We start from the raw sequence: 57671 nt of genomic DNA, 5'->3' as shown, positions 1-57671 counted from the left end.
AAGCGAAAACCGCTTAAATAATCGCCTAACCGCTGACCGTATCGAAAAAATGAAACGTGAAATACTAGAAGTGGTCAATAAGTATGTCAATGGCGTACAGATTGATGATGTCAATATCAACCATCGCTCTGAAGACAGCTTAGATGTACTTGAGATGAATATTAGTTTACCTGAGCATAAAAAGTAGACTGATTTATTTTATAGGTATTCACTATATTAGTGATAAACTCATATTTTTACTGCCACAAAGAAAAGCTCTAAGTATTATGCTTAGGGCTTTTTTATACATGTTTTTTCTTATCTATAGCCCGCTATTTCATACGCGCCATAAGATTGTCTTTTTTGATAAACTGATGGTATAAAGCGGCGCCAATATGAATCACGGTAAAGGCAATAATCATTGGCCATAGAATATCCGTGTGCCAATCATTAAAAATTCGAGCTAAGCCCCTATCTGGCGTCACAAATACGGGAATTTGGAATAAGCCAAATATGTCAACGGCTCTACCGCCATAGACGGACATCAGTAGGCCTGCCGTTGGCATCGCGATTAATAAGGCGTATAAAACAAAGTGTGATAACTGTGAGAGTAGCATCTGCCATTTTGGCATAGCAACTGCTGGCGGCGCTTTAGTAAACATACGATTGATGACGCGTGCAAGCATCCAAAACAATAAACTGATCCCAAATGCCTTGTGCAATCCAATATAAACTTTGCTATCAAGATTGTCATATAAAAGTATCATGATCCAAGTGACCAGTAATAAAATAGCGCTAATCCAATGAAAAACTCGACTAGCGAGCGACCACTTTGTCAGATTCGAATTAATGTTATTCATAGTGTACTTTATCATCCCTATTGTTCATTGGTACTCATAAGTGCTAATTGACGCTTACTAATACTGCTAGACTTATATTGTTAAACTTATATTGTTAAACTTATATTGCTAAATAATGATTGGCTGATAAAGAAACACCCTAAATAATCTTAGGGCTGAAGATAAAAAACTATTTTAAACAATATAATCATGAGCAAATTAGCTGTCTAAATCAACCAATTGATGGGCGATTTTATCCAAATCCGGCACCATGTATAGCGTGTTATCAATCATAACCGTTTGAAATAGATAGGATAGCACAACATCTTCTTGTACGCGTTCCTGAACATCATCGATTTTGTCATCTGTTTTAATGAAATGGTCAGGCAGGTCGATATCTTTGACATCAGAGATACGCGCCTGAAGTTGGCGTAGCTCGCCTGCTGTCTGTAGCGCAATACGGTGCGCAGAGGTATTACCTTCTAAGACAATCATTTTGTCCGGCGTTTGATGGCGCGGCATTAGATGGAAGACAGCGACTTCTTGTTGTTGCCATTCATAATTCCATGTATGTTCGCTACATTCATCGACATTCAAAATTAAACTGCTAGGAATAATCCAATCCGGTTGGTCAACAGCGGGGACAATCGTCACGTCGAGCATACCATTATTGGTGGTCAGTAAGCTCACTGCCTCAAACGAATGCTTTAAAATCTGTTTCATAAGTCGCTCACAATAAATGAATCCGAAGAGGCGCTTGCCGCCTTTTCAGCAATATAATCGGTAAGTCTTTCTGCTAATGCTATAGGGCTACCGACAAACTGACAATACCCTGAATCAATAATCGCTTGCGGCTGACTCGAGCAAGTACTTAGACTTGGGTCTTGCGCCCACAATTGACTGTCATTATCTTGGATTAAATCCAGATACTGCGTACCATCGTTACCCATACCGGAAAAGATAATATTGATAAGCTCACTGCCATAAACATCGCTGGTATTTTTAAGAATTTGACCAATAGCAGGTTTATAGTCGCCCTCCCACGCTTGATCTAACAAAATGATACGCCCAGTTGAATCGCAAACTATTTGTTTATCAATCGGTACAATCAAACATTGACCAGCACGCAAGCGCTGCGAGGAGGTAATCAGCTGACAACGCCACTCATTATGGCGGTTTAATATACGCGGTAGGGTACTAATCATGGTTTGATTAAAATGATGAGCTAATAAAATACTCACAGGTAGTACAGGTGACAAATGGTCTAAAAATTCTTTGACCGCACTAGGCCCGCCCATAGAAGCACCTAAAAATACCACATAATGCCAATCTTTGGCTTCATTTTCATAGGCAGTATTTTTCTCATACGGGATATTATCGACTAGCATGGGTAAAGCCAGCATTTGAGCAAGCTTACGCTTTAGTTTACGCTGCCACTTGGCATATTGCTGCGCCTCGTTGAGATACGGCGCTTGACTAAAACCTACTAAAACGGCGGTAGGTTTGGAAGCGGCTGTCGCTAGCGCCATATCATTATCATAATCGCCGTCGATTAGCCAAATATCGATAGGCACTGCATAGCTCTTGAGTTTTTCTTGCAACTGTACCCGTGATACGCAGTCGACCAACTGTAAACCACAACTACGCACCGTATCAGAAAAAGCCATACGCTGCTGATGGTCTTCTGCGACTACCAGCACTTTGATATCGCTTTTATGTTTATCTTTTAGCGTCATCGTACTTAAACTATCCTTCATTGACTAAGCTAGCCTCTTTACCTAATAGGGTTTCAATCTTACTAAGCAGCTGATTTTCTTGGAAAGGCTTGCCCATATAGTCATTAACCCCAATCTCAAGCGCACGCTCACGATGTTTTTCACCCGTACGCGAGGTAATCATAATGATAGGCAGATGTTGCAAACGTCTATTATGGCGGACTTGGGTTGCGACTTCGAAACCATCCATACGCGGCATCTCGATATCGAGTAGCATCAAGTCTGGCGTTGTCTCTTGTAGAATCTCAAGCGCATCGATACCATCTTTGGCAAGTACCACATTGAAACCTTGACGCTCCAAGAAACGTGAGGTGACCTTTCGTACCGTGACCGAGTCATCGACCACTAAGATAGTGGCTTTAGCCTCTGTGCTACTACGCCCTGTAAGCACAGGTTTTACTACTTCTTTCACTAAAGAGGCATTACGCATCAATGCAATCAAATCAAGGATAAGCATTACCGAACCGTCACCCATGATGGTCGCCGCTGAAATACCTGATAAATTCGAGAACTGTTGCCCTAAAGGTTTTACCACCACTTCAATACGCGAGCCGGCGATTTGATCGACCTGTAGCGCCATATTCTGTCCACTACGGTTTTTGATAATGATAAGTGGCACGCTGGTATTGGTATTGACGACTAGCTCATTTAACTTATTACCAGATAAAATCTCATTTAAATAACGAACACGATAATCTGTATCTTCAAAATTAAGCGTGGCGGCGCCTGATTGATAATAGTCGTAAATCTTTTCTGGATTGATACGTACCACACGCTCAATCTGCACCAGTGGTATCGCATAATAACGGTCTGCAGCGCGCACTATCAAAGCATCAGAGACGGCAACGGTAAGTGGCACACGCATCGTAAAGCGAGAACCTTTACCAAGTTCCGATACCACTGATACTGACCCACCTAACTGACGAATCTCACTGATCACAACGTCCATGCCGACACCGCGACCTGATATTTGCGTGACTTGCTTACTGGTAGTTAAACCGGCATTAAAAATATACTGCATGATATCAAGGTCGCTTAGCGAGGTATCTTCTGCATCAATCAAACCTTGAGAAACAGCTTTATCACGTACCGCCTCTACATCAATTCCGCGCCCATCATCGGTTAATTGAATGATGATTTCACTACCTTCGCGCAGTACCTCTAAAGTAATTTTTCCACTACGCTCTTTGCCCGCCTCTAGGCGCGTTGCAACCGTTTCAATCCCGTGATCGACAGCATTACGTAACATGTGCTCAAGCGGCGAGGTAATGCGCTCTAAAATGGTTCTATCCATTTCATCATCAGCATTGATAATCTTTAGTTCAACCGACTTATTCAACTCGTTGGCCGTCTGACGTACGATACGCTCAAGCCTTGGCGTTAGACGGGTAAATGGCACCATACGCGAGTTCATTAAGCCATCTTGCAGCTCAGTTTGCGTGCGCGATAGCTGTAGCAACAGACTTTCACTATCTCGCGTTTTTTCTAATAAAGTATTGTTAATGTCTACTAAATCCGACGCCGATTCTGTCAAGGATTTTGACAACTGATTCAACGAAGAATACTGATCCATCTCTAGAGGATCAAAGCCTTCATGATTGACCAATTCGTCATCAATTTGCGATAAAATCTGCGCTTCAAGCTCAATCTCCATTCGGCGTAACTGATCCGCCAAACGTTGTACGGTCATGCCCATCTCTTCAATACTATTGGTCAAGCTACTCATGCCCATATCGATACGCGCACGGTTAATCGCCGACTCGCCCGATAGATTAATCATGTGTTCAATCAGGCCACCTGAGATACGAATCATCTCATTATTATTGGTGTTTTGTTCTTGCTCAGCAGTATCAGCCACCATCAGTGGCATCTCACTAATATCCTTTTGAATATAGGTCGATTCTTGCTTTTCTTTCGCCAGAAGAATGGCGTCACGCTGCGGTTGCAATGACTCTTTTGGTATTTGCTTTAAACTATCTGGATTTTTACTAAACTGCTGTAATGCTTCAATCAATAAATCAGGGGTTGGAGGATTCACCTGCTGCGATAAAATGAACACGGCATCTGCCAGCCAATCATGACAAGCAACCAAAAGCTCTAAGACTTTTTTGGTAGCAGGACGGCGACGATCGACAAAGTCGGTATAAACAGATTCCATTTCATGGGCAAGATTCGCAATACCACTTGCAGTAACCATACGTGCGCCACCTTTCAGAGTGTGTAAGTCACGCTGTAGCGCCTGTAATGCGACCATATCGCCCGCATCACTTAAGAATAGCTGCAGGTATTCGTTACGGTTGGTCAGTGCTTCTGCTTCTTCTAAGAATACCTCCACGATATCAGGATCTGGTAAGCCATTTGCCCATGATTGCTGAATGATTCTATCTAGACTTAAGCTATCTGTGGTTTTTTCTATACGATAGGTATACTCATCGGCCAGTATTTTCGTGTCAGCCTCAACATGATTTTTTGGCATCGGCACAATAAGTTTTACGATCTCTGGAAGTGCGGCTGCCTTTTCAAATTGCTGCAGCTGCTCAATCAGCTCAGGCGCAAGAAACGATTGTTGATAGCGGACAATGTGTGCTACTTGCAATGACAGCGTGTCTTGTACGACTTGCATAATCTCAAGCCACTGCGCAGTTGGCACTCGTCTTCTTTCTACAAATGCTTCATAAATATTTTCAGCCTCATGGGTCAGGTCACCAATACTACGGATACCTGCCATACGTGCGCCACCTTTGATGGTATGTAGGTGACGTTGTAAGACTTTTAAAGTATTAATATTGCTGATGTCAGCACGCCATTTACTAAAGCTATCATTAAGCGCATCATCAAGCTCTTGTGCTTCTTCCAAGAATATTTCTAGCAGCTCAATATCGGTATCAATGGTCTCAAGCTCAAGCTCTGATGCAGCGATACTCTGTACGCTAGCATTAGCCTCTGAATCCGTATGAATGTCTAGATCTTTAATAACCACTTCATCAGTATTGTCGTCGCCTTGAGAAATACTTTGTAATTGCTGTAGCACTTGCTCATCAATTTTTAACGAGGTGCTACCCGCTAAAGCATCAAATAAACCGACTAACTGCGCATGTCCCGCGAGTAAGACAGCTTGGATATCACTATCACCAGACTTTTCAGAATGATGACTTAAATAAGCATAAGCACTACCCAGGTCGTTGAGAATGGTGGTAAATTTCGGGAAATCTTGGGTCTTGCTGGTTAAATGTTTTATTTGTGAAATTTGCTGCGCTATATAAGCTTTAACTTGCTCGCTTTGTGGATTATTAAAAGCGGCTTCTAGCTGCCATTCCGCATCTAGCAATTCATTGATATTATCATCCAACAATTGGTTTATCGTTGGCTTACCATCAGCTGTTGTCTCATGATCGTTGATGACATACTGCTCACCAAGTATGGCTTGCAAAGAGGCGATGTCTTGCTGACTTTGCATATCCTCTAACGAAACATCCTGCTCTTGAACATTTTGCTTATCATTATCCAGTTTATAATTATCTAAATAGCCCTCAATAAGCGTCACAGACTGAGCAAGGGCTTTTAAATGCTGTGCATTCATTGGCGTATCTTGCTGCTGTAGCTGCTCTAAACTTTGCTCTATCGTCGCGCCAACATCACTAATCGCTGTCAATGCGCTAGAGCCAGACGCTGCCCTTAAAGTATGAAACGCCCGCACAATCTCATCACTCACCGCAACAAAAGGCTCATCCTGATGACGAATAACAAAGTCGTTAATACTTTCTAACAACTCTTCTGCTTCTTCAATGAAAATATCAAAAAAGGCTTGTTCTTCTTCAGTTTGTGGCGTCAAAACAATCGGGGCTTCTGCCATTTTTTCATTTACTGAATGAATGGTTTGCAACATGCTGTCAATTTTATTGGTGCTATCGGTTTTATCGAGATTCTCAACATTACTGTGGTCAGCATTGCTCTCATCCGCAAAACCATCCTGAGCACTTTGATTTGTACTTGGTTCAGAAGACTGTGCAGGATTGCTTAGTAATTGTTGGTACAACGCAGGATAACTGAACTCATCACCAAGCTGCTTGCTATAAGCCTGAGCACACGCGACCCATAACGGCATGATAGCGGGGTAATCTTGGCTGTTATTTTCAAAGGTAGTTAACAATATAGGATAAGCGGCTAATACATCGCCAATCAGCTGCTGGATATCAGTCGAAGCTGTAATGCTATTGTCTAAAATACGGTTAAGCATATTTTCTGTCGACCACGCCAGCTCAGCACTGGTATTAGCGCCGACCATACGTCCCGAACCTTTTAAGGTATGGAAACCGCGACGAATATCAGTTAACTGGGTTAAGTCATCAGGAGTAAGCTGCCAATGCTCATATAAAGGAACGATTTCCTCTAAGACCTCATTGGCTTCTTCTAAAAATATCTCTTTAATATCAGGATCGGCATCGTCGGCATCTATCGGCAACGGCTGGGCTGCTGACATAAATGGTTGCAATGCAGCAGGTATTTCTAACTCTATTAATGAGTTAGAAATATTTTTTTCAGGATCTTGCACAGCGTGGTTCAAACCATCAACTGTAAATGGGCTATCTATTTCCTCAATGTCTAAGCTTGCTTCATCTGACAATAGAGTTTCTTCTATTAAAGAACTGTCTTTCTCAATATCAGCTATAGAAGATATTACTTCAGATTTTTCTAACCCCGTATTAATAGGTTGCTGGCTCATTAAATTATTGCTTTGTACAAGCGTAATCGCAGGATCAAAGCTTGGTGATTTCTGTGCTTCAAAGTCACTCAGCATCATTGGTAGACGTTTGGTGGTTTCTATGACCAGTTCGAAGACTTCATCGGTCACTGGCAGTGTTTTGTCTAGCAAACGATTAAGCAGGTTTTCAATAGACCATGCCATCTCACTGATGCTAAAAGCGCCAACCATACGCCCTGAACCTTTCAAGGTATGGAAGCCTCTGCGTACTTCTGTTAATGGCGTCAAATCTTGCGCATCTTGCTGCCAAATTGGTAAGAAGTCTTCCAAATCAGCAACAACCTCTGTAACCTCTTCAATAAAAATCTCACGAATATCTTCATCGATATCAAAGTTATCAGGCTTAAGCTGGCTACGAGCATTTAACAAAACAGCGCTTTCTGTTTTATCATTGCTACTAGAGTCATTAAGATTATTGGCGTTATCATTATCATCGCTATTAACCTCAGTTTCTGAAACTGAGTCAATAACACCGTCATCATTGATAATAGGAGCAATTTCACCGCTATCGTCGTAGCGCAGTACATCATTTGCAGCCAGTCTCTGGGTCAAAAAAGTATCATTAATCGTTTCAGGCGCGTCGATATAGCCACTAAGCAATGTATTCGCTTTATCAATATAGGTATTTGCTTGTTCTAATAAGGATTGATCGAAAACTTGCACTTGCTGCGCCAAATAATCGAGTAATAACTCAATAGAAGTCAAACCCTCCGCCAGCGATTCAGTGACATCCCAGCTGAGCACGTTAATCTTATGGGTGCTTAATTGTTCAAATATATCGGCTATTTTATCTGTCGCTTGACCAATTTCTGGCAATCCCATACTATCAAATGCTTGGCTGATTTTAGTGAAATCTGCCGAGTTTAATAATAGCTCTAGTTGCTGACGTTGAATATAATCACTAAAGCCTTGTTTAAGGTCTTCGACCGCAATACGTAACTCGCGCAGCTCTTTATCACTGGCATTAATTTGGCGGCTAGTTTCTGCTTGTAAGCCATCTTCGACACTAGAAAAATCACTCTTAGCAACAACTCCAGAAAAAGAAGTATAAGAAGCAGCATTTCCTATCTTACTAGCAATAACTTGCTCGGTATTGTAGATAGCATCGTATAACTCTTGGAGGCGACGCTCAATTTGCCCCTGTTGCTGTGTATATTCTTGCGTATGTTCTTGCGTTGATGCGGCTTCTGCAGATAAGCTTTGTTTTATATCAGTTAGGATTGAGCTAGCCTGTGACGCAAACAGTGTCCAACCGCGACTCTCAAGTTGACTGCTTATTTTTTGTAGCGGTTGTAATAGAGTATGAGGTTTATCAAGGTTAAAGATAAGGGTTTCAATATTACTTAATACGCGAGGTAAAAAACGTGACTCCGTATCTAACTGCGACACGTTATGCAGGATAGCTTGAGACTGTTCACTATTAGTAACAAGGCTACTTAACTCAATAAAAATATTTTCTATTGAGTTATTAATAACACTGCTCGCTATCTGATTTTGATGCGCGCAGTACTCTATCAGCGTATCTAACTGGCTTAATAACCCAGCATAATGCTTAGGTAACGGGCTATCATTATGGGCTAGGTCATGTAGCCAAGTTTCAGTCAAATACCAAAGACGCTGTAAATCTGCATCTGCTGTGGTTTGCCATAAATAGCGGCTGACCTTTTCTAAAACAGCCAATATCGAAGAAGTATTGCTGTTAGCTGCTAGCAATGCCTGTACTTTCTGACGCCAAACCAATAACAATTGCTGATATTGCTCACGGTCTAAATTCGCTGTTGCTGTAATAGCAGGTAGGTGAATATCAAGGTATTCGTTATCTAGAGCGCTAGTAGAATGCTCATCTTCAGCGTGCAGCAATGCAAGATGATCCGTCGCTATATTAAAGTGGGTTAAGACTTGTGTTAACTGCGACGAGACTTTATTGACCAAAACAGTATGGTACCCACCTGTACGCGCGTAGTAGGCAATCTCACGCGCAAGCAGTCGATGAGCCATCTGAGCGATACGGCTTGTATCTGTACCAAATCTAGCTTCAACACCTATTTCAGGGTTATGTTTAAGGTCTGCTTTTGAATCAAAACGACCCGCTGCTGTTAACAAACTTAGCTTGTTGGCTAAGCTTGCCAAGGCAGGCAAGTTAATCATGGTTAAAGCGCCACCAATCTGATGATAGCTTGTTGCTATCTCTTCATAATCAGCGCTTTTTTCACCTAATTGCCAGCCATCAACTACTTGTGATAATTGCTGATTAAACAGTGGTAATAACCACTCAAACGTCACCATGTCATTGGGCTGGTTCTTCATAGATGTATCCTAACTCGTCTAGGCGTTAATTTAGGCACTGATTTTTTGCCACGCATTAATCTGTGGGTGCGCAATACGGCGCATGTTTGAAGGACGCCAAAATAACGCCTCACCTGGAGCCAATATAATATAACCACCTAGCGCACACTGTTCTGATAGCCGTGCCAAAATATCGCGCTGATCAAACTTACGAAAATAGAGGAGCATATTTTGGCAGACAACCACTTGTTGTAAATGCGGCGTTGGTGGGGTTTTATCAATAATGTTGTGCAAAGCAAAGCGCACATGCTGTTTTAAAGCTGGCATCACCTGCCAGTTTGTAAGAGCACTGTTTTCCATCGTTTTTTTAGTAGCCACAGGAGAAAAATATAATTTTTCAACCCCGCTTACTGGATGCAATGGTTGGATAAACTGCTGACATTGTGAGGGAATTAAATCTCGCTGCTTTTGTTCATACTGCCCTAAGCGGGCTTTTTTTAATGCCTGCTCACTGACATCAGTACCTAATATGCTGTAATTGGTCAGCTGCTTTGCAGCCAAACTCATTGCCAGCGACCAAGTTTCTTGCCCGCTAGCACAGCCGACGCTCCAAATACGAAACGACTCATCAGCGCGGATATCATCGCTAATATTAGCAAGTCCTGTAGCAGTATGACTACTGACACTATCATCAATTAGCTGCTGCCTCTGATACTGCAAAGCATAATCAGTGACAAACTCGATAGAAGGTTGATGGCGAAAAAAGCGACTTTCATGAATCAGCACTTTATCCAATAATTGCTGACGCAGCTCAAAATTAATGGGCAACTGATTCCACAGCTGTATGATAGTCAAACCATAATCTACTGCTGTTTGCGTGATGGCATTGATCAACCATCTACGCTGGACATTCGGTAATATGAAGCCAATCTCTTGCTCTATATAACGTTGCCATTGCTCGGTATCAAAAGCAGCATTATCTTTTAAAGCCTCTGCTGCTAGAGCGTCAGCTTTATGAAGGATAGGACTGAATTTTTTAATATGATTATTCATGTGACCTGCTATTAATAGAGTTGCCCTAAGTAAGATAACGACTAGAGCAACTATTTGGTTAACATTTCAATATAAAAATCATAAATTAAGAGCGGTTAATTACATAGAAAATTGCTTTTAAATGCTATCTGAGACTCTTTCATCAATATCTACATACTCATCGTCATTCTGTTCTTGTTCCAACTGCTCGTCATCATTAGAAATCTTGAAGCCTGTTACCGACTCTTGTAGTGCAGCCGCCATTTCACTGAGCTCACCAATAGAGCGAGCTGTCGCCATCGAACCTGATGAGGTTTGCGAGGTAATATCTTGAATGATATTCATCGTATGCGAAATATGACCTGCAGACTCTGCCTGTTGCATAGCCGCGTTGGAGATGTTTTGAATCAGGTCTGCCAAAGTATTAGAAACAGTTTGCACCTCTTCTAGTGCTTCACCGGCATCTTTTGCCAAACGGGCACCACGTACCACCTCAGAAGTCGTTGATTCCATCGACATGACCGCTTCACTGGTATCTGCTTGAATGGTTTTTACTAAGGTTTCAATCTGCTTAGTCGCATTTGCTGAACGCTCAGCTAGACGCTGAACTTCGTCCGCAACAACCGCAAAGCCTCGACCCGCTTCCCCTGCCATCGATGCCTGAATCGCCGCGTTCAATGCCAAAACGTTGGTTTGGTCAGCAATATCGTTAATCAGACCAACGATATCACCAATCTCTTGCGAAGATTCGCCCAAGCGTTTGATACGTTTTGACGTCTCTTGAATCTGATCACGAATAACGTTCATACCTTCAATTGAGCGCTGTACAACTTCTGCACCGTTATAAGCAATGGCAACTGAACGCTGTGCAACCGTTGCCGATTCTGAGGCGTTGTTTGAAACTTGGTCAATTGATACCGTCATCTCATTAATAGCAGCTGATACCCCAGCAATTTCTTGTGCTTGGTGCTCCGATGCTTCAGCAAGCTCAACCGCATTCATCTGCGTTTGCTCTGAAGACTGCGATACGCGATCAGCCGTGCTGTTAATAACCAGTACCAGTTGGCGTAATTGGTCAATTGCGAAGTTAACAGAGTCAGCAATCGCGCCGGTAAAATCTTCTGATACGGTTGCATTCACCGTCAAATCACCATCTGCTAAATCGCCCAACTCATCCAATAGACGCAAAATTGCAATCTGGTTACGCTCATTCTCTTCTTGAATTTGGCGCGCACGCTCAGATTCTGCTTCCGCTTCTTGGCGACGACGCAAAGTCTCTTTTTCAATCAGTAAACGTTCTGAGCCGCCTCGTTGTTTTAGTAATTGGTATAAAGCAAATAAAATGCCCAGCACACCTACAACAAAGACAATCACCGGTAATATGACTGATTGATTAAAATTGGCTAAATATTGACTGACCGATGACAAGGAATTGACCAGCCAAAACAGACAAGCCACGCTCACTAAAGCACAAAGCCCTAATAACAGCTTCCATTTACTATTAGCATCTGTCGTTGTTTTATTCGTACTAGCTACAGGGTTGTTTATAACATCACTCATCGTGCCTATTCCTTTCAAACAATCGTCAAAGTCTTATCGTGACTGACTCTGAAATCATATTGTCATCAAAACAACAGTGATTCGCAAAGCCTGTATGAATGCTGACATATCATCGAATCATGCCAGCCTTTGTTGCTTTCTTCTATCAGCCTTTTAACAAACAAGCCGATGATTAAAATGGATGTTTGTTAAAGTTTATATATTTACTAAAAAAAGATATTTTTTAAAAAAATTAGGTAGCAAAAACAGTTAGGTACTAAAAACTATTATATTGCGGCATCGGTATATTGCAGATCCTGTGCCAATAAACTTGGCATAAACACATACCAATCCTGCTCATCTTTAAAAAATTTACCATGATTATAAGGTGCAAATGGTGAGCTAGACTCAAGCGCTTCTGGACGGTATTGATCTTGCGTAAACTGCTCAATACCTAGCACCTTGTCTACCAGCAATCCTGAAAACATATTGTCATGGTCAATAACAATGACTTTACGTTGTGCCATTTGCGATAACTGACTAGGTACTTGTAAAAACCGCGACAAATCGGTTAAAGGTAACAAGCGCCCACGAATATTGGCGATACCAAGCATCCAAGGCTTTACTAAGGGCAAGCTGGTATATTCTGGCATAGTCAATATTTCTGATACTTGGCCCATTGGCGCTACTAAACGCTGACCACCGATCTCAAATACGACCCCTTGCCAATCAAACTCTTTGCCGCCGCGGCGACCACTTTTGCGCGCGCGGGCTAAGTCTGCTATGCGCAGCAGCTCAATAAATCCTTTGGATGCCACAAGCTACCCCATTACTTTACGAATTATCTGGACCAGACCACTTTCATCAATCGGTTTGGTAATATATTCTTTAGCACCTTGACGCTTACCCCATACTCGATCCGTTTCTTGATTTTTGGTACTAATCATAATAATAGGAATATGAGCGGTCGTTTTACCACGTGTAATCTTACGAGTTGCCTGAAAACCGTTCATTTCAGGCATCACTACGTCCATCAAGATGACATCTGGTAGATGATCAACGGCCATCTGACAGCCTTGCTCACCATTTGTTGCTTCTAATACTTGATAGTTATTTTTAGAAAGCATGTCGCGAAATTTCGCCATCTCAGATGGTGAGTCGTCAATGACTAAAACAGTAGTCATAGGTGTTTCCTTTATTTTCGATGATATCCATTAGGATATATTGTTGAGACGAAACGATTAAAATAAGTTGCTTTGACAATATCTTTTTACAAATTTACTTCTATTTCTACGCTTAACGATATTGGTTAATCGCCTCGAAAAGCTCATCTTTACTAAAGGGTTTGGTCAAATACTCATCAGAACCGACAATACGGCCACGGGCTTTATCAAACAAACCGTCTTTCGACGACAACATAATTACCGGCTTGCTAGAATAATCTGGATTGTTTTTGATCAATGCACAAGTTTGATAACCATCTAGACGTGGCATCATGATATCCACAAAAATGATATCTGGATTATGATCGACAATCTTAGCCAAAGCATCAAAACCATCAATCGCAGTGACCACTTCACAGCCAGCTTTTTGCAACAAGGTTTCTGCGGTACGGCGAATGGTTTTTGAGTCATCAATCACCATTACTTTTAAACCTTCAAAATTATTTTCCATTATCTCTATCCTATTAACGACTATTTATTCATGGCGCTATCTATCATTACAAACTAATTATCACAAGCCATCAATCTAATCTATTGAGAAAAAGCTCTCAATACATAGGCTTTCAATAAAAATATGTAAGCGCTTATCTCAATTTATCAATCAGCTTGTTTCATCTAAAGATTAACAGCAAATTCTGTATCCGGATCGATCATAATAGCTAGATTTTCACCATCAGCATCTGCCTATTTACTAGGGCATTACCATCCGTCACTATACGCACTTTATGATAAATTATCTTAGCGAATTGCGCAGTATTTTAGGTGCTTTTAGGCTGTTATGATAGCGATAGCAGCAATGAGTAACGATACTAGTTAGTCATTGACTCAAACCCTACTGAACTAAAAAATCATCTTTGTTATTGATATATAATTAAGTAGAAGCTGACTTCATCTAATACGGCATGGCTTTAATCAAACGATTGATAGCTACAGGACTTAGTTTTGCTATATCTCAAACATTATATAGAAATAGCATGTACCTTACCGAATAATTTTCTTTTGTCATAAAAATGTATCAATATATTTTGTTATGTTCCTTTTAGCACAGTTATAGTGTCTTTTCCAGTCATTTAATGAATTTATGTTCAAATAAATTGGTGTAAATTCATCACTCTAGCGATATTCTTCTTATTTATATCTTATATCCTTGTCGTTTTCTAGCAGTGCTATATTTAACTTAGAAAATTCAAATTACAAAAGGCAGCGTAATTATTTCACCGCAGCAAGTTTCACTATATAATAAAAATTCGTTGATAAAGGTGATTGGTATGATAGGTTCTGCGGGTACAAAAGGCTTAAACGCTATATTTTTAGCTTCTAACCCTCTAAAAAAGAGCGGCTATCTTTTAAGCGCTTTACTCATTGTCGCCTGTCAGCCTTCCCCGCCTACCTCTGAGCCGGTCACGGCCGAAAATAGCGAAGCATTTAATACGCCACTTTTGATACGCGCTGATAGCATCACGATGACTCGGGATCATATCTTAAGTGTCAAACCAACCCGTTATCAGCCAAGCCTTGGGTTAGAAGGACATATTGAACCTATTAAAAAGGTAAATTTGCTTGCTGTGCAGGACCTGACTGTCGAACAAGTATTGGTAAAGAAAAACCAATGGGTAGAAAAAGGGGCGCCGTTATTTACGGTTCGACGTCTAGCAACGTCTATTACACCAACAAGCGCCTCTCAACAGCCGACTAATGAAGCAGCCTCTACAAATCCAAAACCTACTATAGAAGATAATAACAACGCTGATATTAACTCTAAGCAAACTGCCATTGATAAAGCCAAAACGTCAGCAAATGATAGCGTTATGGATAATATGCAAGCTGAGGTAAAAATAGCAGCAAATAATAATAAGACAAATCCACAAACTAACCACATAGCTAGCAATGATAAACCAAATAATACTCAAGTGCTTAAAAAATCAGAGCAATCATATAGCTTGATTACGGTACGGGCAAGTTTTTCGGGTCGTGTAGAAAAGCTCTATATTAAAAATGAGCAAAAAATAGAAGCTCGCCAGCCTTTATTAAATCTCAGTGATGAGACGGAACTGCATTTTATCGCAACCCTGCCCATTGAGGCTGAATCGCAAATCTCTGTCGGGCAAACGGTCAACTTTACTGCAGAAGGCTTGATAGATGAATTTACTGGACAGGTTAGTAAGCTGACCGCCACTGCGCAACCAAAGCAGCTATTGGTTTATGTCAATGTGGTTGATAATGAAGTCAGCCGCCACCAAATACGGCCCGATATGAAGGTGACAGGACGGGTTGACTACGGACAAATAGAGGTCGGGACTATTGTTCCTAAGCGCGCACTTCATGATGTTGACCTAACCGTGCTACACAAACCCCCTTATAAACCACTGCGCCCTTTGATCGCCAACGTCTGGATTATCAAACAAGACCAACGTTTGACGCACCAACCTGTTGAAGTCATCGAATATGACCCATTGACCGAGCAGTATTTAATCGCGGGTATTACCAATGACAGTTTGATTTGTTTGGCAAATTTACCGGTTGAATCTGAAGGCAAAAAAGCGGTGGTGTCATAAATGCCAAAGCCAGTAGTTACATTGTGTAGAAACATTAACAAAGCATGTCTTGTTTAATAACATCCTGTTTAGGCAATATAGCGTATGCTAGCAGTGATTCAGCATTGATTAAAAATTAAGGGCGTGCTTCTTTATAAGAGCAAATTTATAAAGGCAGAATTTATAGAAAAGCAATTTATACAGAATTACTTTTAGAGCAGTATTTTTAGAGCCATTTTAAACAAACTATAACAACAACTAGAGGAAAAATTATGAGTAAGCAGATTTTGTTAATTGAAGATGATCCAGATTTAGCCGAGTTAATCAGTGATTATCTGACCATGAATTATTACGATGTACACCATGCTGGATTGGGTCAAGAAGGTCTTGAGTTATTGGACGCCAAAGAGCGTGATATCGATTTGGTTGTCTTAGATTTGATGCTTCCTGATATGGATGGGATGCAAGTTTGCCAAAAAATACGTGGCAACAAGAACAATATGACCAATAAAGTGCCGATTATTATGCTAACGGCAAAAGGCGATACCACTGACCGTGTACTCGGTTTAGAGATGGGCGCCGATGATTATATCTCGAAGCCGTTTGAGCCGCGTGAATTACTGGCTCGTATTCGTGCCGTTATTCGTCGTCATGAGCAGCCAAATCAAGCAGACAGTCAATCGGACAGCCTGACTTTTGGTCGTTTAAGCGTCTTTCCTGACAGCCACGAAGTCACTATCGATGATCAACCAGTCCGTCTAACGACGCATCAGTTTCAATTGCTGCATTATTTTGCCACCCATTCTGGTAAAGTACTAAACCGCGAGCAATTGTGGCAAGCGATGCCAAACGATGACAGCTCAGACAATATTGATCGCGCCATTGACGTGCATATTTCGCGTTTGCGTGCGCTGATTGAAGACAATCCACGTCAGCCAAAACGTATCATTACTGTACGCGGTGTCGGTTATCAATTTGCCACCGATCAAGTTTAATTGCTAGATAAAATCAAACGGCATTAGGCTAAGCGATAGTTGCAGTAAAACCAATAAAGTGGTTATGAGCGTTTGATAATAGAGATGATTTGATGCAACAGCTGGGTTTTCGTTCTGTTTTTGCCAAGCTATTTGCCAGTGTCATGCTGGCACTTATCTTATTTGCGGTAGCGATGGTTTTATTGACCCAGTTGGTTCATGATAAAGATGCTGGTATTCGTTCAGAAATTTTAGCCACGCAAATATTGGGTCAAATCGACCCCTTCTTGCACGAATTAAATATCGCCGTTAGTAATGACAACCGACTACAAGCACGCTTTATGTTGGCGGTAGTCAAAAAAAGCTTTGATATTTTTGATGAATCGTTGCAAGCAAAGATGGGTTTGTATGACAGCGACGGTCATTTACTGATGCAAAGTGATAACAGCGATTTGCCGTTAGAACTGCCTGCGCCGCCCTCTCTATTAGCACGCGTTTTTCCATCATTTGCTGAAACCTCTCCAACCAAGCAAGCCCAAGTTTATAGTAGTACGGGCTATACGCTATTATATGAATCACGCCTACCACCTAAGAAACCTGTACTTTCCGCAGCATTAAACTTATTTACTGGTACTTTATTGCTGCTCATTATTATGGCAGGTGTGCTTTGGTGGATTGCGCGTACTATTACTTGGCGTATCAATCAAATGAGTCAGCAGATGGCTGAACTTGGTGATGGCGACTTTAGCGTGCGCGTCAATGCCCGCGGTAATGATGAGATTGCATCACTCGCCCGCGGTTTTAACCAAGCAGCACAAAAAATCGAACATCTTATCAATGCTAATAATCTGCTATTGGCGCACGCCTCGCACGAGCTACGCACACCTATCACCCGTATCCGTTTGCAGATAGAGATGATGGATATGCTGGCTGGAGCATTGCCGAGTGATACCAAAGAAAAATTTGATAAGCGTGCGCAAGCGATCAATCGTGATTTGTCTGGATTGAATGATTTGGTCGAAAGTATTTTGCTCGTTAGCCGTTTAGACGCCGGTCACGCCCTACAGCAAGTTGAGCAACTGGACTTATATGATTTGGTCAATCAAGAACGGCAGCATTATTCTGAAACGACCTTAATTGGTGAGCACATCGTCATTGATGGGCAATCATCCATGCTCACTCATTTAATTCGCAACCTGCTGACCAATGCCATGCTGCATGGTAAGCCGCCTGTCACCGTATTACTTTACGGCGTACAAACCTTGGATGAAGCCAATGACATCCCTGACTTCCTACTGCAAACCATACTGTGCAGCAGTTTTGTCGATTATAACAGCTCAGACTTTGATTCTTATGAGGAAATAACCCAAAACGTCAACCAGCTTGAGAATGTAGAAAACGCTATTACCAATGACGATTCTATTGACGTTAATGACAAAAAATCTAAGCCAATGCCAGTAGAGGCAACGGAAGTAGCGTTATTACCCGCCCCTGCTATTTATAAAAATGGTGAAAACATCATTGCTGATACTGAGATTGATGACAATGTTGATAGTGATGACGATAATAGCGTAAGTACTGATAAATTACAGTCATCAGAAGTTGTTGACGTACCTAGTAATATAGCCAGTGATATAAGCAGCGCCATAAACAATGATTTGAAGAGCGCCGATGAAGCCGAAACCATTTTCGAGCCATCGTTAATATCTAATTACCAACGCTTAACGAGCGATTTAACCGATAAAATCAAAAAAGTTATTTGGCGTGCGGTTCCTGAAAATCAGGAGATATCACTTCTCAGTATTGAAGACAATGCTATTAATAAAAACGCAGAAAACACCGGTAAAAATAATAGTGTTGAGAAAGATGACTCTAAGGGCAATAATAAAGAGAACGCCAAAGATAATGGCGAGACAGCAAATACACCACGTAAAGAAGGCTTGTTTAGTAAGCATCTAAAGAAAGCAAAACCTGAACCAACCCGCCCACTACCAAAATATGCCGTAATGGCAGTGATTGATGAAGGCGAAGGTATCCCTGAAAACAAACGTGAGGAAGTCTTTAGTCCTTTCGTACGTCTACAGCAAAAGAATAAAGGCTCAGGGCTTGGCTTATCGTTGGTTGCCCAGATTGTGACAGCTCATCAAGGGCGTATCCTCACCGACACTATTAATGGTCACACACGATTTTTAGTGGTACTACCCGTCAAGCACGATCCTCATTATCATCATGACAGCCGTGATTAACACTATAATTAATCATTAACACGCTTAGTCTTAAAAAACTCAGTATTGACAAGGTCGGTGGCAAAAACTTACGGCTAACAATGATGATCGAAAATACATTCCAATGTCCATGCATCTGTCATAACTCTTCTTTATTTCATATAAGTTAGTTTGAAATCACGGTAAATTTATACTCTACCTATCTCGATTGCTTGGTTACTCAATAACGTGCAAGCTAAGATTATCCTTTAGTCATGGATGTCCATATCCAAAACACTGCAGAATATGCTATATTAGCGCCCCTTATTATAGGGTTATTGAATGTTGATTTTAATTTACGCTCAAACACCCAAAAGAGCTTACAACCGCTTCACAACCATTAAAATATTTATTGAATTTTGAGCCCTCCATGAGTGACATGATTGTCTTAAACGATGTGACCAAAAGTTTTCTAAGCGACCGGTCTATAAAAGATAAAGACGGCAAGCCACATTGGTTTACTGCTGTCGAGCCGACGTCCTTAACTGTGCAGCAAGGCGAGATATTTGGCTTGATGGGCTATTCGGGTGCGGGTAAATCTACCCTCTTACGCCTGATTAATTTGCTTGAGCGTCCAGATTCCGGTCAAGTCATCGTCGATGGTACGGATTTGACCACCTTATCCGCTAGTGATTTACGTATCGCCCGCCATAATATCGGCATGATTTTTCAGCAATTTAATCTGATGTCCAATCGTACGGTCTTTGATAATGTCGCCTTTAACTTAACGGTGGCAGGTTATCCGAGCGCCGATATCCATAAGCGGGTGATGGACTGCTTAGAAATCGTCGACTTGATCGACCGTGCTGGGCATTATCCCGCGCAGTTATCAGGGGGACAAAAACAGCGTGTCGGTATCGCGCGCGCCATTGCGCCAAGCCCAAAAGTATTATTGGCGGATGAGCCGACCAGTGCGCTTGACCCTGCGACCACGCGCAGCTTATTGACTTGTCTACGCGATATTAATGAACAGCTTGGCGTCACCATCGTCATTGTCACGCATGAAATGAGCGTGATTCGCAGGTTATGCGACCGCGCAGCGTTGTTACATCAAGGGCAATTGCTTGAGGTTGCCGATATTCGCGACGGTCTGATTCAGGCCACCACAACGATTGGCAAAGGCTTGGTTCACGAAGACTAAGAGGTAGGAGAATAGACATGTTAACTGGTGCTGAATTATCCGCCTCGATAGACAAACTGCTCGCGCTGCGCAAAGAGATTTGGCAGGCGTTTGTAGATACCTTTATTATGCTTGGTATCTCAACGACGGTCGCCATCGTGATCGGCGGTTTGTTTGGGGTTTTCTTATTTTTATCTAGTGATCGGCAGTTTTTGCAAAACAAGACGCTATACGGTGTGCTTGGTGCGATTACCAACTTTATGCGCGCCTTCCCATTTGTGATTTTGATGATTGCCATGAGCCCTTTTACCAAAGCCATCGTTGGCACCGGTATTGGACCGATTGCCGCCTCTTTGGTATTGGCGATTGCGGGTTCCTTTTACTTTGCGCGCTTGGTTGAACAAAACCTGCGTGAAGTGCCACGTGGTATTATCGAAGCAACTGAATCGATGGGCGCCCGTCCTTTTACCATTATCAAAGTACTGCTTAACGAAGCGCGGTCTGGCTTGGTATTGTCGGTCACTATTTTATGTATCAGCTTACTATCGTTTTCGGCAGCTGCTGGTATGATTGGTGGTGGCGGTCTGGGTGATTTGGCGATTCGTTATGGCTATTATCGCTATCAAACTGAGGTGATGGTATTTATTGTCGTCATGCTGTCGATTATGGTTATCGGGATTCAGGCCTCAGGTAATTGGATAGCCATGCGTTTGGATAAGCGCTAAATTTCACTTATAAATTGACTATAAACAGTATTAGTCATTGGCTCTTAAAGCACGCATATTAAACGTTTGATATGAATAATGCTCAAGCTTTAATGCCGATTCATCCTAAGCAAATGCTTGACTTTGTAACTGATTCCCTTTAATTTTGATATTATCTTAACAACCGTTAACTTAGCAGCATTACTATTCATAATGTTGCTTTTTTAATGCGGGTTTTAAATGTTGATACTCAATCCACTATTCCCATCCCTTATTAAGGAAGTTTCATGAAATTAACAGATATCAGCCGTCAAGTAGCCACAGCATTTGCTGCGGTTGGCGTATCAGGTCTTGTATTGGTCGGTTGCAACAACTCATCAGCGCCAGAAGCCAACAAAGAGCCAGTCACTGAAGGCGCAACGGAAACAACGACCACAGAAACAGCCGCGACCAGCGATATCGACCCTGAGCATAGCAAAATTGTCATCGGCACCACCGAAGGTGACTTTGCCGATATGGTACGTAACCAAGTAAAAGGCTCGTTAGAAGCACAAGGTTATGAAGTTGAGCTCGTCACATTTACCGATTATGTACGTCCAAACATCGCCTTGGCTGATGGTGATTTAGACATCAACATCTTCCAGCATAAGCCTTATCTTGATACCTTCAAAAAAGAAAATAACCTTGATTTGGTTGAAGCCTTCCAAGTACCAACAGCCCCACTTGGCATCTATTCAGGCAAAAAGACTAAAATCGATGAGGTCTACAAAGGCATGAGCGTTTCTGCGCCTAATGACCCAAGTAACTTTGCGCGTGCGTTAGTGATGATGAATGAGCTAGGTTGGATTACGTTAAAAGACAATATCGACCCATTGACCGCCTCAAAAACCGATATCGCCGATAACAGCAAATACGACATCAAAATCGTTGAGCTAGAAGCTGCCCAGCTACCACGTGCGCGTGATGAAGTTGACTTTGCTATCATCAATGGTAACTATGCAACTGATGCCGGTATCAAGCTGACTGAAGCGCTATTCCAAGAGCCAAGCTTTGCTTATGTCAACTGGTCAGCGATCAAAACTGCTGATAAAGACAAGAAATGGGTAAAAGACGTGACCAACGCTTATAACTCAGAAGCCTTTAAAAAGTATGCGCATGATAGCTTCCCAGGTTACAAATACCCAAAAATCTGGGGTAATGATACCGCTGCTGCCCCTGCGACTGCTTCTACAACAGCTACTGCTCCTGTTACAGAAGCTGCTGCTCAGTAATTGCTTGCCTCATGATTTAAGATAGTTTATGCCAATAAAGTATCTTAAAAATTAAATAGAAAAAGCCCATTATTTAATAATGGGCTTTTTCGTTAATATTTTAGCTGGTTGCTATTTATTCTTTCTCTATTTTTGGTAAATAAGACTACTTGGTTTTTCTAAAAACATCCAATTCGATATCATAGCTTGGTTCAGACTTTTTAAATAAATATTTACCATGACGAACAGAAGCGAGCACGTCAGCGCGTTGACGGACCGCCTCAAACGGACTATCGGCGTCCAATACCAAAAAGTTAGCTGGCTTACCAACATCCAAACCGTATTCATCTTCGATATTTAAGGTCTTTGCGCCATTTATGGTGATAAAGTCGAGACAGACGTCAAGCTGCGGCAGCGACATAGTTTGCGCCAAATGAATACCGTTATCCAAGATATTCATCATATTGCCGTTACCAGTTGGATACCACGGATCGTTAATAGAGTCTTGACCAAAGCTGACGTTAATACCATTTTCCCAAAACTCTTTGACCCGCGTCAAACCACGGCGTTTTGGATAAGTGTCCTGACGACCTTGCAAGTAAGCATTTTCGGTTGGCAAGGCGATAAAGTTCATGCCTGACTGCTCAAATAGCCCCATCATCCGAAATGCATAAGCATCATCTGCTGAGCCAAAGGAACAAGTATGACTCGCCGTCGAGCGCGCGCCGATACCTTCAATCATCACCAAGGCATTTAATAATTGTACGTGACGGCTCATCGGATCATCAGTTTCGTCACAGTGGACGTCGATGAGCTTGTCATATTTAAGGGCTAATTCAACCGTCTTACGCACAGAATCTTGACCGAATTCATATGCCCATTCAAAATGCGGAATACCGCCAACACAGTCCGCGCCCATTTTTAACGCTTCCTCCATCAACTCGACAGCGCCTTTATAGGCATACATGCCTTCTTGCGGAAAGGCCACAATCTGAATGGTAACGTTGTCTTTTAACTCTTCGCGCAGCTCAAGCATTGCTTTGAGCCCTGTTAAATCAGGGTCGCAGATATCGATGTGGGTACGAATGTACTGCACGCCTTTAGAAACCTCTTCCTGAATGCCTCTTAGCATCCGCGCTTTGGCATCTTCAAAAGATTGCGTTTTTTTGACATCGTGCCAGCGCGCAATCCCTTCAAATAGTGTACCTGAAGCATTTTTCGCCTCATCACCGCCGCCGGTATAGACATAATCTAAATGCAGATGCGAGTCTACATAAGGCGGTACAACCAACCGACCTTTCAGGTCAATCTCTTCTGTAGAAGCCGGTAAACCCTTACCTATTTGATGAATGACACCGTCTTTGACGAGTATTTCATTAGCATCGCTATTGCGATAGATAGTGGCATTGGTAAATTTAATCATGACAAACTCCTATTATTGCTAAAAGTTAGTTATTTAAAATTGTTGATTAAAGCTGAGTTATTAAGTGCTATTAGATTATTAACATCCATTAGACAGCAGGTGCATCTAAGGTTTTCTTAGAGATTACCGTAATAATAATGGCAGGCACGAAACACAGAATAGACAGATAGATGATACCCAAGACACCTGTTTCTGGCATATGCACCAAAATCAAACCGGCAAGCCATGTGGCAATCATAATTGAAAAGTTAAATACGCTCGATTGTACCGAGGTCGCGACAGCTTTTGCTTCCGTCACCTGATGGCTAACAGCCGTTTGAAACATAGTTACCAGAGGTCCGAATGCCAGTCCCCACAGTAAAAAAGCAAAATGCGCAAAACCATTCGTTCCCCTGAAGAAGACGAACAACAACATAGCAATCACGCCGCAAGCTAACATCCCAACGATTAAACCCCGTAAATGGGTGTCAATAATCTTGGCCGATAAGATGACCGAGATGACCGAACCTATCCCAAAGATAAATAGCGCTAAGCTGATACCGCCAACGAACTTAATGGTTTCGACCAATAGCGTGATATAGGTGTAGGTGCTGTAATGGGCGACGACTGCTAAAAAAGTCAGTGCTAAAACAATCCAGACGCTAGGTATTTTGAGCACCGCTATTGGCGAGTTACTTTGGGTCAGCTTTTCGCCTTGTACCGATGGTAAAAACTTCATAGCCAGCAGTGCAATCACCGCACCCAATACACCAAGTACGATAAATGAGGTACGCCAGCCAACTTGGGTGCCAATATAGGTCATAATCGGTAGACCCAGACTTACCCCAAAGGTATTGCCCGCCATAATGATAGTGATAGCCTTACCATGCAGGTTTTCTGGCACCAATGCCGTCCCATAGGCGGCAATCATCGGCCACATAATCCCTGCACAAATACCGCCAATGATACGCATGGTGACGATAAGCGCATAAGATGAGGTAAGACCGACAACAATATTAGAAATGGCAAAGCCTGCCAATAAAGCCATCAAAAGAATTTTTCGATTGACCCACAACGTCATACTAATAAGCGGAATGGCAAAAATCGCTGATGCCAGCGCGTATATACCGACCAAAAACCCTACCTGAGTCTGCTCAATACCTAAGCCAGCGGTCATTTGCGGCAAAATACCAGATGGCATCAGCTCTGAGAGAATACCAATAAAGGTCACGCTTGCCATCAAACCAAAGATAAACCACGAAATAGGGTTTTGATGCTGACTATCTTCACCGTTCTTTAAGTGACTGTCTTGTACAGCACTTGCCTTTGAAAGATTGGACACATCCTCTCCTAATTGAATGAAATTGCTAGAAGATTGTGCAACTTAACTTTGTTTACCGTTACTGAGCTAATCATTACTTTATTGCTAGATCCACTTTATTGATGGCTGCGTCGATAAGAATCTATATATCTGTAAATGGATAAATAAATTTGTCATTTGTCTGGTTATACTCTAGCATTACGCCACTTTTATATATACCCCTTACTATAGTAAGGTTTTGTAATTTCAGCAATGCCTATTTTTGGTAACATACTCGAATGACCTATTAGGGGCTTTAATAACTATAAAATGACGTTACAGCCTGTTTGTGGTTTGTAGGAAAGCGTCACCTGCTCTTTCAATCAACGTATTTTCTTTTTATAGTGGCTAAGCTTAATAGAGAAGGAGTCTTAATAGAGACTGAGGCTTAATAGAGTTTAAGAACATCATATTTCTGATTGAATTCTCTATTAATAATATAAGAGCTATTAATAAATCACAAAAACAACAAGGATAATAATATGCGTGCTAAAACTTATAATATTCGCACCGCTGGACAAGCCAACATTCCAGTACTAGGATTGGGCACGTGGCAATCAACGGGCCAAGACTGTATCGATGTCGTCAGCCAAGGATTAAAAATGGGTTACGAGCATATTGATACTGCCCAAGCTTATGATAATGAAAAAGAGGTGGGAAAAGGTATTAAGCAATCAGGCGTCGCTCGTGATAAGTTCTTTTTAACGACCAAAATATTCCCTGATGACATGAAGTTTGAGCCAGAAAAGCTTATTGCTGCTGCCAAGCGTTCGTTAGCAAACTTAGATACCGATTACGTTGACTTGCTGCTGCTACATTGGCCTGATGATCGTGTGCCATTATCTGAGACTATGCCGGCGCTTTGTGAGCTACAAAAACAAGGTTTAACCCGTAATATCGGGGTATCTAACTTTAATATTGCCAATATCATCGAAGCCAAGCGCTATGCTGATGTACATATTGCTGTCAATCAGGTTGAGTTTCACCCTTTTATTAAGCAAAAAACCTTGCAGACCTTTTTAAACAATCACCATATTTTATTGGAAGCGTATTCGCCGCTTGCCCGCGGTGATGTGTTTGATAATGAAGTGATTAAGGAAATCGCTGATAAACACAGTATCACTCCAGCGCAAGTATCGCTGGCGTGGATTTTATCGGATAAGCATCGTATTGCAATTCCAAAAACAGCTAACCCTGAACACTTGCAAGGCAACTTAGATGCTATAAAGATAGAGCTTAGTGCAGATGAACTTGAGAAAATTGGCAGCTTAGCGCGTAGCGACGGGCGTAAAATTAAGCATCCGGATTATTCACCAGAATGGGATGATTAATAAACCATACTTATTTTAATACTAGCAACAAAAAAGCCAGTGATAAAAGTCACTGGCTTTTTATATTTGACGCTTTTTACGATAACTATTGATAATTATTATTGCCAGCGCTATTACTGCTGCAAGGTATTGGTCTTATGAACTTTTTCAGCGGGGTTATATTGCTCAGAAGAAGGGACCGCGCTGCTACGATTGTTTTCTTTCATCGATTTGGCAACTTCTGGTGGCATATAATTTTCATCATGCTTGGCCAATACTTCACCTGCGACAAAGGTATCGCCTTGCATTTTGCCGGTTGCAACCACACCTGAGTTTTCAGCGAACAAATCTGGCAAGATGCCTTGATAAGTAACTGGTACTGTGGACTGAAAGTCGGTAATAGCAAATTCAATACTTAAAGGGTCATTTGGCGCACGTTGGACACTACCAGCAACCACCATACCGCCAGCACGGATACGCTTGTCTTGTGGCGCTTCACCCTTCGCAATGGCGGTAGCGTCAAAGTAGTAATCGGTCTGTTGCCCAATGGCATAAATCACCAACACCACGGCAATCGCCGCCCCTGCAAGCGTAAACATAACCCACATCAGTTTTTTGCGACGAACTGCGTTCATACTACTACCTCATTGATGAGTCGCTGCTTTACAAACTGTGCGTCTGCAAAACAGAAAATATTAAAGAAATGCTTATTAGACTGACTTGATAAAAAGCCCGTCCAACCGTACTTTTCTAATACCTATATGGTAGCATTTTTTGCTCAAATCAATAAGCCCCCTAGCAACTGATGAGGTCATATATTTGCAAGTAAGACGTTATTATTTTAAAAGCTAAAATTTTGATATTAAAAAGGATTTTTTAAGAGGATTATTTGGTCGCAGGATTAGAAGTCTTAGCAGCGCGCTGTGCCTGACGCGATTGCTGAATTGCTAGCTGCTTGATAAGCGCTTGCCGTTGACGGCGACTATAAATAATAAAGATCAGCATCATGCCGACCGTAATTGCCCAGCATGACCAGACAAACACACCATGCTCACCCATGGCGATAAACTCAGAGACGCTATAAAAGTAAGGCTGCATTATGTTTTCCTAGCCGTTATTTGTTTTGCTCATGGCTGTATTATTATCTTGTTATGAGGTTATTTGTTTTGCGCACGAACGTATTCTTTTACCCACGCTTTACCTTGGTCGCGATATAAAATCAGGGTATTGGTACGATAAATGGCCAACGTCGCCACCAATAAATAGCTGCCAATAATCATCAATAGTAGGGGCATCCACATATCCGCCGACATTTTTGGTGCCGCAGTCAGCGTAAAGGTCGAGCCTTGGTGCAAGGTATTCCACCACTGTACTGAGTACTTGATAATAGGCAAATTGACAGCACCAACGATGGACAAAATAGCAGCAGCTTTACCACGGTTGGCGGTATGTTCAAAGGCGGCAAACAATGCCATCACGCCCGCATACAAAAACGCCAAAATGAGCATAGATGTCAAGCGTGCATCCCAAACCCAATAAGTGCCCCACGTCGGTTTTGCCCAAATAGAACCTGTTAATAGACTAATGACACAAAGCAAAAAACCAATCGGAGCCAGCGCCTGCGCCACAAGGCTCGCCGTCTTAATTTTCCATACCATATAAATCACGCCGAGTACGGCTAAAGCAAAATAAATGGAGATAGCAAGACTGGCAGCGGGTACGTGAATAAAGATAATACGATAGCTATTACCTTGCAGATAATCAGGCGGCGCAAATGCCAAGCCCCAAATGCTACCGATGAGCAAACAGAGACCGGCTAATATCGCCAGCCACTTAACCCAAGGCGCAAAGATACGAAAGAACTCCTTGGTACCCACCGTGGTCAAGAAAACTTGCCAGATGCGTTGCCACAGGCTAGGAGATGAGACATTATTCAGGTTGGGCATGGGAATAAACCTATTACGCAGCTGGTGATTATCGAGTAAAACGCAGGATTCATACGACTACCCGCTGACTTTCTGGCGTTAAACGCTGGATAGAATCTACACGTGACTGTTTGTTTAATAGACTATTATAGCAAAGTTGCCAGTTTTCACCATGCTGTTAATCTAAAGGGTTTTAATGAGGGAATATATATAGTCGATACTGAATAAAATGGATACACGATACAATACTGCGTGATTTTTTAATTTAACCAAGACATTTTTAACGTCATTGAAATCACCCATGGCATCACCAACACCGAAATAATACTACCTGCCAGCAGCAACGCTAATATAGGCAGACCGTTAAGACCTGTAGCAAACAAATCAACCGCACCGGTAGCAAAAATCAATACCGGCAACTGCATTGGTAAGGCAATCAAAGGCACCAACACCGCGCCATTTTTCAGTGATAACGTTAAACTACTGGCGACCGCTGACAACATGAGCAGCATCGGACTGCCAGTGACAATAGACGCCATCAAAATCCATGCCTCGAACCAGCTAAGCTGAAATAAAGGCACGGCAAGCAAACTTAATACGGCCACAATACCACTACTAAAAATCCAATGGATAACCAACCGAATCAGTACCCATAATGGCAGTGACGCTTTGGCGACGACCAATTGCGCCAAGGTGCCATTATCAAGGGCAGGCTTAAATAAACCATCGACACCCATCACCAGTGACAATAGAGCTGCAATCCACACCGCTGACACTCCAAGGCGTTGTAATAAAGCAGGCTCGCTACCAACGGCTAACGGAAATAAGGTAATAATCACTAAAAACAATACCAGAGGATATAACCACTGTACTGCCCCTTGCTGCTTGACCTGCCACTCGCGCCGCCAAAGCTGCATAAAACTGATAGCGCGCACAGCAGCTCCACCAGCATTTGAAGTGTTAGCATTCGAGCTTGTATTCACGGTCTTTACTGCACTGTCTGTGTCTATCATTTATTCGCTCTTCCACTAATGCTTGTCGCACTTATATTGACGCTTGTTGCAGTTAGATTGATGCTTATGGCAGTTAGATTGATAGCATTTATACCATATAGTCGGACAAATCGAGCACTTGATTGGCGACGCCGACGGCTTGGTGACTGGTCATTAATATCGCACCTCCAGCCATAGAAAATTCTCGCAATCTGTCTTCCATTCGCGCTACCATATCAACATCAAGCGCGGTAAAAGGTTCATCAAGTAACCATAAAGGGGTGACGTCCGGCGTTAATAAATACAAGCGTGCAAGGGTAATACGACGCGTTTGCCCAGCAGATAAATGGCTTGAGCTGATGGTCTCAAACCCTTGTAATCCCACCCAAGTAAGGGCATCATCAATATCAGCGTTACTTGGACTAATACCATATAAATTTAGCAAAAATGTGAGGTTTTGGGCGACAGTGAGATTCGGATGAATGCCTAACTGATGCGACACATATAAAGGCTGCACGGGTAAACTGACTGTGCCTTGATAAACAATCTCACCGCTCAGCACTGGTAACAATCCAGCCAGCTGCATCAGTAGCGTCGTCTTACCGGTACCATTGGCGCCGACCAAGTGACAAATGCTACCAGCAGCCAAATTGAGTGTCACCCCTTCACATAAAGGGATTTCACCACGCTGAACCGTCAGCTCATCAAGCACAAGTAAAGCGGTATTCAGAGCCGTCATCCAAACCTCTCATTATTTATTAAGCAGCAAGCAATATTCATCACAAACCCAGCTGATGTTCGTGGCATAATACTTTATGCTTACTTCAACCACACAGTATAACAAATTGTCAATTACTATGACCTCAAAACCTATGAAGACTTCAAAAGATATTCAAAACCCGAATCAAAACTTGGCTCAAAAATCAGATACGCCCATGCTAACTCTAAACAGCTTAATCGAGGCGCAAGTTACCTTTATGCAGCAATGGCTGCACTCACAAGCAGAGCCGCTATCAATGCAGGCTTGGCAATGGTTTAGCGAGCAGCCACTGAGTAAATATATCAGTAGTGATGATTTGCAGCATGTTATTAATGACTGGTTTCTTAAACAGCCGCTAAGCGAGGTGGTACGTCGCGATATTCGTGATATTTTGCATACTATTATTTATCATCCTGTCAATGATAATGTGCCTTTATCAGAATTGGTTGATGACACCCAAGTTGAGATTCTAGCCAGTTATGTCGGCAGTCATGAAGAGCAACGTCATATCTTGGTACATACGCTGGTCGGCAATGAAACCTTTGCTGATTTATTGACGCAAACGCTGTATCACGCTATCAATGATTTTATGGAAACCACGCTAGATAAAGCAGGGGCAGCCGGTAAACTCATGAAGTTTGGACGTAGCTCGTTTGAAAAAGCAACCAATCGCAATCTTGATGAAAAACTGCAGACGTACCTGCATCGTAATATTAAAGATTTGGCGCGCCGAGCAGAAGCCAATGCCCAAGCGCATTTATCCAATGAAGAGGTTGCACGCTTATTGGTAACGGGTTGGGGGCGTATCAAAGATAAGCCGATTAGCGAAATCCAAACCTATTTACGTGATGAGCCTAACGATAGCAGTATTGAGCATATTGAAAACAGCATCCAACAAAGCTATAACCGCCTGCGCCTATTACCTTATTTGCATAGCCTTGTGGCAGCCGGTGTCGATACTTGGTATATCAACCATCAGGCCGACAGCATGGCCAATATCGCGGCAAGTTTAAACATCGATGAGCAGGCAATGACGAAATTGAGTACTGCCCTGCTACCTGTCGTCACTGACGCCCTTGAAAGCTCATGGGTTACGGCGCATATAACAGAGATGCTGCAAGCGTTTTATGCCCAGCCGAGTATTAAAGCAGGATTGGTATTTAGCACAGATTAATTTTTTTAGCGTACGGTTTATTATTTAGTTTTTAAACTTCCACCCTTTATTAGCTAGCCTACTATCTATGAGCCAATCTTATAAACTCAGCTTATGGCAAAGAATAAAACAGCTGCTTAATGTATCAGCTGAACAGGCTGCTATTGATGATATGAAGATAGCTAACGACTTAGGTTTGGATTTGGGTTCAGATTTAAATCTAACAAAACAGGATAAAAACAGCCCTCATCCTTCAGAAAATGAGGGTGATAGTGTAGAAAATTGCCCTAAAGATACTGAAAAGAATAAGGATAAGGATAATAACCACGATGATACGGATGTTAGCGGCTCTAACCCTGACTTAAGTCATCATTTAAACCATAACGTCAACCACAGCTTTGATAACCGTTTCGATGACGTCATTTATAGCAGCCTTAGTAGCAATCTTGATAGTCGGTTAGATAGCAGCGCTGATACTGACGCTTATTTTGATAATGACATTGACAATATGGCGAAACAAAATGAGCTGAATGACACCCCCATTATCAATTATCTTAAGCAGTATTTCGACGAGCAACAATGGCATTATAACCATTATCGACCCAAAAGCAGTGACAATAATGACAGCCAGCAATCACACTATTTGTCTTTAAGAATGCGCAATAAAAAGCTCGACTGCGGCTACCTATTTCGCGTGCAAGAACACAACAACCTACTGGCAGTCTATGGTATTTTGCCGTTCTTAATACCCGAAAGCCATCAAAGCGCTGCGATGTTACTGATTACCCAAATCAATTACGACATGCTGATTGGCAATCTTGAAATGGACATCAATGATGGCGAGATACGCTACAAAAACGCCATCGATGTCGAAGCGGTCGGTATGGATGAAAACACCATTGAGCATTTACTACAAAGCGTCATCGCCATGACCACGGTGACTTACGAGATATTTAGTGATTTGGTCAATAATCAAAACCCTGCTGCAGAATTGCCAGACTTACTGATGACGCTACATCAGCAAGAAGATGCTCGAACCTTTTTCTTACCCACGCAATTTGTTCAGTAATCCATTGCGCAAGCTAGATATTTGTCGCTCTTACATTTTCTCACCAATACCTTACTTTCAAAATACTTAAACCTCTCTATCCTTCTATCCTTAAATCACTTTTAAAAAGATATGCTTCAATATTATGCTAAAAATTGCCTACTCTGATATTTTTCGTTATTCCGTACCTGAAAAACACCGCTTCCCCATGCAAAAATACACCATGATTCCTGAGCGCTTACTAGCTCAAGGTACTATCACTAGCGAGAATTTTTTTGCACCAAAGCGTCTAAGCGAAGAGGAAATCTTAACCACGCATACAGCGGACTATTGGCAGCAGCTTAAGACCCAGACCTTACCACGGAAAGAAGCGCGCGCCATTGGCTTTGAGATGACACCAGAATTGGTAGAGCGTGGGCGTTATATTGCCCATGCCACTTATGAATGTGCGTTATACGCGCAGCAATATGGCGTGGCGATGAATATCGCGGGCGGCACTCATCATGCTTTTGCCGATCATGGCGAGGGATTTTGTGTTTTTAATGATGTTTGTATCGCCAGCAATTTATTGTTAAATCGCGGACAGGCACAAAGAATCTTAATAGTTGATTTAGACGTCCATCAAGGTAACGGCAACGCTAGTATTATGGCGGATGAGCCGCGCGTTTTTGTCTTTAGTATGCATGGCGCTAAGAATTATCCTTTTCGCAAACAACTATCAGACTTAGATATTGAATTGGATAACGATACGGGTGATGTTGAGTATTTAAAGATATTAGAGGCTACGCTGCCGCGCTTAATCCATGAATTCGTGCCAGATATGATATTTTATCAGTCCGCTGTTGATGTGTTAGCAACCGATAAATTGGGTAAACTTAGTCTAACGATAGAGGGTTGTAAGGCGCGTGATGAGTATGTCTTGCAACAAGCTAAAGCGGCCAATATTCCCGTCGCTATCGTCATGGGCGGCGGCTATTCAGAAGATATCGAAGATGTGGTTGAAGCGCACTGTAATACTTTTCGCTTGGCACAGCAGCTATTTTTTGCAGAATTGAATGAGTAGCGTGTAGCGAAATGAAAGATAAGAAAAAATGACATAACAATGTTAGTGAGGTGGTAGATGGCAAAAATATTGATAGATATAGGGATTTTGCTGGTTATTATCGGCGTTATTTGGCTCCTGTTTCCAAATGCGTTTTCATGGATAGGCAATATGCCAGGCGATATCAAACACACCTCAGGCAATAGCAGAGTTTACTTTCCAGTCGTCACCATGATTATCATCAGTATCGTTGCCACCATACTGTTAAATTTATTCAATCGGTAAATTAGCTTAATCGGTAGATTTATAGCAACGCTGTTATCCCCTGCCAGCCAACACGAATACCTAGCACGATAAGAATCAATAAAATAAGCTGGCGAAAGCGTGCTTGTGGCAAGTAGCGGCGCAAGCGAATGCCAACTAAAAGGGCGGCGATAGACATGACACTAAGTAAAGTAATCAACTGCCATTCACCACTACTGAGTGCCATGATAGGCTCACGCAAGACGATGATTTGGGCAATTTTACCCAAGAAATAACACATATTGCCGACTTTAGCGACGGTGTTTTTATCATCACTTGCGGACAACAAATACATCATTAGTATGGTCGACATGGCATTGGTCGCACCGCCAATAATACCAGCACTAAGTCCAACGATAATCAGTACAGGCTTGGTATTAGGCAGACGGATTTGCTTACCGAGCAAGCTACTGACGACATAAAAACCAATAACTGCTGCCAATACCAACAAGATATAAGCACTATCGATCCATAGCAGTAGCTTGGCACCAAGCATACTACCGAGCAAACTGGTTAACGCCAATAGCCAATAGCGCCTGCCGTAATAAATGAAATTTTGCCAGACTGTACGCCCGCCACCCGCCAACCAAGTCATGGCATTGAGTAATAATGAGGGAAAAATCACCAAGATAATAGCGTGCGGTAACGGATAGATACTAGCAAGCGCGGTGGTGGTTACTAACGTTACACCCAGTCCGCTAATGCCGTGAAGCAATGATGCTAGCGCAAAAATTGCAAACAGTAATAATGTCTGGGTGCTATCGCTATCCACAATATTCGCCATATTTGTCATAGAACTTACAACCTAATAGCGATATTGACGACTGATATTGACAATAGTGCAATGAGCATAACTAGGCGGTTTCTTATGATTGGTTATGATTGATGACGTTGCCAAATGGTCTCACCAATAATAGTCGCCAACTGCTCGGCAATCTCATCTTTGCTCGCTTTCTCAAGGATTATGCTATCGTGCTCATAACGCTCTGAGAAAAATACTTGCATGGCATTATCATCACTGGCAAAACCAATATCTGCGCGTGAGACATCATTACAAGCGATTAAATCTAAATCTTTAGATAGCAGTTTGCCACGTGCATAGTGCTCGACATCTTGCGTTTCTGCCGCAAAACCAACGACAAACAGCTCTGGATGGGCAAGTGAAATCGTCGCTAAAATATCAGGGTTTTTAACCAAGCTCAGGGTCATAGCATCTTGGGTCTTTTTGATTTTTTGCGGTGCCGCTTCTTCAGTACGATAATCAGCGACCGCTGCGGTGGCAATGAAGATATCAGCAACCTTTACGCTGCCATCATTGATAATCTCAGCATGTTCATGTTGATGCTCTTCGCCGCAATCACAATCGCCATGCTGATGAGCATGGTCGTGCATATGATCGTGAGAATGCTCATAGTCCTCTTCAGGCAGATACTGTAGCGCACTATGCGTACCATCGACGCATTGCTGCGCTGCTATCAACATATCTTTGGCTGACAGGACATCAATACGCGTGACATTGAGCGGTGTTGGCAGGGCAATCTTGCCACCAGCAATCAAAACAACCTCTGCACCAGCGGCAACACAAGCACTTGCTAAAGCAAAGCCCATTTTGCCAGTAGAGTGATTGGACAAATAGCGCACCGGATCAATACCTTCTACCGTTGGTCCTGCGGTAATCACCACGCGTTTACCTGCTAATAATTGCGGCGTGGTTTGCATAGCATTAAATAGCAGCACTTCAGCTAACAACTCTTCAGGCTCAGGTAAACGCCCTGCGCCGACATCACCGCACGCCTGCTCACCGCTGGCTGGTTGGATAATTTGATAATTCATATCGCGCAGGGTTTGCACATTTAAATTCACCGCCGGATGCGCCCACATTTGCTGATTCATCGCTGGCGCAATGATAACGGGAGCAGTCGTCGCCAAGCAGACAGTGGTCAATAAATCATCTGCCATACCCATCGCAAGCCGTGCCAGAGTATTGGCTGAGGCAGGTGCAATCACAATCAAGTCCGCCCATTTGGCAAGCTCAATATGACCCATTCCCGCTTCTGCTTGCTCATCAAGTAATGAGACATGCACTTCATTACCCGTCAAAGCTTGCAAGGTAAGTGGCGTGATAAACGCTTGCGCACCTGTGGTCATAATGACGCGCACATCAAAGCCCGCCTTGACTAAAAGACGAGCAAAAATAGCAGATTTATAAGCGGCGATACCGCCAGTGATAGCAAGCACAATATTTGACATAAGCATGGCATCAATAAAAAAATGGAAGATAAAAATTGCGCTTATAGTAACAATTATGCGATAAGTTAGGGGAAGATTTTTGGATTTATCTCACTTATCTGGCACCTAGCCCTGCTCAAGGAGGAACAATGGCAATTAAAGACTGGCATGAAGATGATAGACCGCGTGAAAAACTGCTGAAGTTTGGCGCCGCCCATTTATCTGATGCTGAGATATTAGCGATATTCCTGCGGACGGGCACCCAGTCTCAATCCGCCATTGAACTCGCCCGCCATTTGATAGAGCAGTTTGGCAGCTTAGCTGAGCTGTTGGCCGCACCGCAAGAGACGGTTTTAGCTTGTCATGGTATAGGTCCTGCCAAATACGCGCAGATACTGGCATCGCTTGAGATGGGCACGCGCTACTTAGACAGTCAGCTTAAAACGGGTCATGCCCTTGGTCGCTCGCAAATGGTTAAAGACTATATCAGCACCCAGCTGCGCGGAGAGCAGCGCGAAGTGTTTGCCGTGCTATGTTTAGACAATGCGCTAAATCTAATCAATTTTGAAATACTGTTTACCGGCGGTATCTCTTCTTGTTCGGTCTGCATCAAACACGTCTTACGGCATGCGTTGAGCCACGCCGCCAGTCAACTTATCGTCGCTCATAACCACCCGCATACCAATGCCACCCCTTCAACAGCAGATAACTTATTAACTTACGAGCTAAAAAATGCTTGTGACTTGATAGATTTGTCACTGGTTGACCATATCATCGTCGGACGTAATGAAACGCTCTCGTATGCCGAGAGCTGCTTGCCACCTTTTGGCTAAAGCTCGATAGCCGCTGATTATATAAGCAAATCTTGATACATATTATCGACATAGCGTAGCATTTTGGCTATTGATACTTATAAACAACTGTTTCATATTAGTAGTTAACTTTATTTTTGCTGTGACAGTTATCGGTATACTTACTAGTTATTGGCAAATCTACTATTGATAGATTTATTTAACAGTAGGTTTGCCCTTATTAACTCTAAGAAACTGCTAGAAAAGAAGTATAAAACAGGCAATTATTTTGTCGTATACATTAACTTATCGCATAAAACACCTGATGGAAAAATAAAATAACAATTAGAGTTCTTCCATCATTTTTTATTCATTTAAATTTTACGCTTGTGCATTCAGCGTTATAAAGGAGACAGTCATGGGCATTGGCTTATTTATTTTGGCAATAATCATTCAGTTAGCCGTGGTCTTGGCCATCTTTTTATTATCCTTATCGCGTGTCACAGGTAGTGTCGTGGCCCTTGTTACCGTCCTCGTCACTGCTTTTATCAGTCCATGGTCGCTCATCTTAGGGATACCAATCGCGCTCTTATGCCTAGTATTGTTATTTACTCCTCTGCGCCAATCACTGATTACCAAGCCTGTTTATAAAACCTTGGGCGGTGCGATGCCAAGCATGAGTGATACCGAACGTGAAGCCCTCGATGCCGGTACCAGTTGGTGGGAAAAAGAGCTGTTTATGGGCGCGCCAGATTGGGATACCTTTGCCAAATATCCGTACCCTAAATTGTCAGAAGAAGAGCAAAGCTTTATTGATAATGAAGTAGAAGTGCTCTGCGCCATGCTTGATGAATGGCAAATCCATCATGAAGATAAAGAGTTGTCACCAGAAGCATGGCGCTTTATTAAAGCCAATGGCTTTTTGGGTTTAATCATCCCTAAAGAATATGGCGGACTGGAATTTAGCTCGTATGCCCAAAGTCGGGTGATGAGTAAAATCGCTTCGCGCTCACCGACCGCTGCCGTTACCTGTATGGTACCGAACTCGCTCGGTCCTGGTGAGCTGCTGATGCATTACGGTACTGATGAACAAAAACAACGCTGGCTGCCTGGTTTGGCAAAAGGTGAGGAAGTTCCTTGTTTTGGTTTAACTGGTCCTGAAGCAGGCTCCGATGCCGGCGCTATTCCGGATACCGGTGTAGTTTGCTATGGTATGCATGAAGGCGAGCAAGTACTCGGTCTGCGCATGAATTTCTCTAAGCGCTGGATTACTCTAGCCCCTATCGCCACCGTCGTTGGTTTAGCCTTTAAGATGCATGACCCAGAAGGCTTACTTGGCGACCCTAAAAAGACCGATTACGGTATTACCTGTGCGCTCGTTCCTGCTAGCCATGAAGGCGTCGTTACCGGTCCGCGTCATAATCCAATCGGCTCGCCATTTATGAATGGTACAGTTGATGGTAAAGACGTCTTTATCCCGCTAGATTATATTATCGGTGGCGTTGAAAACGCCGGTCGCGGTTGGCGTATGCTGATGGAATGTTTGGGCGTTGGACGTGGTATCTCCTTGCCAGCGCTATCAACGTCTGCCAGTGAAGTTACCTATTTGACCGTTGGTGCCTTTGCAAAAGTACGTGAGCAATTTAAAATCTCTGTCGGTAAATTTGAAGGCGTGCAAGATGCCACCAGTCGCATGGCCAGTAACACTTATATGCTCGAGGCCTTTCGTCATTTGGTCACCTGTGGCTTAAACCAAGGCGGGACGCCATCGGTGATGACGGCAATGGCAAAATACTATGCCACTGAGACTATGCGTTCAGTCATTAATGATGGCATGGATGTGGTCGGTGGTCGTGCGGTGCAAATGGGACCGCGTAACTTTTTAGCGATTCCTTATCAAGCGATTCCTGTCTCTATCACCGTTGAGGGTGCCAATATCTTAACGCGCTCGTTGATGATTTTTGGTCAAGGGGCCATGCGTTGTCACCCTTATCTATTTGATGAGTTACAACTGCTACAAAGTGATGATAAAGAAGGCGCGCTCAAGCAGTTTGATAATTTATTCTTTAAACACTTGGGCTATACCTTTAATCGCGGTGCCAAAGCCTTTGTCGCAGGTTATGTCGGCGGTAGCAGCCATGCGCCAAGCTTTTCCGATAGCTTTACCCGTCCTTATTATAAAGACATCAACCGTTTGAGCGCAGGCTTTGCCCTAACAGCCGATATGTCTTTAGGCTTATTAGCAGGCGATTTAAAACGTAAAGAGATGCTGTCTGGGCGCTTAGCAGACATTCACGCGCATCTATTTATCTGTACAGCAATTTTGCAATTTTATCAGTATGGCTCTAAGTCAAAAGCCGAACGCTTGCATGCAGAAGTGGCACTAAAAAACAGCCTTTATACCATTCAGGAAGCCTTTTTATCTTTATTTGCCAACTTCCCAAATCGCATGGCGGCGAGTGTGGTCAGCTTTGTGACTTTCCCAAGTGGTCGTATTTTTGCACCGGTCAGCGATGAGTTAAAACGCCAGTTGGGCGATACTTTTATGGACGACTTTGAAGCCAATCCATTCCGTGATTATCTCAAAACTATGGTGTATTACAATACCGAACCTGATGATGTCACGGGGCGGATGGAGCACGCTTATCAAACGCTGCTTGACGTTGAACCTTTATGGCAGAAGTTTAAAAAGGCGGAGCATAAAGACAACTTTGAAGGTCTGACCTTTGAAGATCACGTGGTCTATGCCAGCCAAAATGGCGATATTACTGAAGAAGAGGCTGAAGTACTTATTCAATATAACGCCATCCGCTATGATTCATTATTGACCGATGTGTTCGATAAGCATCTATCTAAAGCACAAGAACGTCACAATCCGCACAGTTTAGAAAATGCGGTCTATAAGCTGACTGACTACGCGCAATTGAAAAACGATGCACAAGCAAGAAACGGCATCGCAGCTGATAATACTGCGCAAACAGCTGAGCCAATGACTGATAACCTTGAGCCTGCAGCAGATGATAAACAAGAAGCAACCGGTGATGCCAATCCTGACCATGGTTATGAGAGCGATGGCGATGTCAAAATGGTCAGCGAGCAAGACACTATAAAAGAAGTTCAGGCACAAACCGATTTTGCAGAATCAGACCCTGAAGCACAAGCACTCGACCCGCGTCACCGTGATGCAGAATCGCACTTAAGCGAACGTATGGGTCACAACCATAGCCTTAACAAGACCGATCCAAATAGTGCCACAGCAGAGAATAGTTTAGGTAAAACGGTGACGACAGACATAACGGACAGTGAGGTAGAAAAAGCAAATAGTCACCCTGAATGGAAGGACGGTTTACGTCGTGACGAAAATGATAAGGTTTAACTGACTCATAACTGGCGCTTTTATAAACCTTATTTTTCAACTTAAGCGAGATTATCCAATGGATAGTCTCGCTTTTTTGTATATGCCACTTTTGTATGTACGAAATCTATGTAGCAAAGCTATTACGCAGCTATCACACGTAAATTCACGCGTAAATATATGTAAGAACGGCTTATCTTATTCCATTGAATCTAAAAGTTTCTAATGCTAAATAAACCTGAAACATCGTAAATTTCTTCGCTCGCATTGTTTAAGTCATAAATATTTCTTGCAGTACCCCCAACAATTCTTTTATATTGTCCCCAAAACCTGACCTCGATGACAGGTAAAAACTTTTAGACGTAATAAAAGCAGGCGTAAAAACGACACCCATGCGGCTTAAGATATCGTATTTATGACTGTGCGTTACGGCAACCAAGGATCGTAGTTATGTGGAAGAATATGGGACTGACGGGCAAGATTATTGTTGCCATGGTGCTGGGTATCATACTGGGTTTATTTATAAACTATTCGGGATTGAACACTGAAGGCAGCTTTGTTAACGACTATGTGACCAATGGCTTTTTTGCCATTGTTGGTAAGCTGTTTGTAAACTCGCTCAAAATGCTGGTTGTACCGCTGGTCTTGATTTCGCTTATCTGTGGTGTCTGCGGTATCGGTGATATTCGTCTATTAGGACGTATTGGTGGCAAAACATTCTTTATCTATATGGTGACTACAGCACTAGCGATTACTACGGCTATCGGGCTTGGTTCACTATTTGGTATTGGCAAAGGCATGCAAATCGAAACCAAAGCGGTATTCGAAGCCGAGTCAGCACCGCCGCTCATTGACGTTTTCTCTAATATTATCCCCTCTAACCCCATCAGCGCGATGGCAAATGGCGATATGCTATCGATTATCTTTTTTGCGATGTTAATCGGTATTAGTATTTTAATGGTGGGGAAACCTGCCAAAGGTTTGGTACAAAGCTTAGAGCTAATTAATGAAGTCATCTTAAAAATGGTGACCATCATTATGAATCTTGCACCGTATGGCGTCTTTGCACTATTAACCAAAGCGATGGCTGAGCTGGGATTAGATCTTATTTGGTCACTGCTAGGGTATGTCGCGGTATTGGTTGGTGCACTCTTCTTTCACTTTTTTGTCACGATGATGGTGATACTTAAGCTGACTTCAGGGCTATCGGTTAAAACCTTTTTGGCAAAAATGCGCGAAGTGCAAATATTTGCTTTTAGTACCTCAAGCTCGAATGCGACGATTCCTATTACTTTACGTACAGTCACCAAGCGTATGGGCGTTAGTAATTCAGTAGCTTCTTTTACCATTCCATTTGGTGCCACCATTAATATGGATGGTACGGCGATCATGCAAGGTACGGCGACTATTTTTATCGCCAATCTGTATGGTATTCAATTAGGCATCACAGGATACCTGACCGTTATTTTGATGTCAGTACTTGCCTCTATCGGCACCGCAGGTGTTCCGGGCGTAGGTCTGATTATGCTATCCATGGTATTTGCCCAAGTCGGTTTACCCATTGAAGGTATAGGTCTGATTTTAGGGGTTGACCGTATCCTTGATATGTTACGTACTGCCGTCAACGTCAGTGGCGATGCTGCTGTTACAGTCATCGTTGCAAAATCAGAAGGTGAGATGGACTTGGCAATTTACAACGATCCTGATGCGGGTGCAAAAGAGATGTTTGATGGGCATATCGATGCAGACAGCGAGCGCGAATTCTCTGAAGTCTTTAGCGATGGCATTATGGGCAGTGAGTACGACGATATTAAACGTGGCTAGTTTTAATAGTGGTTAACTTCAATGTGGCTAGTGTGAATATAAAATAGCCAAAGATGAAAGTTCAGTAATAAAAAAAACCTCGGTCAATTTGTGAACTGAGGTTTTTTTCTGTCTTAAATAAGGTTTTTAGCATTAATATATAGACGAAATAACTTAAAAACGAGACGTTACTGCTGGAATAAATTTTTTGAAGCATCTGGAGTAGGAAGCACACAGCAAGCGAAGAAAACTTATTCTAGCTGTAGAAGATTATAGACACGGCTCTTTTAATTTACACAGACTATTTCAGCCTCAACATAATAATCACCATTAACCCAATACATACTTGGTTAGCATCGCTAGACAAACCAGCACAATCATAGGACGGATAAGTTTGCTGCCGCCTTTAACGACCATATGTGAGCCAAAATACGCCCCTATCGTCTGCCCGACCATCATTGCCAACCCCACTTTCCACAATACATTACCGCCCAAGATAAAGAAAATGAGCGAGCCAATATTGGTGGACAAATTCAGCACCTTTGCCGCGCCCGTCGCTTCAATGATTTGGCGACCACGCAGCGCCACATTTCCTAAGGCAAAAAACATCCCCGTACCCGGTCCCATATAACCATCATAAAACCCAATCAAGGGTGCCACTACTTTTTGCCATGTACCTTCTGAGATGCGCGGTGCGGCCTCCACTTCGCCCAATCTCGGCGCAAATAAAGTATAAATACCAATCGCCGCAATCAAAAATGGAATCAGCTTTTCCAATAAATCAGGCGGCGACAACTGCACAGCAATTGTGCCAACAACAGAACCGATAAAAGCCGCGATAATCCCCGTTTTTATATTCTTTGGTTTGACCACACCTTTTCTAATCATCGTAATGGACGCTGCGAGTGCCCCTGATGCCGCTTGCAGTTTATTGGTTCCCAAGGTTAACACGGGCGGAATATTGGCAAGTAGCATGGCGGGAATGGTCAATAAACCACCACCGCCAGCGATAGCATCGATGAAACCTGCTAGCGCGGCAACAGCTGTCAGCATTAAAATAATCTCGATAGAGAGCGATATGTCCATGACACTAACCTTGAAAATTTAGGATATAAAAAAAGCAAACTTGACGTTAAAATTTGTGTAAAAGCGCTCATTATAAAGATAAAACCGTAAAAAGAACCAAAAACCTAGTAAAGTCTGCTAGATTTGTCATATCGGCTGTCTTATCAGGTTGTCCTTTGATAGTCGTTGAGTCTTCACGGACGCAGCATAAAACCGTTAACGTATTTAATTGTTTATATGAATAAAATTGTGAGAAACTAGAGCCACCTATTTGTTACATCAATCTATGTCAATATTGATGACGGTCTATTGCTTTAAATAAGCTTAGGTTTATTTAAAGCAATAGACCAAATTGAATCGAAGCAGATCGAATCAAAAGGTATAACAACAGGTACTTGAAGTTTTTGAATGATTTAGCACGTTTTATTTAGTCAATGAGGATGATATGGCAATACAAAAAATAAGAGCATTTTTTAACCTCGAGGCTTCAGGCGGCATTGTCTTAGCGCTGGCAGCCATCGCAGCAATGATTATTGCCAATACTCCTCTGAATGCTTGGTATGAATCCTTTATTCATGCGCCCGTCGCCATTCAAATAGGCAGCTTTGCAATTGCAAAGGACGCCCATCATTGGATCAACGATGGTCTGATGGCGGTATTCTTTTTCTTAGTTGGTCTTGAGCTCAAGCGTGAAGTGCTCATTGGCGAGCTCTCCAACGTCAAACAAATTATCTTACCAGCTGGCGCGGCGTTGGGCGGCATGATTATGCCCGCTATCGTCTACTTGCTCTTTAACTATAATGAGCCTGAATTTTGGAAAGGTTGGGCGATTCCTGCGGCGACCGATATTGCCTTTGCTCTTGGCATTTTAAGCCTACTTGGCAATCGCGTGCCAAACTCGCTCAAGGTATTTTTGGTATCTATTGCTATTTTCGATGATATTGGCGCTATTTTAATCATCGCCTTATTTTATACCAGTGACTTATCGCTCGGCTCTCTCGCTGTCGCTGCTCTTTGTTTACCGTTCTTATATCTACTCAATCGCCGTAACGTCACCAGCATCACTCCTTACATACTGATTGGGGTCATTATGTGGATTGCCGTGCTCAAATCTGGCATTCACGCGACGTTAGCTGGGGTAGTACTCGCGTTATTTATTCCATTATTTGACCGTACTGACCCTGAACACTCTCCACTTGAAGAGCTTGAGCACGACTTGCAAAACACCGTGTCTTACGGGATTCTGCCATTATTTGCCTTTGCCAACGCCGGTATCTCGCTCAAGGGCGCAGGCTTTGCCGAGCTGTTTCATTCGGTGCCACTGGGTATTGCTGCCGGACTGTTTATTGGTAAGCAAGTAGGTGTGATGCTCATGTGCTGGTTAATTTTCAAACTGGGTATTTCTACCATGCCAAAAGGTATGACCTTTAAGCAAATCTACGGCGCAGCGTTACTTTGCGGCGTTGGCTTTACCATGAGCTTATTTATTGGTGGTCTGGCCTTTGGCGGCGCGACACCATTATTTGATGAGCGCTTAGGTATCATTATGGGTTCAATCGTTTCTGGTATTGCCGGCTATCTGATGCTTAAAGCGACCTTGAAAGACGATGTTAATAATACCTCGGTGGATTTAACCCATCATTCGTAATCATTAATTGAGCGACTTTATAATAAAGTTGCTCAATATAACTAAGTTACTTAAAGCAGCATCGCCTAATGCGCTTTTAAGTAGTTCATAAAAGCAGACGATATAGAGTAGCTAATAAATATGAATCCCATCGATATCGCCAAAAAAAATGCTAAAGTGAATAGTGCTAAGGCTCGGCAAAAAGCTGACCCTAAACTTGCGCTACACGCTTACCAGCGTCATGGGCGCACGACGGCGATTGACGACCATAGTGACCTACAAGTCTTAAAACGCATTAAGCGTTATTTATTGCCAAAAGACTTCATCATCTCGCAAGATTTATTAAACGAGATGGTTGCTGGCTACGATATCGGTGATCCAGTGACAGATGCGTTAGCCGCTGACGGCATTCGTTTTGCCAAGCCTTTACAGCAACTTATTATCAGCGACAGTAGCAATAGCAGTAAATTCGATGCTAATCTCACAAATAACCCTGCATTTAACGCCTTAACCGAGCAATTTAGCAGCCATCCTACTTGGTTTGACCCCAAGCTTGCACAAATCGGCGCCGTCGCCTATCGACGTTATCCACTGATGCTGATTTGGCTATTGCGTAATGTCGCGCTAATGGCAGGCTATAGTATTCCCGCCCTCTCCCTGCCGCTCATTCAAACGGGCGCATTAATGCATGACGCCCTACCGCGTTTGATGCGTACTTATGCGTATATCCTGGCCGTCTCTGAACACCCGCCATTACATAAGCCAAATATCAGTACGCACAATAACCGCCAACCTATAGAGCAGGTATTGGCGATTGGCTCAGAAGGCTGGCGGCAGTCTATCAAGGTGCGGCAAATTCACACTATCGTGCGGCAAAACTTGCTCAAAGGTAAAGGCAATGCAGCTAAAGGCATCATAACCAATGCCGACCAACACCATAATCCAGATGGCAGTTGGAACACAGGCTACTGGGGTATTCCTATCAATCAAACCGATATGATTGCCACCCACTTGCAGTTTTCATTATTGATTATGCGCGGGTTACGGCTGCTTGGCGCCCGTATCAGCACTGAGGAAGCCGAAGGTATCTTGCATCTATGGAATCTAGCCAGCTATTGGATGGGCGTTGATTTAGAGCGCTTACCAAAAGATGAAGTCGCTTGTTGGGAATGGCTCTATACCTATTTATCGATTCAGCAGCTTGATTTTAAAATGGGCCAGCCGCTAGCAAAAGCGTTGCACGATTTGCCGCGGCAGCTAATGGGTGAGGACAATCGCCGTGGACGTTTCGTTGAAATGGTCAATGCTAGCGTGACACGTACCTTGGTCGGCGATGATATTGGTGATGGGCTGGATTTGCCAAAATCGAAAATTCGCTTTGGCGTTTTATCATCGGTGCCGATTCTTTTTGCGCTCGATACGGCACGCCAGCACAATCAAAGTGTGGCTGAAAAACTAGAAGCCTTCCGCGCCAAACGCCAAGATAATATGAATTGGTGGCTGAAGAAAAATGACGATTATTATAAATAACGTGCGATAAATACAGAATAATAGAAGCAGAAAAACCGCTCAACATTAAGTAAATCTATAACGAGTATTATTATTAAAATCTATAAATCATAACTAGAAAGCATATGTCGAATATTATTAGTAGTAAATAGAATATATTAAGCCATTATCAACCGCCTCTACAATAACTATAATAAATCCGCAAAAGACGCGCTTGGCTTTGGTTAGAGAACGGTTCTACTTTAGATACTTCAATCGATAACCTCAACCGTTATGCGGGTTAATTACGCGTATTCTCGATGCGATAATACCACTCAAGCTGCCGATCAAAGCCCGTTTCCAACAAGCTGGCAATGACGCGTCCTGTCAGACCCCAAACCGTTTCACCATCAACCTGCCAGCTGGGTGTGAGGATGGTCGAGGTCTGATCTTGCATCGCATATTCTACCGCATACTCAACGGTAGGCTGAGTCAGTAAAGTTTCAAAATCTGCCCAAAAAATACGCGAGATTTCACCAAGCTCAGGCACTAGCAATAAATCTGGTGCAATCAGCGCCACAATGGGACGCACACTCATACCGCTTTTGGAGGTTTGAGTGGGTAATTGACCAAGCAACTGGACCTTATCAGGTGGTAGCGCCGTCTCTTCGCAGGCTTCACGCAAGGCGGTGACGACATTATTACCATCGCCTGCGTCATGCTTACCGCCAACGCAAGAGACTTCGCCAGCATGACTGTTCATATGTGCGGCGCGGCGCGTCAGTAGCAGCTTGGGATGGCGCTCGTGGGTGATGGCAACCAATACTGAGGCATCGGCAATGGGTGTCTGATATAAGCTGTCTAAAATGCGAGCGCTACGAGAAGTGTTAGAGCCGTCGTACAACGCAGGACTGGTGACGGCATTTAAGGTCTCTTGCTGCACGCGTTCTGCCAATTTTCGAATGGTGGGATAACGAATAAATTCGGGCACAGCGACTGAAAATTCATCAAAACGTGCAGACTGCGGGAGGAATAACATTATTATTGCCCTATATTTTTATCAGTATGAAGCATCAATGTTGTTAAATATAAATAGCCATTAAATATAAATACTGACTACTCAAGTATCAATGTTAAAAATCACATATTTTTAGGAAATAGTCGTGGATAAGATTTTTTCATTAAATAAGATGCAGGGCAAGATTGATGATTGCCCGCAAAGATTGCCATTAGTCATCATCGCCCTTGCTTGGGTTGGCGGTACGTTTGCAACCGCTATACTGGCGCTACTAGGCAGTTGGCAAAATGTCGCCATGATTTTGGGCTCGTTTGGTGCCAGCTGTTTGCTTATTTTTGCTTATCCAGAGAGCCCCTTTGCGCAGCCTAGAAACATCGTCGGCGGTCATCTTATCACCACTTTTACTGGTCTATCATTTTTGACCTTGTTTGGTATCGAATGGTGGAGCTTATCGCTGGCGGTCGGTACGGCGATTGCGCTGATGCTATTGCTGCGCGTACCGCATCCACCTGCCGGCTCTAATCCATTAATCGTCATGCTTGGCGGCGTCAAATGGCATTTTTTAATTACCCCTACTCTGGTCGGTGCGCTCGCCTTGGTGGTGGTTGCTCTCATTTATAACAATATCGGTCGCGGTCGCCATTATCCACGTTATTGGTAAAGCTATCCTTTAAGGTAAAAGGTAGAGCCATCATTTATTATTTAACGTCAGTCTAGCCTAGCGCAATCTGAACACGACTGCATATACTTTCTGTGACTGGACTGGCGCGGTAATCGCTGACCCGACAGCGACGCATAAAAATACCTTCTTTCATAAACGTAAGCCTAGCTACAATCAGCTTAGCAAAAATGTGTGCTTTTTATTATCACTGCCAGTGCGATGAGAATTTGTGTTATCTTAGGCTTAATGGCTATTTTCAAATAAAACTTGATAGGCTAAAGTCATATTATTTTATAAAACAAGAATTATAATTCTTCAAGTAATGACAACCTTTTCTTATTCCTCTTTTTTATTATATAAGGCAGTTGATATGCGCTATTGTCTACAATGCGGTCATGAAGCAGAACGCAAAATACCAACCACCGATAATATCCCGCGTTTGGTATGCCCAAACTGCAATTACATTCACTATGAAAATCCAAAAGTGATTTGTGGCTCGTTGGTCGTGCATAAAAACAGAGTACTGCTATGTCGCCGTGCGATTGAGCCACAATATGGCTTATGGACGCTGCCCGCAGGCTTTATGGAAAATGGCGAAACCATGGCAGAAGGTGCCGCGCGAGAAAGCTTTGAAGAGGCGGAGGCGGTCGTTACCAACCCGCATCTATATTGCTTATACGATATTCCTGATATCGGGCAAATCTATAGCATTTATATCACCGAGTTAAAAGATGGCGCTTATGGTATTGGCTCTGAAAGTCTAGACTGTGCGTTATTCACCGAAGAAGATATTCCGTGGGATAAGCTTGCCTTTGAAGCCGTACGCCGCACCTTAAAAAGCTACTTTGCCGACCGTAAGCAATACGATAACCATGAGGACTTCCCCATCCATCAAGAGTTGATTGGCAAAGACCAAGCCATTAAGCGTTATTAATCCAGCTTTTAAAAATACTACCCGCAATAAAAACCGCCGCTTTCAATATAAATATTGAAAGCGGCGGTTTTTTTATACATTCAACTATTTGCTATAACTTATTTTGCGATAAGTTAAAAAACTAGCTTTTAATCTTACACACTTTAAAGCCAAGCGCTTTAACCGCTGCTTCTTTATCGTAAGGCGCTAATACGGCACGCACGTGTTTTTGACCTTGCAGATATTGCTTGGCAACGCGTTGTAAATCAGCAACTGTCACAGCCAATATTGCCGCACGCATTTTACGCTGCCAGTCGACGCCGCGATGATGCAAATCAGCAAAGCACGCTTTAATCGCCTCCCCTGCTGGAGAACCCGGCTTATCCATGCCTGAGATAATGCCTAAGATAGCTTCTTCTAATTGCTCATCCGTTTGCGGCTCATTCAATAGCCATTCGATACTGGCATCGAAATGCATAAAGGTCTCAGCGCACTGCGGATCGCGGTAGCTAAAGAACTTAAAGGCGCAAGCGTTGGCATCATAGCCCGCACCGCCGCCATAAGCACCGCCGCGCTCACGAATGGCACTATGCAGATAACCATTGCGCAAGTAAGGCGCTAATACCATCAAAGCTGCGGTATCGGGGTGGTCAGCCGCTGGGACAGTATAAGCACTGGCATTGTGATACACATTGGTCGGCACCAACCATGCCAAGTCTTCAACGGCTACTTCTTCTGTTACGGCTGTATTTTCACCATTTAACGCCGCATCAAGTTGCAACTCGGTAAACTCACTTGGGATATTGTCTTCAATACCTGCATCAGAGTTGTTTAGCTGCTCTGCAATCTTCGGTGCTTGGCTGTCTTTCCAGCTATCAACAATCAAATTACTCAAGCGTTCGGTTTGTTCCGCTTCACAGATAATAACGGCATGCTTAGGCAAGCTGATTAAACGTTGATGTAAATCCATCAAACTGGTTGCAAGCTTATCCCACTGCGTATCGTCCTTACTGGCGTGCGTCAAGAAGTCTTTTAGCGCATTCAATGCTGGCAGACCGCTACGTACATATTCTAGCTGCGCTTGACGACTCATGCCGCGACTGGCGGTTTGCATCGCATAAGAATGACCTGAGCCTGCAAGATTTGACTGCCAGCCTGCTTGGCGCTGCTGCAAGATTTCTTTGATACGGTCATGCTCACTAAAGACGCTATGCTCCATGACTTCTTTTAGCAAATCAATTGCTTCAGGCTTACGATTCAGTGCGCGCGTTGCCACCACAAAGTAGCTGCTAATCGCTTGACTGTCATCGATATTGGTACGCTGACTGATACGCGCCGTCACCCCTGATGAATGCGCCGCTTGCTTGGCTTGCATTTCATGAGCGCTTAGCGAATCGGTACCGAGCTCAGATAATAAGCTTAAGTAAATCGGTAGCAGTGGATGATTAATCACTTCATTAACGGGTAGCTCGCTGGTATCCTGATTGCCAATCGCATCGGTCAACGGCACAATAATTTGATAATAATACAAGCCATTGGTGCCCGCTTCATATTCAAATAAGATGCTGTCTTGCCCACTCAAATTTACTCGTTTTTGCTTGCCTTCTTTAAAGCTAATATCGGTTGGTACATCTTCTAGACCGACTTTTGGTAATAAGCTTAAATCATCAGGCGCTGCTTGGCGCGCTGCCAAATCTAATGCTTGTTGTTTTAAAATAGCTTTATCGTCAGCGGTCAAATCCATCTCGATGGTGTCGAGACGCGTCTGCTCAGCAGCCGCAAGGCGCGCTGTTTTTTCACTGTCTGGCGTCATTGTAACGCGCACACGGTGCTGATTGTCTAACAAGTGCTGCTTAATTAAATTTGGTAACCACTGCGCGTCTTTTACTTGCTCACGTAGCCATTGTAAGTGCTCATCAACTTCCCAAACATCGATAGGGTTGCCATCATGAATCGCTGTACTAAAGCCCTCTAGCATCAAGTTCAAACCATACGGCATGCTATCCCCGCCGATATGACGCTGATCTATCTCAATCTGATGCAGGATGGTTTCAATGGTTTCATCATCAATCGGTTTGCTGGCCACCTCTTTAAGCAAATCAATAATGCCCTGCTCTACCGCTTCGGCATGCTCAGGATTAGAGCCACGTAATCCAGTATAAAACACCATTTCATAATGACTGTCGTCGAGTCCTAATAACGGGCTTGGTGCTTTGCCGAGTGGATGGCTGTCCAGATACGCACGCAGCGGTGAGCCAGCATGCTCAACCAATACCCCTTCTAATAAACGCAAGGCTAAACGCTGCTTTGGATCGGTAATTGACGGCAATAACCATGCAACCACATGATGGGTTTGATCAGGACCCGCTTCATCAGCAGTATAAGTGTCAACAGCGCTAATCGGTGCAGACAGACGCTTTTCTGGACGTGAGACATGTTTTTTGCCCGCTTCAAATTGAATTAAGGCATCTTCATGGATTTTAGCTTGAGTTTCAGCAACAGGAATATTACCAAAGCTCATGATCACGCTGTTTGATGGGTGATAATGGCTTTGATGAAATTCTACTAGCTCATGATGGGTCAAGTCAGGAATATCAGCAGGATCACCGCCTGAATTATAATGATACGTCGTCGTTGGGAATAGATGATGGGCGACCGTATGATACAACTGGTCAATCTCGCCACTCATCGCGCCTTTCATTTCATTAAAAACGATACCTTTAAACTGCGGCTTATCATTTTCGTCTAACTCAACACGGATGCCTTCTTGAGCAAAATCGAGTGGATGAATATTCGGGAAAAATGATGCATCAAGATAAACGGCAAGTAAGTTAAAATAATCATTTTTATTTTGCGTAGCATACGGATACGCCGTCCAATCAGCAGCAGTCATCGCATTCATAAAAGTATTGAGCGAACGTTTAATCATTGAGAAAAACGGGTCACGGACGGGGAACTTCTTAGAGCCACATAAAGCCACATGCTCTAAAATATGCGCTTCGCCTTTTGAATCCATTGGCTGAGTGCGAAAGCCAACTAAAAAGGCATTTTCATCGCTCGGATGTGCCAAATGGTAATGCATGGCCCCAGTTTTAACATGCTGACTGATCAGCACATCCATCGATAGCGCCTCAATATGGCGATGCTCAATCAGCTCAAAGGCAGGGTGCAAAGTTAGATCAGTAGTAGATAACGTGTCGGTCATAATTTTCCTTATAGACTATCCTGAGAGTTTTCCAGTCAATCGCTCATTTAGCCAATAACTAGTGACGTATGTCAGGATAAGCAATCAAAAGTGGTGAGATTATATTTATGAAATTCGTTTGCATAACAATAGCAGCGTTATAAAAAATGTCTGGGTAATCTTTAAATAGAATGGCATTTAGCAGCTAAAAAGAATTTGCCTAACGAAACTAGATGGGGCTAAGAGCTCGATAAGTCAAGATAGAACAGGGATAAAAGTAATAACACATAAAGATAGTATGGAATTAACAAAGCCTACTTAACAGTAGCCAGTAGTAGTGCTATAGTAAAAATCATCTGTTACAAGGAGCAGCTCATGAGTTACGAACATATTTTATTGGTCACCGACTTGATGTCCGACGCTGATGTGGTCGCCCAAAAGGCCAAACGTATCGTCGAGAATCGTCCTAACGCCAAACTATCGGTATTGCATATCGTCAAAGATACTATGGTCGGCTTCGGCTATGAGCTGGTGCCTGCCTCAAGCTTATATGATGAAATTGATGATGAACGTTGCCAAGAAGCACGCGCCAAATTGGCACAGTTTTTGGACCGTAATGACTTACATGCGGTCAACTCTGAAGTGACCACCGCCATCTCTAATAGCGAAGGTATCGTTAACTATTGCCACAAGCATGAGGTTGATTTGCTGGTCATCGGTCGTCACGAACGTCATGGTATTGCTGCTTGGCTTAGTGGTGCGACAGCAGATAATATCTTGCCCAATGTGCCTTGCGACAGCTTAGTCGTGAGACTAGATAAACCTGTTAACAAATAACTCTAAGAATAGACTTAACGTCGTTCCCAAGTTATTTGTAACTATTAAAAAAGCTTATTAAAAAAAGCGCATTGTCTGACATTGCGCTTTTTTATTATCAATTAAAATAATAAATATCCTCGCCCGCGCCTCTATGTTTACTAAAAAAATCAATTTTCTGTCAAAATATCAATAAAGCTTTGCCAAATCGGACTTTGGTGACGAGCCTTATGCCAAACTAGCCACCACGTACGTGATAAGTCTATACCCGCTACTTTTACCTGTACTAGCTTTCCTGCTGCAAGCTCCGCCTCAATAACATGCTGCGATAAACAACCAAGACCAATATCGGCGCTTACCATATGTTTAATGGCTTCTGATTGCTGAATCGCCATCACAATCTCGGCATGCGGCAAGTATTGCAATAATTGCTCATCGATAATTTGCCGTGTACCCGAACCTGCCTCTCGTACCAACAGCGGCAGCCTTGCTAGCTGTTCCGCGCTCAGCTCATAACATTTTTCTTTATCGTTATAGGCCATTTCTGTCAGCCACTTACTATTATGCTTAGCAAATACCATCAAGGTATCGGTGCGCCAAGCACGCTGCTCAATCACTTTCATATCTGTCGGGCGCGGCATACCCTCTACGAGCGCAATATCAATATTTAATTGCTCAACCTCGCCGACTACCTCTTGGGTATTGGCAATATACATATCGATATGAGCATCCGGTAGCGCTGCATATAGCTTGGCAAGCAGCGGCGGCAGCACATAATTACCGATAGTGGTACTGGCACCGATATGAATCTGACCCGCTTGATGCTTATGATAATGCTCTAGAGTTAAGGCCTGCCCCAAGATGGCCTGTGCCTGTATATAAATAGGATGGGCATTTGGATGCTGATTGAGCCTTCGTCCGACGCGCTCAAATAATGGCATCTGCAACCTTGATTCCAGCTCAGTCAGCGCGCTACTGACCGCTGACTGTGACAAATGTAGCGCCTCACTGGCACGGCTGGTACTGCCCGTTTGATAAATACTGACAAACACCGATAACTGCTTAAGGGTAATCTTTGGCAGCATCTGTATGGTTTTTTTCATAATTACTCTAACATCCTATATACCCTGTAAATTTTCAAAAGCCTAAGTTTCAAAAACCTGAGTTTCAAAAACCTAAGTTTCAAAATCGATTATTAACCTAAAAAATCGATAGTTTATATCTTATTAATCTGTTTTTATTATAAATCGCTATGACTTATACTGTCTATTCATAAGCTTATGCTTATTTCGATTATAGTTAATAAATAATAGGATGCGTACGACATGAACGCTTTAGCACAAAACATGCATAATTACTTTCCGCATAACCGCCATATTTTGGGGCTGATTGTCGTGCTGATTGGCAGTTTGTTTTGTTTGTGGCTGAATATGAGCTTAGATACGTGGTCGGACGGGCGTATTGTCGGGCTGTCCTCATTAACGCTAGCAATCTTACTTGGCATGGTATTGGGCAATACGCTATACCCAAATTTTTCCGAGCAACTTGATGCTGGCGTTAACTTTGCTAAAGGTCAAATATTACGCCTTGCTATTATTTTTTATGGCTTTAAGCTGACTTTAACCCAAGTCGCTAGTGTCGGTATGCCAGCCGTTATGACGGATGCATTGGTATTAACCTCGACGTTTTTACTCACCTATTGGCTAGGCACTAGATGGCTCAAAGTCGATAAGCAAACGACGTTATTGATTGGTTCTGGTGCTAGTATCTGCGGTGCGGCGGCGGTGATTGCTGCAGAGCCAGTGGTCAAAGCGGAAGCCCATAAAGTCACCATTGCCATCGCCACCGTGGTAGTCTTTGGCACGATTGCCATGCTGCTCTATCCGTTTTTATATCAGCTTGGCTGGCTGCAACCTTGGTTAAACGCCCAGCAATACGGCATTTATACGGGTTCAACCATTCATGAAGTGGCGCAAGTGGTGGTCGCAGGTAATGCTGTTAGCACTGAGGTTGGCAATACGGCAGTCGTCACTAAAATGATACGGGTGATGATGCTCGCGCCTTTTTTACTGATTTTATCGTTTGCTTTGACCACAGGTAGTAGCAAAAATGGTGAAAAACCGTCATTGATGAAGCGCGTGCAACAAGTCAAAGTACCATGGTTTGCCTTTATTTTTATATTAGTGGTATTCTTGCATACTTGGGTTCCGATGACGGCAAGCTTTGAGCGTAGTATGGTCATGCTTGATGATGTGTTGCTTACCATGGCAATGTTTGCGCTGGGTTTAACCACGCACTTAAGTGCCGTTAAACAAGCAGGCGTTAAGCCGCTTATCTTAGGGGCGATAATGTTTGCCTGGCTTATCATTGGCGGCGGACTGATTAATATAGGCATTGCTTCACTTTAATTACTTCACTCTAAAACAGTTACTGACTGAACACCAAGCTAAAAATGCCGACGATTATAATGATAATCGTCGGCATTTTTACTCTAAGACTTTGCTTAATGTCTTATTATCAAAGCATTTTTCATAAGTCATAGGCGATAAATATAAAAAATAGACGAAAAAAAACGAACCCGAGGGTTCGTTTTTTATTCATCTTGCTCTAGTTGTCTAAAAAGACAAATTAGATAGCAACGATGTTATGAGCTTGTGGACCTTTTTGACCTTGAGTTACAGTGAACTCAACTTCTTGGCCTTCAGCTAAAGTTTTGAAGCCTGAACCAGTGATTTCGCTGTAATGAGCGAAAACGTCTGCGCCAGTTTCTGGAGCGATAAAACCAAAGCCTTTAGCTTCGTTGAACCACTTAACTGTACCTTTTTGAGTATCTGACATAATATAATCCTACTTTTTAATTTATTAATGGTCTAGTGACCGGTAACGCTTGCAAATAGCTACTGAACGATAAATATTAAAACGAAGGATTATAACTAATACTACGAGGTAATGATTTGGTGCAGAACTGCTCTTAAGCTTGGGGGTATTATAGGCAGGATAGTTCAGTATCGCAAGCCTTATCTCATCTTTCGTGTAACTAAGTGCAACTATTGACTGTTTTTTGGCCTTATTTGCATTGTTTTTCGGCATTCAGCATAGAAGTTTTAAGCATTGGGCAAACGGAATAAAAACACCGCTACGCTAATACAGACAACGGCTACCAGCCATGCAACCCATATCATATCGGCAGGAATGTTAAAAAATAACATTGTTGTTGATATGGTCATCATTATGGTTGCCAACCACTTCGCATATAGCGGTACGGCGCGGCGATCTTCCCAATCACGGACATATTTACCAAAATATTTATGATTAATCAGCCAAAAGTGAAAGCGTCGTGAGCTACGCGCCCAGCAACCCGCTGCCAGTAAGATAAAAGGCGCGGTCGGCATCACTGGTAATAAAATACCTATAATTCCCAATATAAAAAACACCCAACCCAGTATCACAAACATCCAACGCATCGCGGCGCTATTATGTTGATTGGTCTTTGGTCGATAGTAAAAAGCTTTCTTCGGTTGAGTCATGGGAGTTTTATCAGTCAGTGTTAGACATTCGGTCGTTAGGTATGGACTACCTATATAAGCTATCAAAGATAAAGAAGTCGATAATCCAATTCAAGACTGATTTTGCACGGTTTTGCTACTGAAGCGTAGTTTATTTAGCAGTTAGGTAAATGCAGGTCGTTATTCACTACGATTTGGCAGGATAGCTTTCCCAATAATCAGCGATTGCCTTTGGAAAGCAGTATTCTTTTGGCATTACGGTAATGGCGATGGGTACTAATATGGATTTGGTCACGCCGCCAACACTCTCACAAGTGGCATCGGCAGGTACGTCATAATAAATCACGCGCAAGGTATTCTGCGGACAGAGGTCTGAGCACTGGAATGATTTGACCACTGCAATACCATGATGATAGCCAATGACCCACTGCTGCGCGCCTTCGGTTGGTGCGGATTCTTTTTGCTCAGCAGCTCGAATAAGATCGGCGTCTGTTAAGGTGTCTTCATTAGTCGGTGGTGAGACAAGGACGCAAGCGCTTAGACTTAACAACAAGGCGCTTAGGTTAAGGGCTTTGGCGGTTGATGTTTTTTTCATGGTAAACATCCTTGTTTAAGCTAGACCATGTCCATCTCTATCGGGCTTTGACGCGTGAACTTAAGCGAGATAAGCTAGTATAAAAAACCGTGACAGTTGTGGTCTGCAGTGGTTTCTCTATATAAGATTAAAGTTAATACTCACCTTCTGTTATTCATTATTAACTTAACAAGTTAAGAACACATTCATCACACTAGCTAATTTGCTCTTAAGCTATATTTTCTGGGATTTTGACATAACTTTGCGCATTAAGAATTTTTGATATATCACATATATAAGATAGTCTTTGCTCAAAGCTTGTATTAGATAATTTTACATCAATCACTGCTTGAGCACGCATTCTTAACAAAGGAAATAGATAGTCTTTACCAGATATAACATCAAATTTATCGAAAGATGAATTATTAAAGTTGTCTAATATACCCTGCTTGATCGCATCATATTGACCCAAGCTTGTAGCACCTATGACTGCAGTTTTAACTTCATCAATTCTTCCATTTATTAAATCATCACTCACACAACCCTTATGCTTACTAGGCCTGCTATCTGCTAACAGTCTATAGCACCCATGGTGGACTGTTTGTAGATCAGGTTTTAACTCTCTGGCGATAGCGTATTCTATAAAGAGCTCGAATAGCTTATCTTTATGCTTAAGTTCCCAAGCGCCATAGTCAAACGTACTCTTAATTTGACAAAGCCTTAACACTGGCTCTTCCTCATTGATAATTTTAATAATAGAGTCAATATCACAAAAAATATTCTCAATACAGTAGAAAGGCAGTCTATACAAACCCTCTTTATTTTCTATCGTATCTCCAGCTAATAGATTTAAGTCACCATCTACTACATATAAATAAGGTCTTTCACTACTACTGTCGTTATTATGCTGTTCAATAACCGGTCCTCGCCCTCCTAAAGGAAAAACCTTTCCGACTTTATACTTTCCTTCGAAAACCCTAGAAAATAAGGTAATCACCCCAACCATAAGACACTTATTAAATAGAATTAAGCTGCGTGGTTTAGTTTCTGCATTGGCGTAAAACC

46 protein-coding genes and 1 pseudogene (1 of these 47 running past the window's edge) are annotated in these 57671 nt (G+C 42.7%); 21 read left to right on the top strand and 26 right to left on the bottom strand.

Annotated elements, in window-relative coordinates; genetic code table 11:
• A protein-coding gene (gene minE / locus JMX13_RS02225) for a cell division topological specificity factor MinE (RefSeq protein ID WP_201544488.1) crosses the window boundary here: on the top strand, window positions 1-187 show its 3' portion. Its footprint begins 104 nt before the window's first position; the window shows 187 of its 291 coding nt (coding positions 105-291); the start codon falls outside the window, past its left edge; it ends in the stop codon at window positions 185-187.
• A 124-nt stretch (window positions 188-311) separates the two neighbouring features.
• On the opposite strand, the gene JMX13_RS02220 is transcribed toward minE, so the two are convergent.
• The 9 genes and pseudogenes from JMX13_RS02220 to pilG all read right to left on the bottom strand — a co-directional run bounded on the left by JMX13_RS02220 (window position 312) and on the right by pilG (window position 13886).
• Window positions 312-839: a cytochrome b gene (locus JMX13_RS02220; RefSeq protein ID WP_201609324.1), complete on the bottom strand. Its 528-nt coding sequence runs from the start codon at window positions 837-839 to the stop codon at window positions 312-314.
• Between the two features lie 198 nt (window positions 840-1037).
• On the bottom strand, window positions 1038-1541 hold the full coding sequence (locus tag JMX13_RS02215; RefSeq protein WP_201609323.1) for a hypothetical protein: 504 nt from the start codon (window positions 1539-1541) through the stop codon (window positions 1038-1040).
• Window positions 1538-2575: a chemotaxis protein CheB gene (locus tag JMX13_RS02210; RefSeq protein WP_201609321.1), complete on the bottom strand. Its 1038-nt coding sequence runs from the start codon at window positions 2573-2575 to the stop codon at window positions 1538-1540. Before JMX13_RS02210 ends, JMX13_RS02215 begins: the two co-directional genes overlap by 4 nt.
• Window positions 2565-9662: an Hpt domain-containing protein gene (locus JMX13_RS02205; protein ID WP_201609319.1), complete on the bottom strand. Its 7098-nt coding sequence runs from the start codon at window positions 9660-9662 to the stop codon at window positions 2565-2567. The genes JMX13_RS02210 and JMX13_RS02205 overlap by 11 nt, the downstream gene beginning before the upstream one ends.
• Before the next feature lie 30 nt (window positions 9663-9692).
• Window positions 9693-10694: a CheR family methyltransferase gene (locus JMX13_RS02200; protein ID WP_201609318.1), complete on the bottom strand. Its 1002-nt coding sequence runs from the start codon at window positions 10692-10694 to the stop codon at window positions 9693-9695.
• Between the two features lie 201 nt (window positions 10695-10895).
• A pseudogene (locus tag JMX13_RS02195) lies at window positions 10896-11900 on the bottom strand (methyl-accepting chemotaxis protein); the annotation flags it as partial.
• Between the two features lie 599 nt (window positions 11901-12499).
• Window positions 12500-13030, bottom strand: a complete 531-nt coding sequence (locus JMX13_RS02190) for a chemotaxis protein CheW (RefSeq protein WP_201609316.1) — start codon at window positions 13028-13030, stop codon at window positions 12500-12502.
• A 3-nt stretch (window positions 13031-13033) separates the two neighbouring features.
• The gene (locus JMX13_RS02185) at window positions 13034-13396 is read right to left on the bottom strand and encodes a response regulator (protein ID WP_201609315.1); all 363 of its coding nucleotides are present in this window, start codon (window positions 13394-13396) and stop codon (window positions 13034-13036) included.
• Window positions 13397-13508: 112 nt separating this feature from the next.
• Window positions 13509-13886 (bottom strand): twitching motility response regulator PilG, encoded by a 378-nt coding sequence (pilG, locus tag JMX13_RS02180; protein ID WP_201609314.1) that lies wholly within the window; start codon window positions 13884-13886, stop codon window positions 13509-13511.
• 817 nt (window positions 13887-14703) lie between these two features.
• Between pilG and JMX13_RS02175 the strand changes: the two genes are divergently transcribed.
• From JMX13_RS02175 to JMX13_RS02150, 6 genes are all read left to right on the top strand, one after another.
• Window positions 14704-15990 carry an efflux RND transporter periplasmic adaptor subunit gene (locus JMX13_RS02175; RefSeq protein ID WP_201609312.1) on the top strand — a complete coding sequence of 429 codons (1287 nt, stop codon included), beginning with the start codon at window positions 14704-14706 and terminating at the stop codon, window positions 15988-15990.
• 251 nt (window positions 15991-16241) lie between these two features.
• On the top strand, window positions 16242-16964 hold the full coding sequence (locus JMX13_RS02170) for a response regulator transcription factor (RefSeq protein ID WP_201544465.1): 723 nt from the start codon (window positions 16242-16244) through the stop codon (window positions 16962-16964).
• 92 nt (window positions 16965-17056) lie between these two features.
• Complete coding sequence (locus tag JMX13_RS02165) at window positions 17057-19189, top strand: sensor histidine kinase (RefSeq protein ID WP_201609311.1); 2133 nt, start codon at window positions 17057-17059, stop codon at window positions 19187-19189.
• Window positions 19190-19577: 388 nt separating this feature from the next.
• Window positions 19578-20348 (top strand): methionine ABC transporter ATP-binding protein, encoded by a 771-nt coding sequence (locus JMX13_RS02160; RefSeq protein ID WP_201565075.1) that lies wholly within the window; start codon window positions 19578-19580, stop codon window positions 20346-20348.
• Between the two features lie 17 nt (window positions 20349-20365).
• Entirely contained in the window at window positions 20366-21052 is a 687-nt protein-coding gene (locus JMX13_RS02155) for a methionine ABC transporter permease (RefSeq protein WP_149488683.1), read from the top strand.
• 266 nt (window positions 21053-21318) lie between these two features.
• Window positions 21319-22302: a MetQ/NlpA family ABC transporter substrate-binding protein gene (locus JMX13_RS02150; protein ID WP_201609310.1), complete on the top strand. Its 984-nt coding sequence runs from the start codon at window positions 21319-21321 to the stop codon at window positions 22300-22302.
• A gap of 145 nt (window positions 22303-22447) precedes the next feature.
• On the opposite strand, the gene JMX13_RS02145 is transcribed toward JMX13_RS02150, so the two are convergent.
• Together JMX13_RS02145 and JMX13_RS02140 are read right to left on the bottom strand one after the other, a co-directional pair.
• The gene (locus JMX13_RS02145; RefSeq protein WP_201609309.1) at window positions 22448-23704 is read right to left on the bottom strand and encodes an amidohydrolase family protein; all 1257 of its coding nucleotides are present in this window, start codon (window positions 23702-23704) and stop codon (window positions 22448-22450) included.
• An 88-nt stretch (window positions 23705-23792) separates the two neighbouring features.
• Entirely contained in the window at window positions 23793-25025 is a 1233-nt protein-coding gene (locus tag JMX13_RS02140) for an MFS transporter (protein ID WP_265088385.1), read from the bottom strand.
• A 500-nt stretch (window positions 25026-25525) separates the two neighbouring features.
• Here JMX13_RS02140 and JMX13_RS02135 point away from each other — a divergent pair, with 500 nt between their 5' ends.
• Complete coding sequence (locus JMX13_RS02135; protein ID WP_201609308.1) at window positions 25526-26374, top strand: aldo/keto reductase; 849 nt, start codon at window positions 25526-25528, stop codon at window positions 26372-26374.
• Between the two features lie 113 nt (window positions 26375-26487).
• On the opposite strand, the gene ccmE is transcribed toward JMX13_RS02135, so the two are convergent.
• From ccmE to ccmA, 5 genes are all read right to left on the bottom strand, one after another.
• Window positions 26488-26988, bottom strand: coding sequence for a cytochrome c maturation protein CcmE (ccmE, locus tag JMX13_RS02130; protein ID WP_201544451.1), 501 nt, complete (start codon window positions 26986-26988; stop codon window positions 26488-26490).
• A gap of 250 nt (window positions 26989-27238) precedes the next feature.
• Complete coding sequence (gene ccmD, locus JMX13_RS02125) at window positions 27239-27451, bottom strand: heme exporter protein CcmD (protein ID WP_201609307.1); 213 nt, start codon at window positions 27449-27451, stop codon at window positions 27239-27241.
• 59 nt (window positions 27452-27510) lie between these two features.
• Entirely contained in the window at window positions 27511-28299 is a 789-nt protein-coding gene (gene ccmC / locus JMX13_RS02120) for a heme ABC transporter permease CcmC (protein WP_201609306.1), read from the bottom strand.
• Window positions 28300-28538: 239 nt separating this feature from the next.
• A complete protein-coding gene (locus JMX13_RS02115) occupies window positions 28539-29195 on the bottom strand; it encodes a heme exporter protein CcmB (RefSeq protein ID WP_201609482.1) in 657 nt (218 codons plus the stop codon).
• Window positions 29196-29379: 184 nt separating this feature from the next.
• Window positions 29380-30009 carry a heme ABC exporter ATP-binding protein CcmA gene (gene ccmA / locus JMX13_RS02110; RefSeq protein WP_201609303.1) on the bottom strand — a complete coding sequence of 210 codons (630 nt, stop codon included), beginning with the start codon at window positions 30007-30009 and terminating at the stop codon, window positions 29380-29382.
• A gap of 133 nt (window positions 30010-30142) precedes the next feature.
• On the opposite strand from ccmA, the gene JMX13_RS02105 reads away from it, so the two are divergent.
• The 4 genes from JMX13_RS02105 to JMX13_RS02090 all read left to right on the top strand — a co-directional run bounded on the left by JMX13_RS02105 (window position 30143) and on the right by JMX13_RS02090 (window position 33558).
• Window positions 30143-31204, top strand: a complete 1062-nt coding sequence (locus JMX13_RS02105; RefSeq protein WP_227686179.1) for a hypothetical protein — start codon at window positions 30143-30145, stop codon at window positions 31202-31204.
• A gap of 67 nt (window positions 31205-31271) precedes the next feature.
• Window positions 31272-32252 carry a YbjN domain-containing protein gene (locus JMX13_RS02100; RefSeq protein ID WP_201609299.1) on the top strand — a complete coding sequence of 327 codons (981 nt, stop codon included), beginning with the start codon at window positions 31272-31274 and terminating at the stop codon, window positions 32250-32252.
• A gap of 124 nt (window positions 32253-32376) precedes the next feature.
• A complete protein-coding gene (locus tag JMX13_RS02095) occupies window positions 32377-33294 on the top strand; it encodes a histone deacetylase (RefSeq protein ID WP_201609297.1) in 918 nt (305 codons plus the stop codon).
• A 57-nt stretch (window positions 33295-33351) separates the two neighbouring features.
• The gene (locus JMX13_RS02090; RefSeq protein ID WP_201609295.1) at window positions 33352-33558 is read left to right on the top strand and encodes a DUF2905 domain-containing protein; all 207 of its coding nucleotides are present in this window, start codon (window positions 33352-33354) and stop codon (window positions 33556-33558) included.
• 19 nt (window positions 33559-33577) lie between these two features.
• Here the strand turns inward: JMX13_RS02090 and JMX13_RS02085 are convergent, their stop codons facing one another.
• A complete protein-coding gene (locus tag JMX13_RS02085; RefSeq protein WP_201609481.1) occupies window positions 33578-34360 on the bottom strand; it encodes a sulfite exporter TauE/SafE family protein in 783 nt (260 codons plus the stop codon).
• A 92-nt stretch (window positions 34361-34452) separates the two neighbouring features.
• Window positions 34453-35826, bottom strand: coding sequence for a bifunctional phosphopantothenoylcysteine decarboxylase/phosphopantothenate--cysteine ligase CoaBC (coaBC, locus tag JMX13_RS02080; RefSeq protein WP_201609293.1), 1374 nt, complete (start codon window positions 35824-35826; stop codon window positions 34453-34455).
• A 128-nt stretch (window positions 35827-35954) separates the two neighbouring features.
• Between coaBC and radC the strand changes: the two genes are divergently transcribed.
• The 3 genes from radC to JMX13_RS02065 all read left to right on the top strand — a co-directional run bounded on the left by radC (window position 35955) and on the right by JMX13_RS02065 (window position 41775).
• Complete coding sequence (radC, locus tag JMX13_RS02075; protein ID WP_201609291.1) at window positions 35955-36638, top strand: RadC family protein; 684 nt, start codon at window positions 35955-35957, stop codon at window positions 36636-36638.
• Window positions 36639-37014: 376 nt separating this feature from the next.
• Window positions 37015-39972 carry an acyl-CoA dehydrogenase gene (locus tag JMX13_RS02070; RefSeq protein WP_201609289.1) on the top strand — a complete coding sequence of 986 codons (2958 nt, stop codon included), beginning with the start codon at window positions 37015-37017 and terminating at the stop codon, window positions 39970-39972.
• A 429-nt stretch (window positions 39973-40401) separates the two neighbouring features.
• Window positions 40402-41775 (top strand): dicarboxylate/amino acid:cation symporter, encoded by a 1374-nt coding sequence (locus JMX13_RS02065; RefSeq protein ID WP_201609288.1) that lies wholly within the window; start codon window positions 40402-40404, stop codon window positions 41773-41775.
• Window positions 41776-42084: 309 nt separating this feature from the next.
• Here the strand turns inward: JMX13_RS02065 and JMX13_RS02060 are convergent, their stop codons facing one another.
• On the bottom strand, window positions 42085-42840 hold the full coding sequence (locus tag JMX13_RS02060) for a TSUP family transporter (RefSeq protein WP_201609287.1): 756 nt from the start codon (window positions 42838-42840) through the stop codon (window positions 42085-42087).
• A gap of 424 nt (window positions 42841-43264) precedes the next feature.
• On the opposite strand from JMX13_RS02060, the gene nhaA reads away from it, so the two are divergent.
• Both nhaA and JMX13_RS02050 read left to right on the top strand, forming a co-directional pair.
• Complete coding sequence (gene nhaA / locus JMX13_RS02055) at window positions 43265-44467, top strand: Na+/H+ antiporter NhaA (RefSeq protein ID WP_201609286.1); 1203 nt, start codon at window positions 43265-43267, stop codon at window positions 44465-44467.
• Between the two features lie 120 nt (window positions 44468-44587).
• Entirely contained in the window at window positions 44588-45976 is a 1389-nt protein-coding gene (locus JMX13_RS02050; RefSeq protein WP_201609285.1) for an oxygenase MpaB family protein, read from the top strand.
• A gap of 259 nt (window positions 45977-46235) precedes the next feature.
• On the opposite strand, the gene JMX13_RS02045 is transcribed toward JMX13_RS02050, so the two are convergent.
• On the bottom strand, window positions 46236-46973 hold the full coding sequence (locus JMX13_RS02045; RefSeq protein ID WP_201609284.1) for an NUDIX hydrolase: 738 nt from the start codon (window positions 46971-46973) through the stop codon (window positions 46236-46238).
• 124 nt (window positions 46974-47097) lie between these two features.
• Here JMX13_RS02045 and JMX13_RS02040 point away from each other — a divergent pair, with 124 nt between their 5' ends.
• Both JMX13_RS02040 and JMX13_RS02035 read left to right on the top strand, forming a co-directional pair.
• Window positions 47098-47613 carry an HPP family protein gene (locus tag JMX13_RS02040; protein ID WP_227679343.1) on the top strand — a complete coding sequence of 172 codons (516 nt, stop codon included), beginning with the start codon at window positions 47098-47100 and terminating at the stop codon, window positions 47611-47613.
• Between the two features lie 370 nt (window positions 47614-47983).
• Window positions 47984-48547, top strand: a complete 564-nt coding sequence (locus JMX13_RS02035; RefSeq protein ID WP_201609283.1) for an NUDIX hydrolase — start codon at window positions 47984-47986, stop codon at window positions 48545-48547.
• A gap of 121 nt (window positions 48548-48668) precedes the next feature.
• Here JMX13_RS02035 and JMX13_RS02030 read toward each other — a convergent pair whose 3' ends face one another.
• Window positions 48669-51731 carry an insulinase family protein gene (locus JMX13_RS02030; protein ID WP_201609281.1) on the bottom strand — a complete coding sequence of 1021 codons (3063 nt, stop codon included), beginning with the start codon at window positions 51729-51731 and terminating at the stop codon, window positions 48669-48671.
• 354 nt (window positions 51732-52085) lie between these two features.
• Here JMX13_RS02030 and JMX13_RS02025 point away from each other — a divergent pair, with 354 nt between their 5' ends.
• Window positions 52086-52547, top strand: coding sequence for a universal stress protein (locus tag JMX13_RS02025; protein WP_201544406.1), 462 nt, complete (start codon window positions 52086-52088; stop codon window positions 52545-52547).
• Window positions 52548-52696: 149 nt separating this feature from the next.
• Here the strand turns inward: JMX13_RS02025 and JMX13_RS02020 are convergent, their stop codons facing one another.
• Window positions 52697-53629 carry a LysR substrate-binding domain-containing protein gene (locus JMX13_RS02020; protein WP_201609279.1) on the bottom strand — a complete coding sequence of 311 codons (933 nt, stop codon included), beginning with the start codon at window positions 53627-53629 and terminating at the stop codon, window positions 52697-52699.
• 222 nt (window positions 53630-53851) lie between these two features.
• On the opposite strand from JMX13_RS02020, the gene JMX13_RS02015 reads away from it, so the two are divergent.
• On the top strand, window positions 53852-54934 hold the full coding sequence (locus tag JMX13_RS02015; protein ID WP_201609277.1) for a YeiH family protein: 1083 nt from the start codon (window positions 53852-53854) through the stop codon (window positions 54932-54934).
• Between the two features lie 220 nt (window positions 54935-55154).
• On the opposite strand, the gene JMX13_RS02010 is transcribed toward JMX13_RS02015, so the two are convergent.
• From JMX13_RS02010 to JMX13_RS01995, 4 genes are all read right to left on the bottom strand, one after another.
• Window positions 55155-55364 (bottom strand): cold-shock protein, encoded by a 210-nt coding sequence (locus JMX13_RS02010; RefSeq protein WP_010201661.1) that lies wholly within the window; start codon window positions 55362-55364, stop codon window positions 55155-55157.
• 266 nt (window positions 55365-55630) lie between these two features.
• Window positions 55631-56053: a YbaN family protein gene (locus JMX13_RS02005; protein WP_201609276.1), complete on the bottom strand. Its 423-nt coding sequence runs from the start codon at window positions 56051-56053 to the stop codon at window positions 55631-55633.
• 166 nt (window positions 56054-56219) lie between these two features.
• The gene (locus JMX13_RS02000) at window positions 56220-56627 is read right to left on the bottom strand and encodes a hypothetical protein (RefSeq protein WP_227686178.1); all 408 of its coding nucleotides are present in this window, start codon (window positions 56625-56627) and stop codon (window positions 56220-56222) included.
• A 208-nt stretch (window positions 56628-56835) separates the two neighbouring features.
• Window positions 56836-57671: DUF4435 domain-containing protein (locus JMX13_RS01995; protein WP_227686177.1), on the bottom strand; the 836-nt coding region annotated here is incomplete at its 5' end.

Origin of the sequence: Psychrobacter immobilis, from assembly GCF_904846285.1 — a bacterium.
GTDB lineage: Bacteria > Pseudomonadota > Gammaproteobacteria > Pseudomonadales > Moraxellaceae > Psychrobacter > Psychrobacter immobilis_D.
Note: the sequence above shows the minus strand (reverse complement) of the source record. Positions and strands in the feature narration are given on the sequence as shown.

Bases quoted from the DNA above. Each gene is read 5' to 3' on its own strand.
- JMX13_RS02185 (WP_201609315.1), bottom strand. From the start codon at position 13,396: ATGACTACTGTTTTAGTCATTGACGACTCACCATCTGAGATGGCGAAA.
- JMX13_RS02105 (WP_227686179.1), top strand. From the start codon at position 30,143: ATGAAGACTTCAAAAGATATTCAAAACCCGAATCAAAACTTGGCTCAA.
- JMX13_RS02145 (WP_201609309.1), bottom strand. From the start codon at position 23,704: ATGATTAAATTTACCAATGCCACTATCTATCGCAATAGCGATGCTAAT.
- coaBC (WP_201609293.1), bottom strand. From the start codon at position 35,826: ATGTCAAATATTGTGCTTGCTATCACTGGCGGTATCGCCGCTTATAAA.
- JMX13_RS02050 (WP_201609285.1), top strand. From the start codon at position 44,588: ATGAATCCCATCGATATCGCCAAAAAAAATGCTAAAGTGAATAGTGCT.
- JMX13_RS02035 (WP_201609283.1), top strand. From the start codon at position 47,984: ATGCGCTATTGTCTACAATGCGGTCATGAAGCAGAACGCAAAATACCA.
- ccmD (WP_201609307.1), bottom strand. From the start codon at position 27,451: ATGCAGCCTTACTTTTATAGCGTCTCTGAGTTTATCGCCATGGGTGAG.
- JMX13_RS02100 (WP_201609299.1), top strand. From the start codon at position 31,272: ATGAGCCAATCTTATAAACTCAGCTTATGGCAAAGAATAAAACAGCTG.
- JMX13_RS02095 (WP_201609297.1), top strand. From the start codon at position 32,377: ATGCTAAAAATTGCCTACTCTGATATTTTTCGTTATTCCGTACCTGAA.
- JMX13_RS02160 (WP_201565075.1), top strand. From the start codon at position 19,578: ATGAGTGACATGATTGTCTTAAACGATGTGACCAAAAGTTTTCTAAGC.
- JMX13_RS02085 (WP_201609481.1), bottom strand. From the start codon at position 34,360: ATGGCGAATATTGTGGATAGCGATAGCACCCAGACATTATTACTGTTT.
- JMX13_RS02205 (WP_201609319.1), bottom strand. From the start codon at position 9,662: ATGAAGAACCAGCCCAATGACATGGTGACGTTTGAGTGGTTATTACCA.
- JMX13_RS02015 (WP_201609277.1), top strand. From the start codon at position 53,852: ATGAACGCTTTAGCACAAAACATGCATAATTACTTTCCGCATAACCGC.
- ccmC (WP_201609306.1), bottom strand. From the start codon at position 28,299: ATGCCCAACCTGAATAATGTCTCATCTCCTAGCCTGTGGCAACGCATC.
- JMX13_RS02070 (WP_201609289.1), top strand. From the start codon at position 37,015: ATGGGCATTGGCTTATTTATTTTGGCAATAATCATTCAGTTAGCCGTG.
- radC (WP_201609291.1), top strand. From the start codon at position 35,955: ATGGCAATTAAAGACTGGCATGAAGATGATAGACCGCGTGAAAAACTG.
- JMX13_RS02220 (WP_201609324.1), bottom strand. From the start codon at position 839: ATGAATAACATTAATTCGAATCTGACAAAGTGGTCGCTCGCTAGTCGA.
- nhaA (WP_201609286.1), top strand. From the start codon at position 43,265: ATGGCAATACAAAAAATAAGAGCATTTTTTAACCTCGAGGCTTCAGGC.
- JMX13_RS02215 (WP_201609323.1), bottom strand. From the start codon at position 1,541: ATGAAACAGATTTTAAAGCATTCGTTTGAGGCAGTGAGCTTACTGACC.
- JMX13_RS02165 (WP_201609311.1), top strand. From the start codon at position 17,057: ATGCAACAGCTGGGTTTTCGTTCTGTTTTTGCCAAGCTATTTGCCAGT.
- ccmE (WP_201544451.1), bottom strand. From the start codon at position 26,988: ATGAACGCAGTTCGTCGCAAAAAACTGATGTGGGTTATGTTTACGCTT.
- JMX13_RS02065 (WP_201609288.1), top strand. From the start codon at position 40,402: ATGTGGAAGAATATGGGACTGACGGGCAAGATTATTGTTGCCATGGTG.
- JMX13_RS02090 (WP_201609295.1), top strand. From the start codon at position 33,352: ATGGCAAAAATATTGATAGATATAGGGATTTTGCTGGTTATTATCGGC.
- JMX13_RS02045 (WP_201609284.1), bottom strand. From the start codon at position 46,973: ATGTTATTCCTCCCGCAGTCTGCACGTTTTGATGAATTTTCAGTCGCT.
- JMX13_RS02020 (WP_201609279.1), bottom strand. From the start codon at position 53,629: ATGAAAAAAACCATACAGATGCTGCCAAAGATTACCCTTAAGCAGTTA.
- JMX13_RS02010 (WP_010201661.1), bottom strand. From the start codon at position 55,364: ATGTCAGATACTCAAAAAGGTACAGTTAAGTGGTTCAACGAAGCTAAA.
- JMX13_RS02150 (WP_201609310.1), top strand. From the start codon at position 21,319: ATGAAATTAACAGATATCAGCCGTCAAGTAGCCACAGCATTTGCTGCG.
- JMX13_RS02115 (WP_201609482.1), bottom strand. From the start codon at position 29,195: ATGCAGCTTTGGCGGCGCGAGTGGCAGGTCAAGCAGCAAGGGGCAGTA.
- JMX13_RS02200 (WP_201609318.1), bottom strand. From the start codon at position 10,694: ATGAATAATCATATTAAAAAATTCAGTCCTATCCTTCATAAAGCTGAC.
- JMX13_RS02210 (WP_201609321.1), bottom strand. From the start codon at position 2,575: ATGAAGGATAGTTTAAGTACGATGACGCTAAAAGATAAACATAAAAGC.
- JMX13_RS02005 (WP_201609276.1), bottom strand. From the start codon at position 56,053: ATGACTCAACCGAAGAAAGCTTTTTACTATCGACCAAAGACCAATCAA.
- JMX13_RS02175 (WP_201609312.1), top strand. From the start codon at position 14,704: ATGATAGGTTCTGCGGGTACAAAAGGCTTAAACGCTATATTTTTAGCT.
- JMX13_RS02135 (WP_201609308.1), top strand. From the start codon at position 25,526: ATGCGTGCTAAAACTTATAATATTCGCACCGCTGGACAAGCCAACATT.
- pilG (WP_201609314.1), bottom strand. From the start codon at position 13,886: ATGGAAAATAATTTTGAAGGTTTAAAAGTAATGGTGATTGATGACTCA.
- JMX13_RS02155 (WP_149488683.1), top strand. From the start codon at position 20,366: ATGTTAACTGGTGCTGAATTATCCGCCTCGATAGACAAACTGCTCGCG.
- JMX13_RS02025 (WP_201544406.1), top strand. From the start codon at position 52,086: ATGAGTTACGAACATATTTTATTGGTCACCGACTTGATGTCCGACGCT.
- JMX13_RS02170 (WP_201544465.1), top strand. From the start codon at position 16,242: ATGAGTAAGCAGATTTTGTTAATTGAAGATGATCCAGATTTAGCCGAG.
- ccmA (WP_201609303.1), bottom strand. From the start codon at position 30,009: ATGACGGCTCTGAATACCGCTTTACTTGTGCTTGATGAGCTGACGGTT.
- JMX13_RS02030 (WP_201609281.1), bottom strand. From the start codon at position 51,731: ATGACCGACACGTTATCTACTACTGATCTAACTTTGCACCCTGCCTTT.
- JMX13_RS02000 (WP_227686178.1), bottom strand. From the start codon at position 56,627: ATGAAAAAAACATCAACCGCCAAAGCCCTTAACCTAAGCGCCTTGTTG.
- JMX13_RS02060 (WP_201609287.1), bottom strand. From the start codon at position 42,840: ATGGACATATCGCTCTCTATCGAGATTATTTTAATGCTGACAGCTGTT.